General features: G+C 71.7%; 59 protein-coding genes and 3 pseudogenes (1 of these 62 only partly in view). 35 read left to right on the top strand and 27 right to left on the bottom strand.

Annotation, left to right across the window (positions count from 1 at the left end; genetic code table 11):
• The 3 genes from BM051_RS27695 to BM051_RS27685 form a co-directional block, all read left to right on the top strand.
• Positions 1-359 carry the 3' portion of a segregation and condensation protein A gene (locus BM051_RS27695; protein ID WP_092536887.1) on the top strand. It extends 514 nt beyond the left edge of the window, so 359 of the gene's 873 nt are visible here — the last part of the coding sequence; its start codon lies beyond the left edge, outside the window; the stop codon is at positions 357-359.
• Positions 360-592: 233 nt separating this feature from the next.
• Complete coding sequence (scpB, locus tag BM051_RS27690; protein ID WP_424923319.1) at positions 593-1,399, top strand: SMC-Scp complex subunit ScpB; 807 nt, start codon at positions 593-595, stop codon at positions 1,397-1,399.
• Positions 1,389-2,138, top strand: a complete 750-nt coding sequence (locus tag BM051_RS27685; RefSeq protein WP_092536884.1) for a pseudouridine synthase — start codon at positions 1,389-1,391, stop codon at positions 2,136-2,138. Before scpB ends, BM051_RS27685 begins: the two co-directional genes overlap by 11 nt.
• A gap of 4 nt (positions 2,139-2,142) precedes the next feature.
• On the opposite strand, the gene BM051_RS27680 is transcribed toward BM051_RS27685, so the two are convergent.
• Together BM051_RS27680 and BM051_RS27675 are read right to left on the bottom strand one after the other, a co-directional pair.
• Positions 2,143-3,336, bottom strand: a complete 1,194-nt coding sequence (locus BM051_RS27680) for a cation:proton antiporter (RefSeq protein WP_092536881.1) — start codon at positions 3,334-3,336, stop codon at positions 2,143-2,145.
• 3 nt (positions 3,337-3,339) lie between these two features.
• On the bottom strand, positions 3,340-3,822 hold the full coding sequence (locus BM051_RS27675) for a cation:proton antiporter regulatory subunit (protein ID WP_092536964.1): 483 nt from the start codon (positions 3,820-3,822) through the stop codon (positions 3,340-3,342).
• 56 nt (positions 3,823-3,878) lie between these two features.
• Here BM051_RS27675 and mbhE point away from each other — a divergent pair, with 56 nt between their 5' ends.
• The 10 genes from mbhE to der all read left to right on the top strand — a co-directional run bounded on the left by mbhE (position 3,879) and on the right by der (position 13,020).
• Entirely contained in the window at positions 3,879-6,365 is a 2,487-nt protein-coding gene (gene mbhE, locus BM051_RS27670; protein WP_424923317.1) for a hydrogen gas-evolving membrane-bound hydrogenase subunit E, read from the top strand.
• Positions 6,362-6,916 (top strand): MnhB domain-containing protein, encoded by a 555-nt coding sequence (locus BM051_RS27665; RefSeq protein ID WP_092536878.1) that lies wholly within the window; start codon positions 6,362-6,364, stop codon positions 6,914-6,916. The genes mbhE and BM051_RS27665 overlap by 4 nt, the downstream gene beginning before the upstream one ends.
• Complete coding sequence (locus BM051_RS27660; RefSeq protein ID WP_092536875.1) at positions 6,913-7,380, top strand: Na(+)/H(+) antiporter subunit C; 468 nt, start codon at positions 6,913-6,915, stop codon at positions 7,378-7,380. The genes BM051_RS27665 and BM051_RS27660 overlap by 4 nt, the downstream gene beginning before the upstream one ends.
• Positions 7,377-8,909, top strand: a complete 1,533-nt coding sequence (locus BM051_RS27655; protein ID WP_092536872.1) for a Na+/H+ antiporter subunit D — start codon at positions 7,377-7,379, stop codon at positions 8,907-8,909. Before BM051_RS27660 ends, BM051_RS27655 begins: the two co-directional genes overlap by 4 nt.
• A gap of 1 nt (position 8,910) precedes the next feature.
• The gene (locus BM051_RS27650) at positions 8,911-9,468 is read left to right on the top strand and encodes a Na+/H+ antiporter subunit E (RefSeq protein WP_243859897.1); all 558 of its coding nucleotides are present in this window, start codon (positions 8,911-8,913) and stop codon (positions 9,466-9,468) included.
• Positions 9,465-9,731 carry a monovalent cation/H+ antiporter complex subunit F gene (locus tag BM051_RS27645; RefSeq protein WP_092536866.1) on the top strand — a complete coding sequence of 89 codons (267 nt, stop codon included), beginning with the start codon at positions 9,465-9,467 and terminating at the stop codon, positions 9,729-9,731. The genes BM051_RS27650 and BM051_RS27645 overlap by 4 nt, the downstream gene beginning before the upstream one ends.
• The gene (gene mnhG, locus BM051_RS27640) at positions 9,728-10,141 is read left to right on the top strand and encodes a monovalent cation/H(+) antiporter subunit G (protein ID WP_341770887.1); all 414 of its coding nucleotides are present in this window, start codon (positions 9,728-9,730) and stop codon (positions 10,139-10,141) included. The genes BM051_RS27645 and mnhG overlap by 4 nt, the downstream gene beginning before the upstream one ends.
• Positions 10,142-10,232: 91 nt before the next feature.
• Positions 10,233-10,934, top strand: coding sequence for a (d)CMP kinase (gene cmk, locus BM051_RS27635; RefSeq protein WP_092536863.1), 702 nt, complete (start codon positions 10,233-10,235; stop codon positions 10,932-10,934).
• Complete coding sequence (locus BM051_RS27630) at positions 10,931-11,590, top strand: lysophospholipid acyltransferase family protein (protein WP_243859898.1); 660 nt, start codon at positions 10,931-10,933, stop codon at positions 11,588-11,590. The genes cmk and BM051_RS27630 overlap by 4 nt, the downstream gene beginning before the upstream one ends.
• Complete coding sequence (der, locus tag BM051_RS27625) at positions 11,587-13,020, top strand: ribosome biogenesis GTPase Der (protein WP_092536860.1); 1,434 nt, start codon at positions 11,587-11,589, stop codon at positions 13,018-13,020. Before BM051_RS27630 ends, der begins: the two co-directional genes overlap by 4 nt.
• A 139-nt stretch (positions 13,021-13,159) precedes the next feature.
• On the opposite strand, the gene BM051_RS27620 is transcribed toward der, so the two are convergent.
• On the bottom strand, positions 13,160-14,479 hold the full coding sequence (locus tag BM051_RS27620; RefSeq protein ID WP_092536857.1) for an ROK family protein: 1,320 nt from the start codon (positions 14,477-14,479) through the stop codon (positions 13,160-13,162).
• Between the two features lie 46 nt (positions 14,480-14,525).
• Positions 14,526-14,873, bottom strand: coding sequence for a hypothetical protein (locus BM051_RS27615; RefSeq protein ID WP_092536854.1), 348 nt, complete (start codon positions 14,871-14,873; stop codon positions 14,526-14,528).
• A 307-nt stretch (positions 14,874-15,180) separates the two neighbouring features.
• On the opposite strand from BM051_RS27615, the gene BM051_RS27610 reads away from it, so the two are divergent.
• The 4 genes and pseudogenes from BM051_RS27610 to BM051_RS30190 all read left to right on the top strand — a co-directional run.
• Positions 15,181-16,017 carry a S1 family peptidase gene (locus BM051_RS27610; protein ID WP_092536851.1) on the top strand — a complete coding sequence of 279 codons (837 nt, stop codon included), beginning with the start codon at positions 15,181-15,183 and terminating at the stop codon, positions 16,015-16,017.
• Between the two features lie 240 nt (positions 16,018-16,257).
• Entirely contained in the window at positions 16,258-17,808 is a 1,551-nt protein-coding gene (locus BM051_RS27605) for an aromatic amino acid ammonia-lyase (protein WP_092536848.1), read from the top strand.
• Positions 17,805-18,335: a phenolic acid decarboxylase gene (locus BM051_RS27600; protein WP_279587075.1), complete on the top strand. Its 531-nt coding sequence runs from the start codon at positions 17,805-17,807 to the stop codon at positions 18,333-18,335. The genes BM051_RS27605 and BM051_RS27600 overlap by 4 nt, the downstream gene beginning before the upstream one ends.
• Positions 18,336-18,390: 55 nt before the next feature.
• Positions 18,391-18,555, top strand: a pseudogene (locus BM051_RS30190) (extracellular solute-binding protein); the annotation flags it as partial.
• 49 nt (positions 18,556-18,604) lie between these two features.
• On the opposite strand, the gene BM051_RS27590 reads toward BM051_RS30190, so the two are convergent.
• Positions 18,605-20,086, bottom strand: coding sequence for a SulP family inorganic anion transporter (locus tag BM051_RS27590; protein WP_092536842.1), 1,482 nt, complete (start codon positions 20,084-20,086; stop codon positions 18,605-18,607).
• Positions 20,087-20,280: 194 nt separating this feature from the next.
• A complete protein-coding gene (locus tag BM051_RS27585; protein WP_134046415.1) occupies positions 20,281-20,727 on the bottom strand; it encodes a hypothetical protein in 447 nt (148 codons plus the stop codon).
• A gap of 131 nt (positions 20,728-20,858) precedes the next feature.
• Here BM051_RS27585 and BM051_RS27580 point away from each other — a divergent pair, with 131 nt between their 5' ends.
• Positions 20,859-21,521 carry a hypothetical protein gene (locus BM051_RS27580; RefSeq protein WP_092536836.1) on the top strand — a complete coding sequence of 221 codons (663 nt, stop codon included), beginning with the start codon at positions 20,859-20,861 and terminating at the stop codon, positions 21,519-21,521.
• A gap of 11 nt (positions 21,522-21,532) precedes the next feature.
• On the opposite strand, the gene BM051_RS27575 is transcribed toward BM051_RS27580, so the two are convergent.
• The 4 genes from BM051_RS27575 to BM051_RS27560 form a co-directional block, all read right to left on the bottom strand.
• Entirely contained in the window at positions 21,533-22,066 is a 534-nt protein-coding gene (locus BM051_RS27575) for an SPW repeat protein (protein WP_092536833.1), read from the bottom strand.
• 204 nt (positions 22,067-22,270) lie between these two features.
• Positions 22,271-23,176, bottom strand: a complete 906-nt coding sequence (locus BM051_RS27570; RefSeq protein ID WP_092536830.1) for a GlxA family transcriptional regulator — start codon at positions 23,174-23,176, stop codon at positions 22,271-22,273.
• A 12-nt stretch (positions 23,177-23,188) separates the two neighbouring features.
• Positions 23,189-23,770 (bottom strand): cysteine hydrolase family protein, encoded by a 582-nt coding sequence (locus BM051_RS27565; protein ID WP_092536827.1) that lies wholly within the window; start codon positions 23,768-23,770, stop codon positions 23,189-23,191.
• A gap of 124 nt (positions 23,771-23,894) precedes the next feature.
• The gene (locus BM051_RS27560) at positions 23,895-24,218 is read right to left on the bottom strand and encodes a DMT family transporter (protein ID WP_092536824.1); all 324 of its coding nucleotides are present in this window, start codon (positions 24,216-24,218) and stop codon (positions 23,895-23,897) included.
• 136 nt (positions 24,219-24,354) lie between these two features.
• Here BM051_RS27560 and lnt point away from each other — a divergent pair, with 136 nt between their 5' ends.
• Complete coding sequence (gene lnt, locus BM051_RS27555; RefSeq protein WP_243859899.1) at positions 24,355-25,881, top strand: apolipoprotein N-acyltransferase; 1,527 nt, start codon at positions 24,355-24,357, stop codon at positions 25,879-25,881.
• On the opposite strand, the gene BM051_RS27550 is transcribed toward lnt, so the two are convergent.
• A complete protein-coding gene (locus tag BM051_RS27550) occupies positions 25,850-26,497 on the bottom strand; it encodes a TIGR03086 family metal-binding protein (protein ID WP_243859900.1) in 648 nt (215 codons plus the stop codon). The two genes, lnt and BM051_RS27550, sit on opposite strands and share 32 nt — an antisense overlap.
• 156 nt (positions 26,498-26,653) lie before the next feature.
• On the opposite strand from BM051_RS27550, the gene BM051_RS27545 reads away from it, so the two are divergent.
• Both BM051_RS27545 and BM051_RS27540 read left to right on the top strand, forming a co-directional pair.
• On the top strand, positions 26,654-27,661 hold the full coding sequence (locus BM051_RS27545) for an RNA polymerase subunit sigma-70 (RefSeq protein ID WP_092536821.1): 1,008 nt from the start codon (positions 26,654-26,656) through the stop codon (positions 27,659-27,661).
• A gap of 65 nt (positions 27,662-27,726) precedes the next feature.
• On the top strand, positions 27,727-28,377 hold the full coding sequence (locus BM051_RS27540) for a LysE family translocator (protein ID WP_092536818.1): 651 nt from the start codon (positions 27,727-27,729) through the stop codon (positions 28,375-28,377).
• A gap of 187 nt (positions 28,378-28,564) precedes the next feature.
• Here the strand turns inward: BM051_RS27540 and BM051_RS27535 are convergent, their stop codons facing one another.
• Together BM051_RS27535 and BM051_RS27530 are read right to left on the bottom strand one after the other, a co-directional pair.
• Positions 28,565-28,792 carry a hypothetical protein gene (locus BM051_RS27535; protein ID WP_483398197.1) on the bottom strand — a complete coding sequence of 76 codons (228 nt, stop codon included), beginning with the start codon at positions 28,790-28,792 and terminating at the stop codon, positions 28,565-28,567.
• A 506-nt stretch (positions 28,793-29,298) separates the two neighbouring features.
• Entirely contained in the window at positions 29,299-30,495 is a 1,197-nt protein-coding gene (locus BM051_RS27530) for a cation:proton antiporter domain-containing protein (protein ID WP_092536812.1), read from the bottom strand.
• A gap of 286 nt (positions 30,496-30,781) precedes the next feature.
• Between BM051_RS27530 and BM051_RS30185 the strand changes: the two are divergent.
• Together BM051_RS30185 and BM051_RS27525 are read left to right on the top strand one after the other, a co-directional pair.
• A pseudogene (locus tag BM051_RS30185) lies at positions 30,782-31,120 on the top strand (transposase); the annotation flags it as partial.
• A 1,060-nt stretch (positions 31,121-32,180) separates the two neighbouring features.
• The gene (locus BM051_RS27525; RefSeq protein ID WP_243859901.1) at positions 32,181-33,035 is read left to right on the top strand and encodes a sodium:calcium antiporter; all 855 of its coding nucleotides are present in this window, start codon (positions 32,181-32,183) and stop codon (positions 33,033-33,035) included.
• Between the two features lie 22 nt (positions 33,036-33,057).
• On the opposite strand, the gene BM051_RS27520 is transcribed toward BM051_RS27525, so the two are convergent.
• The 3 genes from BM051_RS27520 to BM051_RS27510 form a co-directional block, all read right to left on the bottom strand.
• Positions 33,058-33,336 carry a hypothetical protein gene (locus tag BM051_RS27520; protein WP_092536809.1) on the bottom strand — a complete coding sequence of 93 codons (279 nt, stop codon included), beginning with the start codon at positions 33,334-33,336 and terminating at the stop codon, positions 33,058-33,060.
• A 1-nt stretch (position 33,337) separates the two neighbouring features.
• Positions 33,338-33,700: a hypothetical protein gene (locus BM051_RS27515; protein ID WP_092536806.1), complete on the bottom strand. Its 363-nt coding sequence runs from the start codon at positions 33,698-33,700 to the stop codon at positions 33,338-33,340.
• A 288-nt stretch (positions 33,701-33,988) separates the two neighbouring features.
• Positions 33,989-34,759, bottom strand: coding sequence for an SAM-dependent methyltransferase (locus tag BM051_RS27510; protein ID WP_092536803.1), 771 nt, complete (start codon positions 34,757-34,759; stop codon positions 33,989-33,991).
• A gap of 421 nt (positions 34,760-35,180) precedes the next feature.
• Here BM051_RS27510 and BM051_RS27505 point away from each other — a divergent pair, with 421 nt between their 5' ends.
• The 3 genes from BM051_RS27505 (at position 35,181) to BM051_RS27495 (ending at position 38,396) form a co-directional block, all read left to right on the top strand.
• A complete protein-coding gene (locus tag BM051_RS27505) occupies positions 35,181-36,530 on the top strand; it encodes an MFS transporter (RefSeq protein WP_092536799.1) in 1,350 nt (449 codons plus the stop codon).
• Positions 36,531-36,840: 310 nt separating this feature from the next.
• Entirely contained in the window at positions 36,841-37,878 is a 1,038-nt protein-coding gene (locus tag BM051_RS30180) for an integrase core domain-containing protein (protein WP_243859902.1), read from the top strand.
• Between the two features lie 230 nt (positions 37,879-38,108).
• Positions 38,109-38,396, top strand: coding sequence for a nucleotide pyrophosphohydrolase (locus BM051_RS27495; RefSeq protein WP_424923318.1), 288 nt, complete (start codon positions 38,109-38,111; stop codon positions 38,394-38,396).
• 1,227 nt (positions 38,397-39,623) lie between these two features.
• Here the strand turns inward: BM051_RS27495 and BM051_RS27490 are convergent.
• The 4 genes from BM051_RS27490 to BM051_RS27475 form a co-directional block, all read right to left on the bottom strand.
• Entirely contained in the window at positions 39,624-40,121 is a 498-nt protein-coding gene (locus BM051_RS27490) for a hypothetical protein (protein ID WP_092536796.1), read from the bottom strand.
• Positions 40,122-40,200: 79 nt separating this feature from the next.
• Positions 40,201-41,259, bottom strand: a complete 1,059-nt coding sequence (locus BM051_RS27485; RefSeq protein ID WP_092536943.1) for a type III polyketide synthase — start codon at positions 41,257-41,259, stop codon at positions 40,201-40,203.
• Positions 41,256-42,461 carry an acyl-CoA dehydrogenase family protein gene (locus BM051_RS27480; RefSeq protein WP_092536793.1) on the bottom strand — a complete coding sequence of 402 codons (1,206 nt, stop codon included), beginning with the start codon at positions 42,459-42,461 and terminating at the stop codon, positions 41,256-41,258. The genes BM051_RS27485 and BM051_RS27480 overlap by 4 nt, the downstream gene beginning before the upstream one ends.
• A gap of 131 nt (positions 42,462-42,592) precedes the next feature.
• Positions 42,593-43,429 (bottom strand): UbiA family prenyltransferase, encoded by an 837-nt coding sequence (locus BM051_RS27475; RefSeq protein WP_092536790.1) that lies wholly within the window; start codon positions 43,427-43,429, stop codon positions 42,593-42,595.
• A gap of 62 nt (positions 43,430-43,491) precedes the next feature.
• On the opposite strand from BM051_RS27475, the gene BM051_RS27470 reads away from it, so the two are divergent.
• Positions 43,492-44,184, top strand: a complete 693-nt coding sequence (locus BM051_RS27470) for a methyltransferase domain-containing protein (protein ID WP_243859903.1) — start codon at positions 43,492-43,494, stop codon at positions 44,182-44,184.
• A gap of 318 nt (positions 44,185-44,502) precedes the next feature.
• On the opposite strand, the gene BM051_RS30415 is transcribed toward BM051_RS27470, so the two are convergent.
• Together BM051_RS30415 and BM051_RS30410 are read right to left on the bottom strand one after the other, a co-directional pair.
• On the bottom strand, positions 44,503-45,435 hold the full coding sequence (locus BM051_RS30415; RefSeq protein ID WP_279587076.1) for a dihydrolipoyl dehydrogenase family protein: 933 nt from the start codon (positions 45,433-45,435) through the stop codon (positions 44,503-44,505).
• A 101-nt stretch (positions 45,436-45,536) separates the two neighbouring features.
• Positions 45,537-45,635, bottom strand: a pseudogene (locus BM051_RS30410) (hypothetical protein); the annotation flags it as partial.
• A 252-nt stretch (positions 45,636-45,887) separates the two neighbouring features.
• On the opposite strand from BM051_RS30410, the gene BM051_RS27460 reads away from it, so the two are divergent.
• The gene (locus tag BM051_RS27460) at positions 45,888-46,223 is read left to right on the top strand and encodes a glutaredoxin family protein (RefSeq protein ID WP_092536784.1); all 336 of its coding nucleotides are present in this window, start codon (positions 45,888-45,890) and stop codon (positions 46,221-46,223) included.
• A 179-nt stretch (positions 46,224-46,402) separates the two neighbouring features.
• The gene (locus BM051_RS27455; protein ID WP_092536781.1) at positions 46,403-47,002 is read left to right on the top strand and encodes a hypothetical protein; all 600 of its coding nucleotides are present in this window, start codon (positions 46,403-46,405) and stop codon (positions 47,000-47,002) included.
• A gap of 798 nt (positions 47,003-47,800) precedes the next feature.
• On the opposite strand, the gene BM051_RS29310 is transcribed toward BM051_RS27455, so the two are convergent.
• Positions 47,801-48,094 carry a TSUP family transporter gene (locus tag BM051_RS29310; RefSeq protein WP_166677877.1) on the bottom strand — a complete coding sequence of 98 codons (294 nt, stop codon included), beginning with the start codon at positions 48,092-48,094 and terminating at the stop codon, positions 47,801-47,803.
• Between the two features lie 219 nt (positions 48,095-48,313).
• Complete coding sequence (locus tag BM051_RS27440) at positions 48,314-48,655, bottom strand: four-helix bundle copper-binding protein (RefSeq protein ID WP_208326043.1); 342 nt, start codon at positions 48,653-48,655, stop codon at positions 48,314-48,316.
• A 221-nt stretch (positions 48,656-48,876) separates the two neighbouring features.
• Between BM051_RS27440 and BM051_RS27435 the strand changes: the two genes are divergently transcribed.
• A complete protein-coding gene (locus BM051_RS27435; protein ID WP_166677878.1) occupies positions 48,877-49,338 on the top strand; it encodes a heavy metal-responsive transcriptional regulator in 462 nt (153 codons plus the stop codon).
• A 112-nt stretch (positions 49,339-49,450) separates the two neighbouring features.
• Here BM051_RS27435 and BM051_RS27430 read toward each other — a convergent pair whose 3' ends face one another.
• Complete coding sequence (locus tag BM051_RS27430) at positions 49,451-49,678, bottom strand: CBS domain-containing protein (RefSeq protein ID WP_243859906.1); 228 nt, start codon at positions 49,676-49,678, stop codon at positions 49,451-49,453.
• Here BM051_RS27430 and BM051_RS27425 point away from each other — a divergent pair.
• Complete coding sequence (locus BM051_RS27425; protein ID WP_092536769.1) at positions 49,677-50,564, top strand: hypothetical protein; 888 nt, start codon at positions 49,677-49,679, stop codon at positions 50,562-50,564. The two genes, BM051_RS27430 and BM051_RS27425, sit on opposite strands and share 2 nt — an antisense overlap.
• 195 nt (positions 50,565-50,759) lie before the next feature.
• On the top strand, positions 50,760-51,125 hold the full coding sequence (locus BM051_RS27420; RefSeq protein ID WP_483398196.1) for a four-helix bundle copper-binding protein: 366 nt from the start codon (positions 50,760-50,762) through the stop codon (positions 51,123-51,125).
• Between the two features lie 49 nt (positions 51,126-51,174).
• Here the strand turns inward: BM051_RS27420 and BM051_RS27415 are convergent, their stop codons facing one another.
• Entirely contained in the window at positions 51,175-51,585 is a 411-nt protein-coding gene (locus BM051_RS27415; protein WP_092536938.1) for a MerR family transcriptional regulator, read from the bottom strand.
• Between the two features lie 109 nt (positions 51,586-51,694).
• Between BM051_RS27415 and BM051_RS27410 the strand changes: the two genes are divergently transcribed.
• Positions 51,695-51,916, top strand: coding sequence for a heavy-metal-associated domain-containing protein (locus tag BM051_RS27410; protein ID WP_092536763.1), 222 nt, complete (start codon positions 51,695-51,697; stop codon positions 51,914-51,916).
• On the top strand, positions 51,913-54,342 hold the full coding sequence (locus tag BM051_RS27405; RefSeq protein WP_092536760.1) for a heavy metal translocating P-type ATPase: 2,430 nt from the start codon (positions 51,913-51,915) through the stop codon (positions 54,340-54,342). The genes BM051_RS27410 and BM051_RS27405 overlap by 4 nt, the downstream gene beginning before the upstream one ends.
• Positions 54,343-54,386: 44 nt before the next feature.
• Here BM051_RS27405 and BM051_RS27400 read toward each other — a convergent pair whose 3' ends face one another.
• On the bottom strand, positions 54,387-54,749 hold the full coding sequence (locus BM051_RS27400) for a chromate resistance protein ChrB domain-containing protein (protein ID WP_279587077.1): 363 nt from the start codon (positions 54,747-54,749) through the stop codon (positions 54,387-54,389).
• A gap of 157 nt (positions 54,750-54,906) precedes the next feature.
• Here BM051_RS27400 and BM051_RS29305 point away from each other — a divergent pair.
• The coding region (locus BM051_RS29305) for a hypothetical protein (protein ID WP_166677879.1) at positions 54,907-55,317 on the top strand (411 nt) is incomplete at its 3' end.

Here is a 55,317-nt window from a genome sequence, read left to right as displayed (position 1 = left end):
GGTTCGCCGAGATCGCGCTGGCGGTGTTCCGACCGAAGCCGCCGCCCACGGTGTCGTTGGATCACCTGCACGCCGGCACGGTGTCCGTGCGCGAGCACGCGGCGGTGCTGCGGGTGCGGCTGGCCGAGCGGGGCAGTGCCAGCTTCCGGGAGTTGATCACCGACTGCGCGCACACCATCGAGGTGGTGGCCCGGTTCCTGGCGCTGCTGGATCTCTACCGCGAGTCGACGGTGGCGTTCGACCAGGCGGAGGCCTTGGCGGAGCTGCACGTCCGGTGGACGGGCGGATCCGTCGACGAGGCCACCGCGGCCGCCGAACGGGACCGGGCCGCGGTGGCGGACGACGAGGAGTACGGGTGACGAACAGCGATACCCACCGCGCCGAGCCCGACGCGGTGGACGTGGACGAGCCGGGCGGTTCCGGTCAGGACCAGGCCGAACCGCCCGCCGCGTCGGCCCCGGACCAGGGTGAGCCGGCCGACCCGGCACCGGACGCGGACACCTCACCGCCGGCGACCGGCGACCCGGCCGCTCCGTCGGAGCCGGACGAGGGCGCTCCGCCGCCGGGCACCGACGATTCCGCTGCCCCGCCGGTGCGGGACGCGGGCACCGCGCGGCCGGAGGTCGGCGAGGCGCCCGCCCCGCCGGTGCCGGACCGGGGCGAGCGGCGCGAGCCGGCCGCGCCGGACGTGGCGCCGACGTCCGGGCTCGGCGGACTGGCGGCGCTCGACGTCGACGCACCCGACGAGGACGGGGCCACCGGGGACGAGGCGATCGGGGACGAGGCGATCGGCGAGGACGACCAGGAGAACCAGGACGACCTGGTGGCGGTGGACACCGAGGGCAGTCGGCCCGACCTCACCAGGGACGCGGCACTCCGCTCGGCGCTGGAGGCGCTGCTGCTGGTGGTGGACTCCCCGGCCAGTGAGGAGTCCCTGGCCGGCGCCCTCGACCAGCCGGTGGACCGGGTCACCGAGATGCTGCGAACCATGGCCGAGGACCTGAACGACCAGGGCAGCGGCATCGACCTGCGCCGGGTCGGCGAGGGCTGGCGGTTCTTCACCCGGGACACCTACGCCCCCTTCGTGGAGAAGCTGTTGCTGGACGGGCAGCGCTCGAAGCTGACCAGGGCCGCCCTGGAGACGCTGGCGGTGATCGCCTACCGGCAGCCGGTGACCCGGTCCCGGGTGGCCGCCGTGCGGGGGGTGAACGTGGACGGGGTGATCCGCACGCTGCTGGCCCGCGGCCTCATCGAGGAGGCCGGCAGCGACCCCGAGACCGGTGGCACCCTGTACGTCACCACGGAGCTGTTCCTGGAGCGGCTGGGGCTGTCGTCGCTGAACGATCTGCCCCCGATCGCGCCACTGCTGCCGGAGGTGGACTCGATCGATGACATCTGACGGCGAGGGTGTCCGGCTGCAGAAGGTGCTCGCCAAGGCCGGGGTGGCGTCCCGGCGCGCCGCCGAGGAGCTGATCGCCCAGGGCCGGGTGAGCGTCGACGGCAGTGTCGTGCGCGAGCTCGGCCGGCGGGTCGACCCCGACCGCGTGGTGATCCACGTCGACGGCACCCGGGTCGTGGTCCGCGAGGACCTGGTGTACCTGGCACTGAACAAGCCGCGCGGCGTGCACAGCACCATGACCGACGACCAGGGCCGGCCGTGCGTCGGCGACTACGTGCGGCAGCACCTGTCGGACGGCTGCGCTCGTGTTTTCCACGTCGGCCGACTGGACGCCGACACCGAGGGCCTGCTGCTGCTCACCAACGACGGGGAGCTCGCCCACCGGCTGATGCACCCGTCGTTCCACGTCCTCAAGACCTACCTCGCCGAGGTGGAGGGCACGGTCCCGCGCGGGCTCGGCCGTCGACTACGGGCGGGGGTGCGACTCGCCGACGGCCCGGTGGTCGCCGACGAGTTCCGGGTCAAGGACAGTCGCCCCGGCCGCTCACTGGTGGAGATCGTGCTGCACGAGGGTCGCAAGCACATCGTGCGGCGGCTACTGGCCGAGGTGGGGCACCCGGTGCGCAAGCTGGTACGCACCGCCGTCGACGGCGTCCAGCTGGGCAGTGCCCGGCCGGGGAGTGTGCGGCCGCTCACCCGCGAGGAGGTCGGCGCGCTCCACCGCGCCGTCGACCTGTAGCCGGTCAGGGCGACACGCCGCTGGGCAGCGCCCGGGACCGGATCGGCCGCAACGCCCTCGCGATCGGCTCCACGACGCGGGCCGCCGTCGGGCCGAGGATCGCCATCAGCAGCACGTACGCGGTGGCCAGTGCGGCGAGCTCACCCTCGACGGCGCCGGCCGCGACCGCCAACCCGGCGATGATGATGGAGAACTCGCCGCGGGCGACGAGCGCCGCGCCGGCCCTGGCCCTGCCGAGCAGGGCGATGCCCTGCCGGCGCGCCGCCCACCAGCCGGTGCCGACCTTGGTCAGCGTCGTGACCACGGCGAGCACGATCGCCCACACCAGCACCGGCGGGATCGACCGCGGGTCGGTGTTCAGCCCGAACACGACGAAGAAGATCGCAGCGAACAGGTCGCGCAGCGGCTCCAGCAGCCGGGTGGCGTTCTCCGCGGTCGACCCGGAGATCGCGATGCCCAGCAGGAACGCGCCGACCGCCGCGGACACCTGCATCGCCGAGGCGACCCCGGCCACCAGCAGCGCCGCGCCGAACACCTTGAGCAGGAACACCTCCCGGTCGGCGCTGTCCACGACGGCGGACACGTAGCGCCCGTACCGCAGCGCGACCACCAGCACCACGGTGATGACGGCCAGCGAGATGCCGACCGCCTGCAACCCGCCGAGGAAGCTGATGCCGCCCAGCACCGCGGTGAGGATCGGCAGGTACAGCGCCATCACCAGGTCCTCGAACACCAGGATCGACAGCACCACCGGCGTCTCCCGGTTGCCCAGCCGGCCGAGGTCGCCGAGCACCTTGGCGATGATCCCGGACGACGAGATGTAGGTGACCCCGCCCATCACCAGCGCGCCGACCGGCCCCCAGCCGAGCAGCAGCGCGACCGCGGCGCCGGGCGCGGCGTTGAGCACGATGTCGACCAGCCCGGCCGTCCACGACCGCTTCATCCCGGTGACGAGCTCCGCGGCCGAGTACTCCAGGCCGAGCAGCAACAGCAGCAGCACGACGCCGATCTCGCTGGCGATCGAGGTGAACTGCCCGATGTCGCCGAGCGGGAGCAGCCCACCCTGACCGAAGGCCAGCCCGCCGAGCAGGTACAGCGGGATGGGCGACATGCCGAACCGGCTGGCCAGCCGACCCAGCGCACCGAGGGCGAAGAAGACCGCGCCGAGCTCGATCAGGACGAGTGCCGAGTGCTCCACACCTCAGCCGTTCTTGAGGATCTTGGCGGCGGCGTCGAGCCCCTCCGCCGTGCCGACCGCCACGAGCAGGTCGCCACCGGTGAAGGTGAAGTCAGGGGTGGGGGAGGGGGTGACCTGGCCGGCCCGCATCACCGCGACCACCGACGCCCCGGTGCGGGTGCGCATGGCGGTGTCGCCGAGGGTGCGGCCGTCGTAGGGCGTGCCGGACAGGATGGGCAGCTGCCGGGTGTTGATCCCCGGCAGGTCCCGCTGCTCCTCGACCAGCTGGGCGACCAGCTGCGGAGCGCCGAGCAGGTTCGCCAGCGCGCCCGCCTCGTCGGCGGTCAGCGGCAGCGACGCGGCACAGGCGTCGGGGTCGTCGGACTTCGACACGATCAGCTCGAGCTGCCCGTCCCGGTGGGTGACCACCCCGATCCGGCGGCCGTTGCGCAGCACGAAGTCCTTGCGGACCCCGATCCCCGGCAACGGGGTCACTTCGACGTTCACGCCGTCCACGATAACCGTCGCCGCCGATTACTGATCACGTCACACCCCGCCGGACGTTGCAAAACGGGCGGAGCCGGGTACTCGCCGACTCCTGGTCCGCCGAGCCCGGCGAGGCGGGCCGGCGAGACCTGACCAAGTCCGACGGGCCGGCGGGCCCGGCGAGCGGGAACGGCGGTGACCTCCGGATGCTGATCGCCATCGCGGCGCACTTCGCGATGGCGCTGGTGGTGCCGCTCCTCGCCCGGCGCTGGGGTCGCGCGGCGTTCCTCGTCGGGGCGGTGGTCCCGGCGGCGACCCTGGTGCTCGCGCTCGTCATGGCCGTGCCGCACCTGCCGCACGGCGCGCTGACCGAGTCGCTCGGGTGGGCGCCCGCGATCGGGCTGGAGCTGGTAGTCCGGCTCGACGCGCTCGCGCTGCTGATGGTGGTGCTGGTGTCCGGGGTCGGCGCCGTGGTGCTGGCCTACTTCGCCAGCTACGCCCACCCGGGCGAGCCCGGGATCGGCCGGAACGCGGCGGTGCTGCTGGTCTTCGCCGGCGCGATGCTCGGCCTGGTGCTGGCCGACAACGTGTTCGCGCTGTACGTGTGCTGGGAGCTCACCACGGTGTGCTCGTTCCTGCTGATCGGCGAGGACGGCGAGCGCCGAGCGGCGCGGCGGGCGGCCACCCAGGCGTTGCTCGTCACGGCCGCCGGGGGCCTGGCGATGCTGCTCGGGTTGATCCTGCTCGGCACCGCGGCCGGCACGTTCCGGATCTCGGCGCTGCTGGCCGACCCGCCCCGCGGTGGCGTGGTGCCGGTGGCGCTGCTGCTGGTGTTGCTTGGCGCGTTCACCAAGTCCGCGCAGATCCCGTTCCACCCGTGGTTGCCGGTGGTGATGGTGGCGCCGACGCCGGTGAGCGCCTACCTGCATGCCGCGGCGATGGTGAAGGCGGGCGTGTACCTGGTGGCCCGGCTCGCGCCGGGGTTCGCCGACCTCGCCGTGTGGTGGGTGCCGGTGGTGGTGGTCGGGCTGGGCAGCATGCTGCTCGGCGGGTACCGCGCGCTGCGCGAGCACGACCTCAAGCGGCTGCTCGCGTTCGGCACGGTGAGCCAGCTCGGCTTCCTGACCGTGCTCGCCGGCGCCGGCGGGCACGTCACGGCGGTGGCGGCGGCCGCCATGGTGCTCGCGCACGGCCTGTTCAAGTCGGCGCTGTTCCTCACCGTCGGGGTGATCGACGAGCGGGCCGGCACCCGGGACCTGCGGGAGCTGTCCGGGCTCGGCCGGCGCTGGCCGGTGCTGGCCGGCGGCGCCGCGCTCGCCGGCGCCTCGATGGCCGGCCTTCCCCCGCTGCTCGGGTTCGTGGGCAAGGAGGCCGCCTTCGAGGCGTTCAGCTCGGGCGCGGTCGTCGACGTGCTGGTGCTCGCCGGGCTCGCCGTGGGCTCGGTGCTGACCGTCGGCTACACCCTGCGGTTCCTCGTCGGCGCGTTCGGCACCCGCGCCGGGAGCGAGCCGGTGCGGGCGTCGCGACCCGGGGTGGGGTTCACCGGGCCGGTGCTGCTGCCCGCCGTGGCCGGCCTGGGGCTCGGCCTGGCACCCGGGCTGGTCGAGCCGCTGGCCGCCGGCTACGCCGCGGCCTATCCCACGGATCACCCCTACCACCTGGCGCTGTGGCACGGCTGGACGCCGACCCTGCTGTTGTCGGCCGCCGTGCTGGTCCTCGGCGCGCTGCTGTACCGGGCAGGGCGGGCGGTCGTGGCGGTGCCCCCGCTCTCGCCGGTGCGCGCCCAGCAGGGCTACCGCGGCGCGGTGCGCGGCCTGGAGTGGCTGGCCCGCGCGGTCACCGCCCGCACCCAGGTCGGCTCGCTGCCCGTCTACCTCGGGGTGATCCTGTCGGCGGTGGTGCTGGTGCCGGGTGCCGGCCTGCTGGTCGGCGCGGTGTGGCCGGACGGGGTGCGGGTCTGGGACACCCCGCTGCAACTGCCGCTGGCGCTGCTGGTCGCCCTGGCCGCGCTGACCGTGGTGCGCGCCCGGCAGCGGCTCACCGCCGTGCTGCTGACCGGGCTGGTCGGGTTCGGCATCGGCGGGCTGTTCCTGATCTACGGCGCCCCCGACCTCGCCCTCGCCCAGTTCCTGGTGGAGTCGTTGACGCTGGTGGTGTTCGTGCTGGTGCTGCGGCGCTTCCCGCGGACCTTCGGGCGGGGCCGTGCGGCGGGTGACCGGGTCCCGGTCAAGCCGCTGATCGCCGGCGCGGGTGGCGTGCTGATGGCGCTGATGGCGGTGCTGTTCTCCGGCAGCCGGCGGGAGCCGCCGGTGGCCAGTGAGGAGTACGTCGCCAGGGCCGGGGAGGAGGCAGGGGCCAGCAACGTCGTCAACGCCATCCTGGTCGACTTCCGCGCGCTGGACACCATCGGCGAGATCACCGTGCTGGCGGTGGCCGCGACCGGCGCGGCCAGCCTCGCGCTGCTGCTCCACCGCGCCCACCGGCCGGGACCGACCGACGACGAGCAGCACCCGGCCGGCGAGGAGGACCGGGCCGAGGTGCCGACGAGGGAGCGGAGGCGATGAGTGGCATCGACCGCGGCCGCGGGCCGTGGACCGAGTGGGACCAGCCGCGCGAGCGGTGGCTGTTGACCGAGGGCGACGACGCGGCCGGGCGGCCGCGCTCGCTGCTGCTCGAGGTGACCGCCCGGCTGGTGTTCCCCACCGTGCTGCTGGTGTCGGTGTACCTGGTCTTCGCCGGGCACCACCACGCCGGCGGCGGGTTCAGCGGCGGGCTCGTCGCCGGGCTCGGTTTCGTGCTGCGTTACCTGGCCGGCGGTGGCGCCGAGCTGCGCGCGGCCATGATCATCCGCCCGCCGGTGCTGATCGGGTTGGGGCTGGTGGTCACCGTGGCCGTGGCGCTGGTACCGGCGCTGCTCGGCGTTCCCGTACTGACCAGCGCCGAGTGGCACCCCCGGGTCCCGCTGCTGGGCGAGCTGAAGGTGAGCACCAACCAGCTCTTCGACATCGGGGTCTACCTGCTGATCCTCGGCGTGGTGCTGGACCTGCTGCGCACGCTCGGGGCCGGGATCGAGGCCAGGGTGCTGGAGCACGCCAGGGAGCGGGGAGCGCGATGACCATCTCGCTGACCATGGCCGTGCTGCTCGGGGTGCTCTACGCGGTCGGCTTCCACCTGCTCATGCAACGCTCGCTGATGCGGGTGGTGCTCGGCGTCGTCATCCTCGGGCACGCGGCCAACCTGCTGTTGCAGACCGCCGGCGGGCCTCCGGGCGAGCCGGTGTTCCTCGGCGTCGCCGAGCCGACCGACATGGCCGACCCGCTGCCGCAGGCGCTCGCGCTCACCGCGATCGTGATCACCTTCGGGCTCACCACGTTCCTGCTCGCGCTGTCCTACCGCGCGTGGGTGCTGCTCGGCCACGACGAGGTGCGGGACGACGTCGAGGACAGCCGGATCCGCGCGCGGGAGGAGGCCGCCCGAGCGGACGAGCTCACCGATGGCGGCGCGGACGAGGACGAGGACGACGACGAGGACAGCACTGGCACCGCCGACCCGGCTGATCGACGGGAGGGGCGCCGATGAGCCAACTCGTCGCGTTACCCGTGCTGCTGCCGCTGCTGGCGGCGGCGCTGACCCTGGTCGCCCGGCAGCTCCCCGCGGTGCAGCGGGTGCTCGGGGTGGCGGTGCTCGTCACCACCACGACCGTCGCGGCCGTCCTGCTGGTCGCGGCCGACCGAGGCGGTCCGGTGGTGCTGCGGGTCGGCGGCTACCCGCCGCCGTGGGGGATCGTGCTGGTCGCCGACCGGCTGTCGGCGTTGCTGCTGCTGGTGTCCACCGGCGTCATGCTCGCGGTGCTGCTGTACGCGATCGGCCAGCGGATCACCGACTTCGGCCGGGCCACCACGTCCACCGCGTTCCACCCGATGTACCTGGTGCTGTGCGCGGGGGTGTCGCTGGCCTACCTGACCGGCGACCTGTTCAACCTGTTCGTCGCGTTCGAGGTGATGCTCTCCGCGTCGTACGTGCTGATCACCCGACGGAGCACCGGCCCGCGGATCCGCGCGGGGATGACCTACGTGATCGTCAGCCTCACGTCGTCGCTGCTGTTCATCAGCATGGTCGCCTTGGTCTACGCCGCGACCGGGACGGTGAACCTCGCCGACCTCTCGGCGAAGGTGGCCGAGCTCTCTTCGGGCGCGCGAACCGGTCTCGGCCTGCTCGTGGTCGTGGTGTTCGGGATCAAGTCGGCACTGGTGCCGCTGCACTTCTGGCTGCCGGACAGCTACCCCACGGCACCGGCGCCGATCACCGCGGTGTTCGCCGGCCTGCTCACCAAGGTCGGCATGTACGCGCTCATTCGCACCCAGACGCTGGTCTTCCCCGGCGACACCGGCTCGGTGTTCCTGCTGGTGGTCGCGCTGGCCACGATGCTGATCGGGGTGCTCGGCGCGATCGCGCAGAACGACCTGAACCGGTTGCTGTCCTTCCTGCTGGTCAGCCACATCGGGTTCATGCTGTTCGGGCTGGCCCTGTACACCGTGGCCGGGCTGACCGGGGTGATCCTCTACATCGTCCACCACATCGTCGTGCAGGCGGCGCTGTTCCTGGTCAGCGGGCTGGTGACGCGGCACAGCGGCACCGTGTCGGTGTGCGACATGTCGGGGCTGGCCAGGGCCTACCCGCTGGTCGCGGCGCTGTTCGCGGTGCCCGCGCTGAGCCTGGCGGGCATCCCCCCGTTCTCCGGGTTCGTCGCCAAGATCACGCTGCTGCAGGCCGGGACGCAGGTCGCCACGGCGACGGCCTACCTGGTCACCGCCGGCGCCGTGCTGACCAGCCTGCTCACCCTCTACGTCATGGCGAAGGTGTGGGTCGGCGTGTTCTGGGGCCGGTCATTCACCCCGCGCCCCGACCCGGACCCGCACGACGACCTGCAGGTCGGCACCGGCGCGACCGCCCTGCCGATGGTGCTGGCCACCGGCGCGCTGGTCGCCGCGGGGGTGGCGGTCGCGGTGCTCGCCGGCCCGCTGGCCGACCTCGGCGAACGCGCCGCCACCGATTTGCTGGACCGCGGCGCGTATCGAACGGCCGTGCTCGGCGCGGGAGGTGAGTGAGGTGCGTCGTCGGTGGGTGTCGGTCGGGCTGGTGCTCTGGCTCGTGCTGGTGTGGGCGTTGCTGTGGGGCAGCGCCGACCTCGCGGTGCTGCTGGCCGGGCTGGTGGTCGCGCTGGCCGTGGTGCTGCTGTTCCCGCTGCCCACCCGGTCGCTGACCCTCGTCCGGCCGCTGCGGCTGCTGGCGCTGGCCGGCTACGTGCTGCGCGACCTGGCCACCTCCTCGGTCCGGATCTCCTGGGAGGCGCTGCGCTACGGCCCCGCGGCCAGGGCCGCGGTGGTCGCCGTGCCGGTGCTGGCCGACCGCGATCATCTCGTGGTCGCGGCGGCCAACCTGATCTCGCTCACCCCGGACTCGTTCGTGCTACAGATCGATCGCGAGCGCGGTGTGTTCTACGTGTACCTGCTCGGGGTCGACTCGGCCGAGCGGCTCGACCGGGACCGCGCCGGCGCGCTTGTGCTGCAGGTCCGGGTCGCCGGTGCGCTCGGCAGCAGGACGGAGGCCCAGGAGGCGGCGGCCAGGGCCAGAGCGCTGGCCGGCGCGGAACGGGAGAAGACATGACCGTGGTGTTCGTACTGACCTTCACCCTGCTCGCGGTGGCCGGGCTGGCGGCGCTGGTCCGGATGCTCCGCGGGCCGCGGAGCCTGGACCGGCTGCTCGCCCTCGACGTCGTGCTGGTGCTGATCGTCGCCGGCGCCGCCACCGACATGGCGAGGACCGGCCGCGGGCTGAACCTGGCGCTGCTGGTGGCGGTGGCGTTGCTCAACTTCGTCGCCTCGGTCAGCGCGGTGCGGCTGGTCGAGCGGCGGGAGCAGCACCGGTGAGCGCGGGCACCGTGGGCACCATCACGGACGTCGCCTCCGCCGTGCTGCTGCTGTCCGGCGCGCTGCTGTGCCTGGTCGGCACGGTGGGCCTGCTGCGCTTTCCGGACCTGCTCAGCCGGCTGCAGGCGGCGACCAAGCCGCAGACCCTCGGGTTGTTGCTGGTGCTCGCCGGCGCGGCGCTGCGCGTCGAGCCGCGCTACGCGGCCGGGATCGCGCTGGTCGCGCTGTTCCAGGTGATCACCGCGCCGGTGCTGGCGCAGCTGTTCGGCAGGGCCGCCTACCAGATCGGCGCGGTGGCGTGGGGGACGTTGCGCACCGACGCGCTGGCCGAACGGTTGCGGACCGAGGAGGCCGACCGGGCCGGACGCACCGGCGGGGACGGCGAGCGCCCCGCCGACCCTGCCGACTGAGGGCGGCCGGGACCCACCGGGCAGAATGGGGCGCTGCGGACAGGCAGGACCAGGCGAAGGAGAACGGCCGGTGGCGGGAGCCCTACGAGGCGTGGTCGCGTTGGACGGACCGTCCGGGACGGGGAAGACCACGGTGGCGCGGAAGCTCGCCGCCAAGCTCGGGGCGAGCTACCTCGACACCGGCGCGATGTACCGGATCGTGACGTTGGCGGTGCTGCGCGCCGGGGTCGACCCGGCCGACTCCGCGGCGGTGGCGACGGTCGCGCGGAAGGTCGAGCTGACCGTCGGCACCACCCCGCACCGTCCGCTGGCCCGGCTCGGCGACGACGACGTGGGCGTGGACATCCGCACCGACCGGGTCACCGCCGCCGTCTCCGCGGTCTCGGCGGTGCCCGAGGTGCGCCGGCTGCTGGTGGCGCGGCAGCGGGAGATCATCGCCGGGGAGCTCGCCGGCGGCGGTGGCATCGTCGTCGAGGGGCGGGACATCGGCACCGTCGTGGCCCCCGACGCGGGGCTGAAGGTGTTCCTCACCGCCGACCCCGCTGTGCGCGCGGCGCGGCGCGGTGCCCAGGACTCGGCCGCCGGCCGCGCGGCCGCCCCGGAGACCGTCAGGGCGTCGGTCGACCGGCGCGACCGGCTGGACTCCACCCGCGCCGCCTCGCCGCTGCGCCCCGCGGAGGACGCGGTGGAGGTGGACACCTCGGAGCTGACCATCGACCAGGTGCTCGTCGCGCTGTGCGAGCTGGCCAGCCGGCGCGGGCTGCTGAACTGCACGGCGGGAAGCGCGTCGTGACGCTGCCGGAGGGCGCCGACCCCCGGCTGCACGACCTGGGCCGGGTGATCGCCCGGTACGTGCTGCGACCGGCCTTCAGTGTCCGCGTGCGGGGGCTCGACCGGGTGCCGCGCACCGGGCCGGTGGTGCTGGTGGCCAACCACAGTACGCTGGTGGAGCCCCAGCTGATCTTCGGAATGCTGCCGCGCCGGTCGGTGTTCCTGGTCAAGGAGGAACTGTTCACCGGCGCGATGGGGTGGTTGCTGCGCCGGATCGGCCAGCTGTCGGTGCGCCGGGGCGAGCCCGACCGGGTGCCGCTGCTCACCGCGGTGCGGGTGCTGCGCGCCGGGGGGTTGGTCGGCGTGTTCCCGGAGGGCAGTCGCGGTGCGGGCGACGTCGCCACCGCCGAGCGCGGCGCCGCCTGGCTGGTGCGGGCGTCGGGCGCGGTGGTGCTCCCGGTCGCCGTCCGGGGAACCCTGCGGCCACCCGGCCGCGGTCGCCGGTTCCGGCCGGTGGTGGACCTGGTGGTCGGCGAGCCGTTCGGCCTCCCGGTGGGGCCGGGTCGCGCCGGGTTGGTGACGGCTACCGAGCGGCTGCGCACGGAGTTGGCGGCGCTGGTGCGCACAGTGGACGAGCAGCGCGCGACCAGCGCGCGTACTGGAGAGAAGAACGCATGACCGAGGTTGACGGCGTCGACGGCACGTGGTCCGACGAGTCGGAGTTCGCCGCGTTCGACGCGCGGGCGGCCGAGGAGGTCGCCGCCGAGGAGGAGCAGCAGGCCCAACCGGTGCTGGCGGTGGTCGGCCGGCCGAACGTCGGCAAGTCCACACTGGTCAACCGGATCCTGGGCCGGCGCGAGGCCGTGGTGCAGGACGTGCCCGGGGTGACCAGGGACAGGGTCGCCTACGACGCGCAGTGGAGCGGGCGGCGGTTCACCATGGTGGACACCGGCGGCTGGGAGCCAGGGGCCACCGGGTTGCAGGGCGCGGTGGCCGCGCAGGCGGAGTTCGCCATGACCACCGCGGACGCCGTGCTGCTGGTGGTGGACGCCACGGTCGGGGCCACCGCGACCGACGAGGCCGTGGTTAGGGTGCTGCGGCGGTCGAAGCGGCCGGTGCTGCTGGCCGCGAACAAGGTCGACGACCAGCGGCTGCTCGCCGACACCGCGGCGCTGTGGTCGCTCGGTCTCGGCGAGCCGCACCCGGTGAGCGGGCTGCACGGGCGCGGTTCCGGCGACCTGCTCGACGCGGTGATCGCGGCGCTGCCCGAGGCGCCGCGCGAGGGGGAGCGGGCGGTCGGCCCGCGCCGGGTCGCGCTGGTCGGCAAGCCCAACGTCGGCAAGTCCAGCCTGCTCAACAAGCTGGCCGGCGAGGAGCGAGCCGTGGTGGACTCGGTCGCCGGCACCACCGTGGACCCGGTGGACTCGCTGGTGGAGCTGGACGGCGAGCTCTGGCGGTTCGTCGACACCGCCGGCCTGCGCCGCAAGGTGCAGACGGCCAGCGGGGCCGAGTACTACGCGTCGCTGCGCACCAAGACGGCGATCGACGCCGCCGAGGTCGCGATCGTGCTGCTGGACGCCAGCGAGCCACTGTCCGAACAGGACCTCCGGGTGGTGAGCATGGTGGTGGACGCCGGCCGCGCGCTGGTGCTGGCGTTCAACAAGTGGGACCTGGTGGACGACGAGCGGCGCCACCAGCTCGCCAAGGAGATCGACCGTGGGCTGGTCAGGGTGCCGTGGGCGGAGCGGGTGAACGTCTCGGCGCTCACCGGCAGGGCGGTGCGCAAGCTCGCTCCCACGCTGCGGACCGCGCTGGCGTCGTGGGACCAGCGGGTGCCGACCGGTCAGCTGAACGGCTGGCTGTCCGAGCTGATCGCGGCCACCCCGCCGCCGGTGCGCGGCGGCAAGCAGCCCAAGGTGCTGTTCGCCACCCAGGCCGGCATCCGCCCGCCGACGCTGGTGCTGTTCGCCACCGGCTTCCTGGAGGCCGGCTACCGGCGGTTCATCGAGCGCAGGTTCCGCGAGCGGTTCGGGTTCACCGGGTCGCCGGTGCGGATCAACGTGCGGGTGCGGGAGAAGAAGCCGAGGGCGGCGAAGAAGTCGCGCTGAGCCCCTTTCGGGGCGCGGTGCGGACCGCCGCGGCGAGCCGGACCGCCTCGCCGAGCACGTCGTCGAGCGGGAGCCAGGTACGCCGTACACCGGGCAGCCGCTCGCGGGGTGAGTCCCTTCCGGCGCGGGCCGGCGGGGCTCACCGGACGGGCGTGCGCAGCGGCACGTCCACCAGCTCCGGTGCGCCGGCGGGGGAGCCACGGTCGATCCAGTGTGCCAGCCGCTCGGGCGCGAACAGCTCGTCGATCACCATGAACGCGGAGCCGACCAGGCCGGCCTGGTCGCTCAGCGTGGAGCGGACGATCCGCAGCTCCCGGGTGGCCAGCGGCAACGAGCGCCGGTACACCGTCTCGCGCACCGCGGCGAGCAGCAGGTCCCCGGCGCCGGCCACCCCGCCGCCGATGATCACCAGTGCCGGGTTGTAGAAGCTGACCAGGGTGGCCAGCAGGCTGCCCACCAGCCGGCCGGCGCGGGTGAGCAGCTCGACCGAGGTGCGGTCGCCGCTCTGTGCGGCCCGGGAGACGTCGGCGGCGCGGACCGTGCCGGTGGTGGCGAGCACCTCGGCGAGGAACTCGCTGCGGCCCTCCCTGGCGGCGGCGAGGCCGTCCCTGGCGAGCGCGGCGCCGCCGGCGAGCGCCTCGAGGCAGCCGATGTTGCCGCAGCGGCACACGACCTCGGGGTCGTCGGTCATCGCGGCGTGCCCGATGTCGCCGGCGCAGCCCTGGCTGCCGCGGTGCAGCTGGCCGCCGGACACCAGCCCGGCGCCGATCCCGGTGCCGATCTTGACGTAGAGGATGTCCCACTGGCCCTTGGCGGAGCCGGCGCGCAGTTCGCCGAGCGCCATCGTGTTGACCTCGTTGTCCACCCAGACGGGCGCGGAGAACCGCGCGGCGAGCCGGTCCCGCACGGGGTAGCCGTCCCACCCCGGCATGATCGGCGGGGCGCTCGGCCGGCCGGTGGCGAACTCGACCGGCCCCGGCAGCCCGATGCCGACTCCCCAGGTGGACACCTCGCCGCTGGCCGTGCCGGCCCTGACCTCGTCGAGCAGCCGGTCGTACAGCTCCTCGACATGATCGAGCACCTGGTCAGGCCCGCTGGCGATGTCGGTGGGCTCCTCGACCTGCGTGAGCACCTGCCCGGCGAGGTCGGTGACGCCGACCGCGACGCTGGTGGCGCCCAGCTCCGCGGCGAGCACCACCCCGGCGTGGGCGCGGAACCGCAGCTCGCGGGGAGCCCGGCCGCCGCTGGACGGGCCGAGCGGCCCCTCCTCCAGCAGGCCGTGCTCGGTGAGCTGGTTGACCCGCTGGGTCACCACGGTCCGGCCCAGTCCCGAGCGCCGGCCGATCTCCGGCCTCGTCCGCGCGGTGCCGGACCGGACGAGGTCCAGCACCGTCGCGAGGCTGTCGACATGGTCGGCGAGTCCAGTCTGCGGCGGCTGCACCGCAACATCATCCCCCATCGGGCGTCCGCCGCCGGTGCCACGGTCGCCCGGCGTGCCGGCCCGCTCAGTGGAGGCGGCGCAGGCCGGTCGCCTGCAGGGCGGCGAAGCCCAGCACCGCCGCGGCCTGCAGCAGGACGAGCACGGTCCCGAGCGTGGTCGGCGCGCCGACGACGACGAACAGCACGCTGTGCGCCACCCAGAGCACGTTGACGACGACCGCCGCGGTGACCGCCGCCGGGCTCAGCCGCGGCCGGGCGGCGACGAGCCAGACCGCGACCGCGTAGCCGGCGGCGAACACCCCCGCGGGCAGCGCGACCGCGGCCGGGATGCCGACCAGCGCGTCGAGCCGGCCGACGAGGACGAGCAGTAGGACGCCGAGCGCCCCGGTGGCCACGGCGTCGAGCCTCAGCACCAGGCGCAGCGTCTGCGCGCTCCCGGCGCGTCCACCGTGGTGGACGTGGTGGTCATCGGATCCTCCCTGAGTTCTGGCGTTCCGGTGTGGACTCCACCGTGCCCGCCCACCACGCACCCAGTCGATGACCCGCCAGGTAACGCGAGATCTACGTTCGCGACGGCGAGATTCGCCTTCGAGGCGCCGAGTTTCACGTTCGCGACCGCCGGTGCGGAGCGCTTCCCGCCGTTGGTAGGTGGGCGGGTCACGGACCACTCGTTATCGTGGTCCGCGGTGGGGTCGGACGAACACGGAAAGCGACGTGTCCATGCGCACACCACCTCTGCTCGGCGTGCTCACCGCCGCCCTGCTCGCGATCCTCCTCGCCGCCCCGTCCACTGCGGCCGCGGCACCACCCCCGACCACGGACGGGGACGCCCGCCCGCTGATCGTCGGCGGGCGGAACGCCACCCAGTCCTACCCGTTCATGGGCTCGCTGCAGAGCCGCTCCTGGAGCGGGCACATGTGCGGCGCCTCGCTGATCGCCCCGACCTGGGCGGTGACCGCCGCGCACTGCCTGCACGAGGGCACCGACAAGCGCCGTGTGCTGGACCCCGCGCGGTGGCAGGTCCGCGTGAACTCGCTCGACTCGGGGCAGGGCGGTGAGGTGCTGCCGGCCGCCCAGTTCATCCTGCACCCGGAGTACGTGCGCACGGTCCGGTTGATCCACGACATCGCGCTCATCCGGCTGGCCCGCCCCGCGGCCACGCCACCGATCCCGATCGCCGACGCCGCCGGGCCGGTGGGCACCCGCACCCGCATCATGGGCTGGGGCACCACCTGCCCCGACCCGAACCGGCAGGGCCCCAACTGCTTCCCCGAAACCTTGCAGGAGCTCGACACCACCATCCTCGACCCCTCGCGCTGCGAGGTGCTCAACCGCGGCTCGGAGATCTGCACCGACAGCCCCGGTGGCAACTCGGGGGTCTGCTACGGCGACTCCGGTGGGCCGCAGGTGCGGACCGTGGCCGGCCGTTGGGAGCTGATCGGCGTGGCCAGCCACCTCGGCAGCAGTCGCACCTCCACCTGCGGCCGCTACCCGTCCGGCTACGTCGACGTTCCCGCGCACCGCGACTGGATCCAGCAGCACACCGGCCGGCGCTGAGTCCGTCCGGTGCTCGCCGCGCCGGTGACCCCGCCCCGGACACCCCGGGGCGGGATCACCGGGCTGGTCGCCGCTGCCGCGAACGGCCTCGTGGTTCGCGCCCGGTGGCGGATCGGCGACTAGGCAACTCGGCGCAAACTCCGGTCCGCCCTACGTCCGTTGCTTGATGGCAGCCCGGGGGCGTCCTACCGTGAGATCCACGCGGCACCCGGGTGTGCCGCTCGCCGTCGGGGGGGGTGGATGCCGGCCGAGAACGGGTTCGCGGGCTTCGTCCTGCCACGCCGGCTGACGGTGTTCGACCTGGAGACCGCCGCCGCGCCGGTGCGGGTGTCGTTCACCGCGCGGGCGCGGCAGCGTGCGGCGCACGCGCGGGACTTCGTCACCCGCTGCCGGGCGGAGGGCCGCGCGGTCTACGGGGCCAGCACGGGGTTCGGCCCGCTGGTCGGCTTCGCCGGTCGCGGCGAGGACACCGACCAGTGCGAGAACCTGCTCTCCCACCTCACCGTCGGGCAGGGCCCGGACCTGCCGCCGGCGGTGGTCCGCGCCGCGCTGCTGGTGCGCGCGCAGTCGCTGGCGCACGGCCGGTCCGGCGCGTCGATGCGGGTGCTGGACATGCTCGCCGGCGTGCTGCGCACCACCCTCGCGCCGGCGGTGCCCCGGCTCGGCTCGCTCGGCGCCAGCGGCGACCTCGTCCCGCTCGCGCACGCCGTGCAGGTTCTGAAAGGACGGGGCCACGCCTACCTCGATACCCGCAGGATGCCGGCGGAGCAGGCGCTGCGCGCGGCCGGGCTGGAACCGGTGGAGCTCACCGGCAGGGACGCCTTGGCCCTGCTCAACGGCACCCCGCTGACGGCAGCGGCCACCGGCCTCGCGGTCGCGCAGCTCACCCGCTCGCACGCCACCGCCGTGCTGCTCACCGCGCTGCTGGCCGACGTGCTCGGCTGCGACGCGGGGTTCGCCTCGCCGCACCTGTTGGACGCCTACGGCCACCCCGACGCCGCCCGGGTCGGCGAGAGCCTGCGCGCGCACCTGCGGGGGCTGGTCCCCTCGGGCCAGCGGGCGCTGCAGGAGCCCTACAGCATCCGGTGCACCCCGCAGCTGCTCGGCGCGGTCGCGGCCAGCATCCGGCACGGCCGCGAGCTCGTCGGTCACGACCTCAACGGCGTCAGCGACAACCCGGTGTTCTTCCCCGAGCACGACCTCGTCGCGCACGGCGGCAACTTCTTCGGCCAGTCCCTCGCGTTCGTGGCCGACCTGATCGCCGTGGTGGCCGCGCAGACCGGCAACCTCGCCGAGCGGCAGCTCGACCTCCTCGTCGACCCGCACCGCAACGGCGGGCTGCCGCCGGTGCTGGCCACGGTGCCCGGTCGCCAGCACGGCGTGCAGGGCGTGCAGCTCGCCGCCACCGCCGTCGTCACCGAGATGCGCCGCGCCGCCGTTCCCGCCTCCGTGCAGACGCTGCCCACCAACCTGCACAACCAGGACGTCGTGCCGCTGGGCACGCACGCCGCGCTCACCGCGCTGGCCAACGCGGAGTCGCTGCGGATGCTGCACGGCTCGCTGGCCGTGGCCCTCCGCCAGGCCGTGCACGTCGGCGCCCGCGTGCCGACGGCCGCGCGCACCGCGGCGGCACTCGACCGGCTGGTCGCGGTGATCCCGCCGGTCGACCCCGACCGGCCGCTCGACGAGGACGTCCGGATCGCCGCCGACGAGCTGGACGCGATGGCCGGGGACATCCTCGGCGTTGACGAGGCCGTGTCCCACGATCCGTCCGAGAGGAGCGCCCCGTGAGCATCGACCTCGCCGACCTGTCCGGCTTCGTCGGCACGCACATGATCTACACCTATGCCAACGGCTGGCAGTACGAGTTGTACGTGAAGAACTCCGGCACGGTCGACTACCGCATCCACGGCGGGATGGTGGCCGGCCGGTGGGTCAAGGGCCAGCACGTCGACCTGGTCCGGCTGGACGAGGACCTGTACCGGATCTCCTGGACCGAGCCGACCGGGACGTCGGTCAGCGTCAACGCCATGCCGGCCCGGCGACGGCTGCACACGGTGATCTTCTTCCCCCGGTGGGTGCACCTGCATCCCGAGCGCACGGTGTGCTTCCAGAACGAGCACCTCGACGAGATGCTCGCCTACCGCGAGCGGGGGCCCACCTATCCGATCGACGTGGTCTCCGAGTGGGGGACGATCACCTTCCTGGAGAACCGCGGGCCCGACGACGAGTCGGTGATCTCCGTGGCTCCCGCGGACCTGCCACCCGGCTACACCGAGCGCACCGACCCGGTGTCCGCCCGCCTGGCCGCGGGGTAGCGCCGCGGATCCCCGCACCTCCGCCCGACCGCGCCTCGCCGGTCACTGAGGCGTCCCCGGCGGTGGCGGCGACTGGGGCGGGTCGTACCTGACCGTGCCCACGCAGAGCGAGCACCCCGAGCAGGCCGCCGCGCTGGCCGCCTGGCTCACCGCGCCCGAGCAGCAGCTGCGCGCGTTCGAGGCGGCCGGCACGTTCCCCAGCCAGGTCGCGGCACTGGAGTCGGTACGCCAGGGTGATCCGCGACAACGGCCTTCCGGGGTGAGGACGGTCAGTGCGATCCGGCGAAGCTGCCGGCCAGGGTGCTGTGCCGCCGTTCGGTGTCGGCGTTCATGCCGGTGATGGTGACGGTACCGCCGCGGGCGGCGTATTTGGTGGTGACGGCGTCGAGGGCGGCGACGGTGGAGGCGTCCCAGATGTGCGCGTCGGTGAGGTCGACGACGATGTTCGGTGGGTCGTTCGGGTAGTCGAACTGGAAGACCAGGTCGTTGCTGGAGGCGAAGAAGAGCTGGCCCGTCACACGGTAGATCTTCGTGCTGCCGTCGGGGTCGAGCACGCTGTCGACGGAGACCAGGTGAGCGACGCGGCGGGCGAAGGCCACGGTGGCCACGAGCACCCCGACGACGACGCCGATGGCGAGGTTGTGGGTGGCGACGGTGACGGCCACGGTGGTGATCATCACGGTCGTCTCGCTCCGGGGCATTCGGCGGAGGGTGCGCGGGCGGACGCTGTGCCAGTCGAAGGTGGCGACCGCGACCATGATCATCACCCCGACCAGCGCGGCCATGGGAATGCGGGCCACCACCTGGCCGAGCGCGACCACGAGCACGAGGAGGAACACGCCGGCGAGGAAGGTCGAGGCGCGGGTGCGGGCGCCGGACCGCACGTTGATCATGGTCTGGCCGATCATCGCGCAGCCGCCCATGCCGCCGAAGAAGCCGGTGACGATGTTGGCCACGCCCTGGCCCCAGGACTCGCGGGTCTTGTCGGAGTGGGTGTCGGTGAGGTCGTCGACGAGCTTGGCGGTCATCAGTGACTCCATCAGCCCGACCAGGGCGATGGCGAGGGAGAACGGGGCGATGACGGTCAGGGTCTGCCACGTCAGGGGCACCGCGGGGATGCCGAGCACGGGCAGGCTGTTCGGCAGCTCGCCCTGGTCGCCGACGGTGGGCACGGCGATGCCGGCGGCGACGGTCACGGCGGTGAGCGCGACGATCGCGACCAGCGGTGCGGGTACGGCCCTGGTCAGCCGGGGGAGCCCGACCATGATCGCCAGCCCGGCGGCGAGCAGGGCGTAGACGGTCCAGGGCACGCCGACCAGGTAGGGGAGCTGGGCCAGGAAGATCAGCACGGCCAGCGCGTTGACGAAGCCGACCATCACGCTGCGGGGAAGGAACCGCATGAGCCGGGCCACGCCGGCCAGTGCCAGCAGGACCTGGATGACGCCGCCGAGGACGACCGCGGCGAGCAGGTACCCCAGCCCGTGCTCGCGGGCCAGCGGGGCGACGACCAGCGCGATCGCGCCGGTGGCGGCGGAGATCATCGCCGGCCGACCGCCGGTGAGGGCGATGGTGACGGCCATGGTGAAGGACGCGAACAGCCCCACCCGGGGGTCCACCCCGGCGATGATCGAGAACGACACCGCCTCCGGGATCAGGGCCAGCGCGACGACCAGGCCGGAGAGGGCCTCGACCCGCAGCACGCGGAGGGACGACCACGCCGGACGGGCACGCAGGACGGCAGGAAGGGACATCATCCTCTTTCGGGGAAGCGCGGTGAACGGGCACGCTCACGGGAGCGACCACGGGAAGCGGGCCGGGAGCCGCGCCGGCGGGGCTCACCCGGAACGTCCCCGACCCTACCCTTACGTGAGGGAAGTGATCGGGGAATGTGATCAACGACCCGGTTCGCGGGTCCCCGTCCCCGGCGAGGTTGCTCGGAAGGCGCTCAGGACTGGGTGATCTGGATCCGGTCGGCGACCAGGAACTCCTCGTCCGCGAAGCCGGCGACCCTGCCCTCGTCGACGAGGCCGTACGGTTCGACGTAGTCGGCGTGCCGGAACTGGCGGACCGTGCCGGTGGCACGCACCGTGGTGCCCTCCCGGACGTCCTGGTTGCCCTCGGCGTAGAGCACCAGAAGTGACTCGTCACCGTACGCCTGGCCGCCGAGGACGTAGGCACGCGGGTTGATCACGTCGGTGACCGCGGCGCTCACCGTGACGGTCTCACCGACGTACTCGTTGGTGCCGAAGTAGTCGTCCTCGGTGACGTCCTCGACGTCGGCGCCGGTCTCCGGCCCCGCGGAGTCCTCGTCGCAGCCGGCGAGCACGAGCGGCAGCGCGGCCAGCACCGCTGCCGTCCCGCGCCGCCACCCCCGGGTTCGCGTGGTGGGCATGGGTGTCCCTTCCGATCCAGGCGGTCCCTTCGGTGGAGGCTTTCCCGCCGGCGTGAGCCGAAACCACGCACGCGTGCCCACGGTTGTGGGCTCCGGACAGCGGGTATCCGTGGGCCACGGAAGGAGGTCTCATGGACACCCCGCAACGGCTGGAGGCACTGGCCAGGACGAAGGCGAGCGCCCTGCGGCACGAGGTGACCGGTGACGGCGGCACCGAGCTGGGCGCCCGCTACGTGGTGAACCCGGACGAGGTGCAGTCACTGGTGGACGCCTGGCCGCAGGCGCCCCGGACCACCGCGGAACGGTTGCTGACCCGCTACGGCCCGCCGAACGAGGTCACCCCGACGAAGCTCATGTGGTACCGCAACGGCCCGTGGCGCCGCACGGTGCTGACCGCGGACGAGATCGTCCACCACTTCCCGACCACGCACACCGATTTCCTGAGCCAGTACGTCGACTACCGCGTCCCGCCGGACGCGTGCGTGGACCTGCTCCGGTTCGACGGCAGCGTCCTGATCGACCGCACGGCCGGCGAGTTGGGCGCGCGCTGCGACTCGGAGGCGATGAACATTCTCACCCTCAACCTCGCCCACGACATCGTCACCGGCGAGCGTGACGTGGCCGGAGCCAGGGAGCACTACGCCGAGACCGCGGCCGCCTACCACCTCGGGCGCCCGGCGCCCGACGCCGAGCGGCTGCGGTTCGCCGTCGAAGGCCCGACGGCGGACCCCGACGAGAACGTGATGGCCGCCGCGCTGGCCCACCGGGCCGCGGAGAAGATGAAGGGCGAGTAGCCCGCGGGACACTACGAGCGCCGCTCCTCAGCGGAGCCGGGCAGCGCCCCGTACGGGTCGGGGGAGCCACGCCGATGGACGAACGTGAGAGTGGCGCTGCTGGCCGCGAGGAGCGCCACGACCACCCCGACCGCCAACCGGTTGGTGTCCGCGGTGTCGAGCCCCGGTGGGCCCAGCACGAAAGGCAGGACCACCAGCCACGCGCCCAGCAGGACGTTCACCAGGCTGAACCAGGGCAGTGCCCGCGGCGCCGTGGTCCGCACCAGCCCGGTCACCGCGATCGCCGCGCCGAGCACGATGTCGGTCCAGTGGCTCACGTCGCTGGTCCCGACGTAGTCGAGGGCGAACGGCGACGCGGCGAGCCACACCCCGGCCAGGAACACCAGCGCGCTGGGCAGGCTGGCCACGGCCGGGTCCTCACGGGGTGCGGTGAGGGACGCGGGATCGTAGGCGAACCCTGGCCGCTCGTCGGGCCACGGCTCCCGATCGGTGTCGGCGGGGCCGGTGAGGCCGGGGTGCCGGGGGTCCGGGCGTGGTTGGTTCATCGGTCTCGACCCTGGTTCGACGGCTGGGCATGGGGTGCCGGGTCATCGGCCCGGCACTGGCGCGGTCAGCACTGGCCGCGCCACCCAGGCTCCGGCTGCCCCGGGTGCCGCGCGCCGAACCGCGTGCCGGGTCACCGTTACCCAGTCGTGACACTGGGGTCGAGGGAACGGCAACCGAGGTTGCCGTAGCCACCCCGGGGCGGGTCAGGTCCGCGCTCGCAGCCGCCGCAGCATGCGCGCGTCGGCGAAGCCCACAACGTGCGCCGCCGACTCGACGGTCGCGCCGCGGCCGATGAGGTGCTCGGCGCGCTCCACCCGGAGCGCCTGCTGATAGCGCAGCGGGGTGATCCCGGTGGCGGCGGTGAACAGCCGGGTGACGGTGCGCTCGCCGCAGCCGACCGAGCCGGCCAACTCGGCCAGCGGCAGCCGCTCGGTGAACCGGGCGTCGATGAGGTCCTGCACTCGGTGCACCACGTCGTCGAGGTGCGACCGGTGCCGCAGCATCGCGCTGGCCTGTGGCTCGTCACCGTTGCGCCGGGCGTAGCCGACCATCGCCCTGGCGACCCGCGCGGCGAGAGCCGGTCCGTGTCGGGTGGCGAGCAGGTGCAACGCCAGGTCGATGCCGCTGGCGATGCCGGCCGACGTGGCCACCCCGTCGTCGACGACGTAGAGCACGTCGCGCACCACTCGCGCCCGGGGATGCCGGGCGGCCAGCTCGTCCTGCAGCTGGTGGTGGGTGGTGCAGCGCCGGCCGTCCAGCAACCCGGCCCGGCCCAGCGCGTCCGCGCCGGCGCACACGCTGGCGACCGTGCCACCCGCCTCGTGGTGCTCCCGCAGCCGGCGCAGGGTCGCCGCGCCGAACCCGCTGGAGCCGACCAGCCGCCGGGCCCGCCAGCCGGGCACGATCACGAGGTCCTCGGGGGTCAGCCGCGGCCACTCGGTCCCGGCGTGGATCGTCAGCCCCTGCGCGGTGGGCACGTCCGGCCGCTCCGCCACGTACCGCAACGTGTAGTGGTGGCCGGCGTCGGCGGCGCCGGAGAACACCTGGGCTGGCCCGGCGAGGTCCAGCAGGTGCAGCCGGGGTGCGAGCAGGAAGGCGACGGTGGGCACGATCCGGTCAGCCTACCCGGTCAGCTCGTCGAGCCGGGCGATCGTGGCGAACCGGCCGGCGAGGGCGTACTCGGTGCGCTGGACGACGTCGGTGGCGGGCAGCGTCCGCGGGTCGGCGAGCAGCTCCGCCACCGGCCGGTCGGCGGGCGCGTCGCGGTGCGGGATGGGGAACGTGGCGGTCGCGTCGGTCACGAAGGTCACGGTGAAGCCGAGGTCGGCGGCCAGCCTGGCGGTGGTCTCGCAGCACTGCTCGGTCTGGATTCCGCACACGACGAGCTCCCGGATGCCGCGCCGGGTGAGCAGCTGCTGCAGGTTGGTGGTGGTGAAGCAGTTCCGGGACGTCTTGGTGAGGACCGGCTCGCCGGCCGCGGGGTCGAGACCCGGCATCAACCGGACGTGGCCGAGGACGGGATCGAACGCCGTGCCGGTGTCCGGCTCGGCGTGCAGCACCCACACGACCAGGTCACCGGCGGCACGGGCGGACTGCACCAGCTGGCCGGCCCGTTCGGCGATGTCCGGTGTGGACACGGTGGCCCAGCGGGGCTGCCGGCGGAAGGACTCCTGGAGGTCGATTCCGAGAAGCGCACGGTTCATGCCCGCCATCCTGCGCGGCCCTTGCGCTGGTCGGCAGGCACTGTCGGGCCGGGCGGCGGAACGATCCGGTCATGGGTGGAGAACGCCAAGGCGCTGGAGAAGGCCGGCGACGACCCCGGCGGGGTCAGTGCGCCGCGCCCAGCTCCAGCGCGAGCACCCCGCCGGCCACCAGCACCAGCCCGCCGACCTGGAGCAACGTCAGGCTCTCCCCGAGGAACAGCGCACCGGCCACCGCGACCAGCGCGACCCCCGCCGCGGCCCAGACACCGTAGGCCACCCCGACCGGCATGCCGCGCTTGAGCACCTGGGAGAGCAGGACGAACGCGGTCGCGTACCCGACCACCACGACGGCCGAGTATCCGAGCTTGCTGAAGCCCTCGGACAGCCGGAGGCTGATCGTGCCCACCACCTCGGACACGATGGCCGCGGCCAGCAACACGTAGATCATCCGATATTCCTCCACAGTAGACCGTGAACCCAGTCTAGGCCGGCCACGAAGGGCGCGGCGATGGTTGGTGTCGGCCACGGGCGGGTATCCGGGGTGCTCACTCGGCGCCGATGAGTCCCCGAGGTAGTTTGCCGGAGTGTCTGTCGGCGGCCGGGTGCGTCGCTGGGCGGTGCGCGGGCTCGCGCTGCCGTCCGGTTGCCTGCTGGCGCTCGCGTACCCCGCCGCCGGCGCGTGGTGGCTGGGGTGGGTCGGGCTGGTCCCGCTGGTGCTGCTGTCCGGACGTGCGGGCTCGTACGGCGAGGCCGCGTGGCGGAGTTCGCTCGCCGCGGTGGGGTTCTTCCTCACCCTGTTCCACTGGGTACTGCCGCACGTGGGCGTCCTGGCTCTGGTGATGGGTGCCGTCGCCGGTGTCGTGTGGGTGCCGTTCGGGCTGGCGTCGTACCGCCTGCTGCGCGAACCCTCCGCGGCACGGGTGGCCACGGCCGCGGTGGTGCTGCCGTCGGTCTGGGTCAGCGTCGAGGCGCTGCGTTCGTGGGAGCACCTGGGGGGCGCCTGGGGCCTGCTGGGGCTGACCCAGTGGCAGGTGCGGCCGGTGCTGGCCGTGGCCTCGCTCGGTGGCGTGTGGTTGCTCGGCTTCGTGTTGGTGGCGGTCAACGTCGGGCTCGCCGCCATGGTCCTTCCGGGTACCGGCCGGGCGGCGCGGTTGCTCGGGGGAGGGCTCGCCGTCGTGTTCGCCGCCTTCGCGGTCGGTTACGGGTTGCTCCGGCCGGACCCGGTGACGACCGGCAGCGTTCGCGTGGTCGGGGTGCAGCCCGGCGTCGTGCACGGTGCCGACGACCGCGTCGCCGCGCATCTGGACCTGACCCGCGGGGCCGCGGGTCGCGGGCAGGACGTGGTGGTCTGGGGGCAGAGCAGCATGCCGTTCGACCCGGCGCGCCGCCCCGATACGGTGGCCCTGCTGCGCCAGGTCGCGGCGACCGTGGGAAGCGATGTGCTGGTCAACGTCGACGCGCGAGCCACGGACGGTCGGATCCGGAAGACGACGCAGCAGTACGGGCCCGGCGGGCTGGTGAGCACGTACGAGAAGCGGCGGCTCGTTCCGTTCGGCGAGTACGTGCCGTTGCGGCCGCTGCTGGGTGAGCTGCTCCAGGACACCGGGATCGCCGAGGAGGACAGGGCCCCGGGCGAGGCGCCGGCGATACTGCGGACCGGCGGGGCACGGGTGGGCCCGCTGATCTCGTACGAGTCGATCTTTCCCGACCTGCGCCGGGAGCTCGTTCGGCTGGGCGCCGACGTCACGGTGGTCCAGGGCTCGCTCACGTCGTTCCACGGAACGTGGGCACAGCCACAACAGGCGAGTGCCGAGGCGGTCCGGGCGGTGGAGTCCGGCCGTTCCGCCGTCCTGGTGGAGCTGAGCGGCACGTCCGCGGTGTTCGACGCGCGGGGCGAGCGGCTGGCCTGGGTCCCGCCGGACGAGCACGGGATCTTCGTGGTGGATGTGCCGTTGTACGAGGAGACCACCCCCTACGTCCGATGGGGTGACTGGGTCCCGATCACCGCCGGCGCGATCACCGCGACGGGCATCGTGCTCCTGGTCGTGCTCGCACTGCTCGACCCGCGGTCGAGCTCGGTCAGCCGCCGGTGGCGGGGGAGCCGCCGGTGAACGGGCGTGGTCGTCGATCCACTGCGGTGACGGGCCTGCCGAGGAGGGCGGCCAACCGATCGAGGGGCGAGGCGTCGCCGGGGACCGGTTGCGGTGGTGCGAACGGGGCCCGGTCCGGTGGGATGTCAGCGAGCGTGCCGCGGGTGAACTCGAGTTGCCGCTCGACGACGTGGTCGGAAACCCGGAGTCGCTGGCCGGTCGCCCGAACCAGGTCCCAACCGTGCACGAGTTCCTCGACGGCGCGCAGGTGTGCCGCGATGACGCCGGGGACGGCCCCGGCGGGGACCTGGAAGACCTCGTCCAGTACGCCCGGCTGCCGGAACGCGGCGAGGAGGTCCTCGGCGGCGCCCTGGTAGGCGGTCACGGGGTCATCGCCGAGTGCGTCCCTCGTCGCGGGGTCCAGGACGCCGGGCGCGACGGCCGCCTCGCCGCGCAGGATGGCGGCGAACAGGCGGTTCCCGATGACCATGTGGTTCACCAGGTCGCGGACATCCCACTCCGGGCAGGGGGTGGACGTGCTCCACTGGTCGTGCCGGACGGTGGCGACCAGGTCGCCCACGACGGCGAGGACCGCGGTGAGATCGTCGATGGGCGTCGGGTGGATGGCGTCGCTCACTGCTGCCTTCTTCCGTGGGTTGGTGTCTCGTGCTCCCGGGGTGCTGAAGGCGCGTGTCGCGTCCTTCGCTTGGTGAGACACCGCCGGCTCCCGGAACGGAACGGTCCGGGGCCGAACGGATCCCTGCGCGGGTGGGTGCCATGGGAGGATGCGGCGGTGAGTCAGGACACACTGGACCGCGCGCGGGCGGGGGACGAGCAGGCGTTTCGCGAACTCACCGAACCGTACCGGCGCGAGCTGCGGCTGCATTGCTACCGGATCCTCGGGTCGCTGACCGATGCCGAGGACGTGCTGCAGGAGACCCTGATCGCGGCATGGCGCGGTCTGACCGGTTTCGCCGGCCGAGCATCGGTGCGGACGTGGCTGTACCGCATCGCCACCAACCGCTGCCTCAACGCGCTGCGCGAAGCCGGGCGACGTCGTCCACCCGAGCCGGTGCCCCCGTTCGACCCGCCCGAGCCCACTCGCCGCGGTGACACGACCTGGCTGCAACCGTACCCGGACACGATGCTGGATCGGGTCGCGGACCACGCGCCGGGGCCCGAAACCCGTTACCACTCCAGAGAGGCGGTCGAGCTGGCGTTCGTCGCGGCACTGCAGCACCTTCCGCCACGCCAGGCCGCCACCCTCGTGCTGCGTGACGTGCTCGGCTTCTCCACGGCGGAGGTCGCCGACATGCTGGGGACCAGCGCCACCGCGATCAAAGGCGCCCTGCAGCGCGCCCGCACCCGACTGGACCAGCGCCGCCACACCATCGATCCCGAACGTGTCCCGCTCCCGGGCTCGCCGGAGGAGCGACACCTGACCCGGCGGTTCGCCGACGCGTTCACCAGCGGCGACGTCGACGGCGTCGTCACGTTGCTGACCGACGACGCGTGGCTGGTCATGCCACCGGCGCCCCACGAGTACCACGGCCCGCCCGCGATCGCGGCCTTCCTCACCATGTTCACGACTTGGCGTGGACGCCGCCGCTTCCGGCTGACTCCCACCCGCGCCAACACGCAGCCGGCGCTCGGCTGCCATCTCACCGAGCCCGGCGGCTCGACGGCGCATCCTGCCGGGTTGCTGGTGCTGACCCTGGAGGTGGACCGGATCCGCACCGTCACGTGGTTCCTCGGCGACGATCTGCCGCGCCGCTTCGGGTTGTCCGGAACAGCTGGCTGACCGCGGCGCCACCGCCGGCCATCAATCCGGTTGAGCCGGAACCCGTGTGGCGGCCAGGATGCGTCATGGATCTTGTCGGCATGATGCCCGCGTTCGTCGTCGCGGTGGTCCTGATCTCGGCCTCGCCCGGCCCGGCGATGGCGTTGATCCTGCGCCGGGCCGCGGTACGCGGGTTCGCCGGTGCCGTCCCGACGGTGCTCGGGCTCGAGGCCGGCCTGTACCTGTGGGCGCTGTTCGCCGCCGCCGGGTTGGCGGCGAAGGTGGCCGCTTCGGAGGTCGCGTTCCTCGTGTTGCGCGTCGTCGGCGCTGGGTTCCTGTTGTACCTGGGGATCAAGGCGTGGCGTTCGGCGTGGCGCGCCCGCGGGAGCGGGGTGCTGCCGGACTCCGGTGCCGGGTCGCCGGTCGACTCGGCGAGCGGCTGGGTGAAGGCGTTCGGTGAGGGCGCGCTGGTGATGTTGGCGAACCCGAAGGCCGCCGCTTTCGTGATCGCGTTCTATCCGCAGTTCGTGCCGGCGGGGTGGCCGTTGTTCACCACGACCGCGGTGCTCGCCGTATTGCAGGTGGCCATCGAGGTGGTGCTGTACCTGACGTTGGCGGCCGTGGTCGGCCGGGCCAGCGGGTGGTTCCGCCGGTCGACGGTCCGGCGCCGGCTCGACGCGATCAGCGGCACCGTCCTCGTCGCCCTCGGGCTGCGGATGGCCACGGAGAGCCGTTGAGCGTTCGTCATTCCGTGGCGTCGGTGGTCCCGGGAAGGGGCCGCGTCCGGTCCAGGTCAACGCGAGATGTCAGCGGTGAGGAGCCGTTCGGTGCCGCCGGTAGTGCTCCCCACCTTCGTGAGCCTGAGCCAGCTGGCGCCGCCCTCTCCGATGACGCGGTGCGCCTCGGCCCCGGTGACCCGCGACGCTATTCCTGACCCGTCCACCCGAGCCCGGGCGCCACTCGAGGCGAAACACCGACCCGAGAGAGGCCGGCCCGGGCCAGGGAGTTGTCCCCGGCGGTGGTGGTAACGGCGACTTCGAGCACGTCGGTGCCGTTGATCGACCCGGCGAGCACCTCGGCGCCGGGTCCTGCCTCGATCGGCACGGACTCCTCGATCGGCACGGACTCGCCGTTGATCACCGAGACGTCCAGAGCGGCACGGCCGTCGCGCCGCCGAGGCCATCGTCCGGCACGTGGGCATCGACCAGGTCTTGGCAGAGGTGCTGCCCGAGGACAGGCTGTGCGAGGTCGTCCGGCTGCGGGAGCTGAGGGGACTCGAACCCTGACCCCTCACTGCCAGTGAGGACCGGACATGCCTCCTACCAGCGAAAACGGAGAACCCGCAGAAAAGGCGGTTCTGTTTGGTGCGGATTGTGACCGTTCGATACGGCTCGACCCGAACCCGTGCTTTAGATGCGCTCCAGACAAATTGGTGTGCGGAGACCTGGAAGGAGCGAGCTACGACGCGCGCACCCGCGACTGTCGCCGCGCTCGCTGCGTCCCGGGTTCCTGCTTCCCACAGGTTCGGCAAGGAACAGGCACGGGACAAGGGTTCTACGCGGCCACTCCTGGCGCCGATCTCTTCGTCTTCGGTGTGTAAGGGATGTCGGCGGAATCGTCCCTCCATCCCGGTCGCGACGTCGATGCCCATCCCGGCCTCAGGACCGGGCGTAGGCGTTGCGCCCGGGTGAGGCGGTGACGCCGAACGCGACGACGCTGACGGCGACCGCGAGGCTGCCCGCGGCGAACAGACGTGGGTCGGCGACCCCCTTGTCCAGACTGTGGGCGAGGTAGAACAGGGCACTCACCCCCATGGGGCCGAACCAGCCCACGAAGGTGGCGTCGCGCCAGGTCAGTCCCAGAGGGCGAGCCAGGACGAGAAGGAACGGCGGGCGGCGCAGCAGCAGAACGGCGGCGGCGAAGGCGAGGGCGGCCGGTCCGAACGCGACCCAGTCCTGCCAGGGCAGCACCGCTCCGAACACGAGGAACAGCGGTAGCACCGCATATCGGTTCACCGCCTCATCGAGGCTGTCCTGCGGGGTGCGTTCGTGTTTGCCCACCATCCGGTTGTAGGCCAGCCCGGCCACGAAGACGGCCAGCACACCGTCGGTACCGGCCAAGCGAGCGATGCCGAGGACGGCGACGGCGAGCAGCAACGTGAACACCAGCTTGGACCCGCCATCGAGATCTCGATGGCGGGTGGCCTTCTTGATCGCCCGGCCGCCCAGCACACCGGCGACGACACCGACGACCGCGCCGGCGAGTACCTCCCAGGCCAGCCTGACCACCACGTCGCCGGGTCCCGTGGCCGGCAGCACGGCGGCCACCGCGAGACCGACCAGTGGCAGCGCCAGTCCATCGTTGGCGCCACTCTCCACGGTCAGGAGTCGGCGAATGCGCGCCGGAAGGTCCCGCTCGGCGGGTTCACCGGTGACCACGGAGGCGGCCAGGACCGGGTCAGTGGGGGACAGGCAGGCTCCCACCAGTGCGGCCACAGCGATGGGTAGGCCCAGGAGCAGGGCGGCAACGCCGGTGGCGGCCGCAGCCAGCGGCATGACGACGGCCAGGAGCAACACGAGTGGGCGCACCAGGGAGGGCAGGGACGACGCGGGGAAGCGCAAGGCGGCAGCCATCACCGATCCTGCCAGTACCAGCCGTGCCCCTTCCAGCAGCAGAACGTCGCGCAGCGCATCATCGATCTCGAGCAGGCCGAGCAGTCGTGGTCCCAGCACCACGCCAAGAACGAGGGCCACCAACGGCTCGCTGAGCGGCCACCGGCGAATGTTGCGGCTGATCAGGGCGAGCAGCACACCCACCGTCCCGATGGCCGCATACACCAGATGCAGACGGTCCATCCGCCACCTCTCGCTCCTCGGACGGGTACCTGGCGGCTCCGCACCGCCGCCACACGGTGGACGCGGCCGCGCGCCAGCACCGGACACGTTAACGCCGCCGCGAGCGGCCTGCCGAGCGAACCCCGCGGCACCAGGAACGCCCCAGCCAGCCTCGAACCCTCCAGCGAGAACGAAGCGTGCCGAGGTGTCTGGTCAACGGTGGTACTGATCTTGGTCTGACACGCCGAGCGTGCGCTTGGCGGGAAGGATCGATCCTGATCGAAACGCTGGAGTCCGTGACCGAGGAATGGATCCGCGGCGGCTGGCCGAGCAGCTGCTGGCGCAGGCCAAGCAGCAGGGGATCGACCTGGTCGGCCCGAATGGGCTACTCAACCAGCTGGCGAAGAAACGTGCTCGAGACCGCGCTGGAAGCGGAGATGAGGTCGACCCGCAGATCGTGCGCAAGCGGCAAGGCCGCCTGACCGGGGTGGACGAGATCGTGCTGTCGCTGTCAGCGAAGGCGCTGACCACCGGCGAGATCCCGCGCACGTCGACGACGCCTACGTCGCCAAGGTCTCCAAGGACACCCTCCCCCGGATCACCGCCAAGGGCCGTCGCGGAGATGATCGAGTGGGCCGGCCGGCCGTGCGTTCCGGGACAGCTTCGTCGACATCGGGCAGAGGTCCTCGGTTGCGCCGCTGGTGCTGTCACGGCCGTCCAGTCCTTTGGCGCGTACGCCGTACTGGCAACGGCGTACGCGCCAGTGAGCACAGGTGTCGCAACGGCGGGATTGGCGGTCGCGGGGTGCGCGGCGGGGGTGTTGGTTTAAAATTCTCACCGAACCCAACGTACTAGAACATGGACAATCTCGATATGAGACAAACCTTATGAGTCATCCAGAACAAAACAATGCGCCACAGCCGCCACCTTCTCCGCCTCCCGGAATGTTGCTTTCTGGCATTTTTCTAGCGGCGCTGGGTTGTGCCGGGCTGGTCGCTGCGATAGGTTCTCTTGCCGGTTTCGTAGGAGAAGATAGGGTCGAGTACGGGATTTTCGGTGGAGTTCTCGCGATCGCAGGTGGCTTCGTTGGAACTCTGTTCATCGTGGCCTGGAATAGAGCGAGAAAAGGATTTCCACGAAAGAGATAGTGAGGTAACGATTGAACCAGGCGGAACGAGCGCATCAGGCAGCCGGGTCGCTGGTAATACTTCGTAGTCGGCACATTTCGATAGTTTGATTTTGGCAGAGAAGCGATCTCATCAAGCTGATCTGGGGCGTGAGTAGTAGATTGATGGTGTGACGCAACAAGGTTTGCGTCACACCATCCATGTACTGCTCGGCCCTCGCCCGCGATGGAGGGGCGTTGTGCTGTGCTGCCTGGCTGCGGCGGCTGCGGGACACTGCTCGACCATGGATCGGACGTGGGCCCGGCGGGTGGGTCCGTTCGGGGTGGTCCCGAGTGCCGGCGGTGGTGACCCAGCCGTGGTCGGTGCCCTGGGCGATGGCGGTCTTCCTGATGGCGGGTGCGCTGACCGTCGTCCTCAGTGTCAGGTTGGTGGGCTCGGGGACACCCTCGCGGATCGGGCCGGCTGGGGTGAGGCGTTCTTCGGTGCGGTGTTCTTCGGGGTGGTGACCTCCCTGTCGGGCATCGTGATGACCGGGGTCAGCGCGGAGGACGGGCAGCCGGAGCTGGCCTACAGCACGCGGTGGGCGGGATCGCGGTGCAGACGTTGGCGATCGTGGCCGCGGACGTCGCGCACCGGCGGGTGAATCTGGAGCACGCCGCGGCGTCGGGGCAGAACCTGCTGTTCGGGTGCCTGCTGATCGTGTTGCTCAGCACGGTGTTGCTGGGGTCGTTCAGCCCGGAGGCCACGGTGCTGGGTGTGGATTCGGTGTCGGTGGTGCTGGTCGGGCTCTACCTCGGCGGGTTGCGGTTGATCCGGGCCCAGCGGAAGCCGATGTGGCGGGCGGTCGCGACGCGGGAGACGCGTCCCGACGTGCCCACGGACCTCGACGCGTTCGAGTCGCGGCCGGCCGCGTCGTTGTGGCTGGAGTTCGCGGTGATCGCCGCGCTGGTGGTGGTCGGGGGCTGGGCGGTCGCTCGGGCGGCGGAGAGTCTGGTCGTGGCCATCGGGTTGAACGCGGGGTCCGTCGGTGGCGTGCTGATGGGGCTGGTCAACGCGCTGCCGGAGACCGTGGCCGCGATCGCCACGGTGCGCCGGGGAGCCCTCACACTCGCCGTCGCCGCCGTGATCGGCGGCAACTGTCTCGACGCGCTCAACCTCATCGTCGGTGGTGTCGCGTTCCGCGGGGGGAGCCTGTTTCACACCGCGGGAACCGACCAGTTGTTCCTCACCACCGCGGCGCTGCTGATGACCACCGTCCTGCTGGGCGGCCTGTTGGTGCGGCAACTCGCGGAGCGGATGCTGCGCCTGGGCTACGTCAAGATCGACGGCCAGGGCTTGTTTGGCCGCGACCGCTACGCCGCCGCGGACCGGGTGGATCGCGTCGACGGCGACACCGTGGTCCTCACCGACGGCCACTCCGCCGCCTCGTCATGAGGTGTGCTCGGCACCGGTGACGTCACATCTGCGCGATGGCGATCAGCGTGTCCCGATCCTCCATTCGGGACAGACGCTCGGACAACGGGTCGGAGTACAGCCAGTCGCGTAGCGGAGCGGCGGGGTCCTCGGGGTACCACCACAGCATCGGCTCGACACCCCGGGCGATGTCCTCGGCCCAGTGGCACGCCAGCCGGGTGATCCCCGCGTCCGCGTCGGCGCCGGTCAGCGTGTCCAGGTAGCTCAGCCAGGGTGTCAGGTCCTGGTTGGCATGAGCGGCGGCGCACACCAACGCCGCCACGTCATCCGGGCTTGTCGCCGGTCACCGCACGCCTCACCATCGTGCGGAGCGCCTCCCGCACCGCGGCCTGCTCCTCGCCCGGCCACTCGGAGAAGCGGGCGAAGTCCAGGCCACCCAACAGGAACTCCTCGGGCGAGGCCTCCAGCAGGCCGAGGATCCGCGGCGCGAACCCTCGCCACAACAGCCCGTACTGTTCCTCGGGCCAGTGGCTCGGGGCCTCGCACAGGAACGTCATCAGGAGATCGTCCGGCACCAGCGCGGGATCACCGCCGAGCAGTTCGAGCTCCGACTGCGGGTAGTAGTAGGCGCAGCCGTTGACCACACCGACGCGCGGCACGCCGGCGAAGACCTGAGCGAGATCCACGCCTGGAGACTACGGCCGACGTCCACTGGATTACCGCTCACATCGCCCCCGTTACCTTTTTCGTAGCTCCTGATCAAGGAGTCGTGGTCGCCAGGTCCGGCATGACTGATGCCCCCAGTCGCACGCATGATCCGGGGGGTGGTGTCACCGGACCTGGTGGCATCGCCGGACCGCTGATAGGGACACGGCCGCCCGCCGGGCAGGTCTCGTCGTAACGTGGTTGCCGGCCGTCGATGCCTGACCGGTGACCACCCGCGACGGACGAACGGCATGACAGATGACCAGCGGTTACCAGGTGTTTCTCGGCCTGGATGTCGGCAAGGGTGAGCACCCCGCGCCGAACTTGGCGTCGATCGTGTCCGAACACCGCTGCGCCCACTTCAGCATGGCCGGGTTGCTCCACTGGTACTGCGCGGTCATGTCGTCGCACCGCTCCAGGGTGAAACCGGCCGCGGTGACGAGGTCGGCCATCTCGTCGAGGGTCGCCATGTGCACGCTCAACCCGATGGCCTCGACCTCTCGACGCCATTCCTCGCCGCAGCTTTCGGGGGTGAGCTTGACGTAGTCGCTGACCATGATGCGACCACCGGGGCGCAGGTATCGGTGGCTACGTCGGAGTATCGTGTCCTTCTCGGGCATGTTCAGCATCGACTCGAGGAAGAGGACGGCGTCGAATGACGATTCTTCGAGCTCCATCGTGGTGGCGTCGCCGACCACGTAGCGCGCCCTGTCGTCGAGCCCCGCCTCGGCACTGAACTCGTTCGCCATGTGGATCCGGCCTTCAACGAGGTCGACCCCGGTCGCGGTGCATCCGAAGGCCTTGACCAGGAAGAGCGACGGCTGCCCCGCACCGCACCCCACCTCGAGAAGGGTGCTGGACGGACCCAGCCCGAGGGACTCGCCGATGCCGGCGGTGAGCCGGTTGGCGGCCTCCACGTAGTGGACGTCCTCGTCGCGTGATCGGAAGAGGGCACCGTGCAAGACCGGTTCCCCCAACACGGTCGCGAAGAGGTCGACGGTGAAATCGTAGAACTGTGTGTTCTGTTCCTCGGGCTGCATGGAGTTCTCCTGGTTCGCTGCCGGACGACGCGATCAATTGGTTGTCGTTGCCTGCCAAAGCCGGGGGAGCTTGGGTTCGAATCCCGGAAAGGGGCTCTCGTGGTATCTGGACTGGAACTTGGTACACCAACCGCCATTGTCGCCCCTCTAACGTCCGATTGCCACCTCTTGCCGTTTGATTGCCAGCGTGTTGTCAGCGCAGTTTCAGTACCAGCCCGGATAATCGAGGCTGGCGCCTTCGACGAACATGGGGCCACCTCGGACCGGCTGGCGGCGCGCCACGCTAAAGTAGGCATGTGGTGAACGATTTGATCTTCCTCTCAAGGATCAGTCGCTGCTTCGCGCCGATGGCGAGTGTTCGGTGAGCGACCAGAGAAGTGGGAGTGACCGAGCATCGGTCGTGAGGTCGCCGACTCGCTCGATGATGCCTATCCTGGTCGCAGCGACCGTATTGACGATCTCGACCAACAGCATGATTACGGTTCTTCTCCCCGACATCGGGCGCTCTCTTGGGTCAGGTCCGGTCGCGCTGGGCTGGACAGTGACCGGCGCTCTCCTGGGCCTCGCGATCGGATCGCCCGTGTACGGCTTCCTCGGCCTGCGTTTCGGGATCCGAGCCGTCCTCGCCGCCGGGCTCGTTGTCTTCACGGCCGGAGTCGCGATAGCGGCGGTGTCACCGAACATCACCTTCTTGATCGCAGCCCGAGGGCTCCAGGGCATCGGCGCGGGCGCCGTACCAACGTTGGCGGGATACGCCGTCGTCACGGTCGTCGAGCCGGCCCGGCGCGGAGCGGCGTTCGGGTTGCTGGGCAGTGCAACGGGCGCAGCTCAGGTCGCTGGCCCGGTCGTCGGCGGGACCCTCGGTGAGTTCGTTGGATGGCGTGGAGTGTTCACGCTGGCCGGACTGATCGCAGTCCCGCTCGCTGTCGCCAGCTTGAAGCTATTACCTCGGCGTTCGTCGACGGAGACCTCGCGCAGTATCGACGTCGCGGGCGTGGTGCTGCTGGCTGGAGCAGTGTCGGCGCTGCTCGCCGCGATCAACCTGTGGGGGCAGCCGACGGCTTCGCAGCGGCTCATCTGGACCCTTCTGGTGCTCGGTGCGGTCGCGGCACTCGGGCTAGTGTGGCGCTCGCGGACGGCTCGGGAGCCATTCATTCCACCGGCATTGCTCCGCCGTCGCGGCTACGTCCCCGCCTGCACCGTCGCCGCGGGGGCGCTAGGGGTCTCAGTCGCTGTCGAGGTCCTCATCCCCCTCCAAGTTAGTGACCTGCGTGGGCTGGAGTCGGGAGTGATCGGGTTAGTGTTGTTACCCGGGGCTGTGGTCGCCGTGGCAGTGGCAGCACCCGCTGGGCGAGTAGCCGACCGGGTGGGGAACCGTGCCGTGGCCGCGGCTGGCGTCTTGTCCATGGTTGTTGGAGTAATGGTTCTGTCCTCGACTGCGGGCAGTGGGCCCATTGTGATCGCCACTGGTATGGCGACGACGGAGCTGGGCTTCGTAGTCACTGCGGTAGCCGCGCAGAACGCGGCCGGACGATCTCTCGACGCCCAGCTGGCGAGCGTGGGCTTCGGCCTTTTCCACACTGCTCGATATCTGAGCGGCGGAATCGGCGCCGCCCTCGGCCCCGGCATCTTGGAAGCCCGCGGCAGTATCCTGCAGTCGTGGAACCCGGCTCACCACGGGGCCGGGGCCAACTATGCCGATACCCTTCTGCTGCTCGCGCCCGTTCTGCTTGTAGGGCTGACGATGACAGCGAGGATTCGACGAGACTGAGTGGTCTCCCGTAGAGGAACCACCGGGCGAGATACCGACCCGCGTTCTCACGGAGTCCTACACCCTGCACGTCTGATGAGCTTCGATCTCGTCGTTCGAGCCGGCGAGCTTTTGCCGAAACGTACAAACCGCACCAGACCTGGTTCCACCGAGTTGTGGTTGATGATCCCTCGAGCAAGTGACATCGTGATCGACCGTTTGGCTGAGCAGGCCCGCCGTGACCAGCGTAAAACGTGTCGGGTTCCAGAACGTGGCCGTCCCTGTGACCGGTAACGATCGTGGCGGCGCCGTTGAGGCATGATCGTGCGCTGTGTTGTTGCGTTTGCTCTATCTGATCTTCATTCGGCTGGGTGGCTGGCTGATGTTGCTCGGCCGTTCGTCGGCGTCGAAGGATGTCGAATTGCTGGTCCTGCGCCACGAAGTCGCCGTGCTGCGTCGAGCAAACCCGAAGCCCCACCTGCACTGGGCCGACCGAGCCGTGTTGGCCGCCCTGATCCGGCTGCTGCCCCGGACTGTGCGCGAGCACCGGCTGGTCACCCCAGGCAGCGTCCTGCGCTGGCATCGCCGACTGGTCGCGAGGAAGTGGACCTACCCGAACCGGCCCGGGCACCCGCCCATCGACCACGCCATCGTCGTGTTGATCGAGCGAATGGCCACAGAAAACCCGACGTGGGGTTACCGGAGGATCCAAGGCGAACTGCTCAAGCTTGGCCACCGGATCGGCGCTTCGACGATCCGTCGGGTCCTCGCGAGGCTGCGGATCCCTCCGGCACCAATCCGACAGACCGAGACGACCTGGCGGCAGTTCCTGCGCACCCAAGCCCCAACGATGCTGGCAGTGGACTTCTTACATGTGGACTGCGCGGTAACCCTCAAACGGATCTACGTGTTCTTCGCGCTGGAAGTTGGTCGCCGCTACGTGCGCGTTCTCGGCACAACCACGAATCCGGACGGGCAGTGGACCACACAGCAGGCCCGTAACCTCGTGATGGATCTCGGCGACCGAGCCGCCGGGTTCAGGTTCCTCATCCGCGACCGAGCCAGCCAGTTCGCCACGGCTTTCGACGCCGTTCTGGCTGACGCGGGGATTCACGTCGTGCAGATTCCCCCGGGCTGTCCCCCAGCGAACTGTTTCGCCGAAAGATTCGTGCTCACGGTCAGAACTGAGCTCACCGACCGCATGTTGATCTTCGGTGAGCGGCACCTGCGCACCGCGGTGTTCACCTATGCCCAGCACTACAACGGTCGAAGACCTCACCGGGCAAGCTCCGCCCACCAAAGCCCGACCATCCCACCCCGGATCTCAATCACGCGCGAATCAAGCGCCGGTCGGTCCTGGGCGGCCTGATCAACGAGTACGAACGCGCAGCCTAAAACCGCAGGTCAACAATGGAGGCCGACTTCTGGAACCCCACAGGCGTTGTTCAACGAGCCGGTGGGGGAGTTGTCCGTGGAGGTGTTGGACGAGTTGCAGATTGCCAGTGCCTGGCGTGACGGAGACCGTTGGGTGGGTTCCGCTGCTGCGGAGGTCGCTGGCTTGGCCATGCCGACCCGATAGGCAAGGAGAGGGAGTTACTTGTGGACCTCGTGAGCATGCAGACGGCGCTGGCCGAGTTCGTGGTTCGTCGAGACTGGCAGCAGTTCCACACGCCGAAGAACCTTGCTATGGCCCTGGCGGGGGAGGCCGGCGAACTGCTCGAACTGTTCCAGTGGCTGACACCTGAGCAAGCCGCGCAGATCATGCACACGCCGGAGCAGGCCGAGCGTGTCCGGCACGAGTTGGCCGACGTGTTGTCCTACCTCCTCCGCCTCGCTGACGTGCTCGAGGTCGACCTAGCAGCCGCACTGGGGAAAAGATTCAGCTGAACGAACAGCGCTACCCAGCCGAGCAAGCTCGCGGCCGCGCCGACAAGTACGACACCTTGGCCGGCGAGCGCCGGACCCTGGACAGCTGATACAGCTCTGCCGGCACCATCGTCCCGGACCAGCTCTCGACCCCACAGGCGCTCGACTCGACCGACAGAGCCTCGTCGCGACCCACGAACCACCGGAGCGCATCGGTGCTGGTCAACCATGCGAACCTTTGTTTGCCGGACGGCGACGGTGATCGGATCGTTACCTGCTTATGGTCTAGACCATGTTGGGAGCGCAGGCTCGCCGCCGCAGCTATAGAGTCCCTGCTCCGGGCAGCCCGGCGGTGAACACAGATGGGATGAACACAGTAAGACAAGATCAACTGCTCCCATTCGTGCTCCCAGTGACGACGAAACCCCCGGCGGTGGTGATCACCGGAGGGGGTGTGACCTGGGGAAACAGGTGGTGCGCGATACTGGGATCGAACCAGTGACCTCTACCGTGTCAACGTAGTCGGGGCCATCGCCCTGAGCTGCATAGATGGAGATCTAGCAGGTCAGGGCGGTGCGGATGAGCGTCGGTCACTACCGGCTGCTGCCGTTCAGCGCGGGTTGATCCTCCCAATTTCCTCCTAGGTTGGGCTCCCACCTCGGCCTCCTCGAGGTACGGCGGCAGTGTTTCCGAGTATGCCTTCGTGGCTCTAGTGTGGCGCTCTGCATTCATGCCGGATTCTGGTTGCGTCCAGGAGTTCGATGGCCTGGTCGTCTCTCGCTGAATGGGCAGCGGTGGTCGCGGGGAGTGGGCGGTGAGGGAGGTGCGCAGGTTCGAGTCCTCGGCAGGGCACACAGCAGATGGGAACAGCTCCGACCAGGGGGTTCTTGAGGGGACGTCTGGTCGTTGAGTACCGAGTATCGCTCGATCGGAGTAGCGGAGCAGTCCCGACTCCGCTTGCCGGTAAAGACGAGCCGACAACAGGAGGTCGCTCGTGAGCCAGCGATCTCGTCAGTGTCGAGTCAACCTCGCATGCGATCTGCGCTGCTGCCGGACCGGCTGGCAGCGGTGGAGATCGGCGAGTCCTGGCGGCACCTGGAGACCGCCAGAGCGCCGAGTACCTGTATTTCTTCTGCCGCGGCCGGCAGAAGGGTCGTGCCAAGCACCCCACGTCAACGTCACGCTCGTCGAAGACGCCATAGAGCGCCACTACGCCCCGATTCCTCCCTTCGCACTGTTGCAACCTCGTCACATTCCCAGCAGCCAGGCGTACACCGCGCCGAGCACCAGTCCATAGAGGACGTGGGTGGCGAGCACGCCGGCCGGGGTAGCGCTGCCGTAGTTCTTGGCGAACAGGCCGGGTTCCTTGAGTGCCACCGCACCACCGGTGTCACCCTTGCCCATCCGGGGATGCACCGCCGGCACGCCGGCCATCATCAGCCCGCCGAGGATCCCGTGCACGATGCCAAACAGGGCGCCGACCCACCATGCGCTGGCCGCGCTCACGTTCAGCCAAGTGAACAGCAGGGCGTAGACCGAGCCGAGGATCGCGCCACTGATCACGACCAGGTGCATGACCGCCCCGATCGCCATCGCCGCGCCACGCTTGGCGGTGAACATGGTCCCCTGCAGGTACATCATGTTCATCTCGGTCGTGCCGGCCGCCCGCATGATGGCCATCATCGCGCTCATCACCAGGCCACCGGTGAAGCCGGCGACCAACGCCGCCCAGAACTCGAACTCCATGACGCCTCCGTTCGGTTGCCGCGTCCCTTTCTCCGCCGAGGCGTGGGTGGCGCTCTACCGTCCCGACAATGGCCATTGCTCATCGGACCTCCGGCTCCGTCGTGGGTTCGAGCAGTGCCGCGTAAAGGGTCAGCCCGGGCCCGAACGCCACCGCCACGAGCGGGCCCGGCGGTGGGCCGTGACGGAGCAGTTCGCGCAGCACCAGCAGCACCGTGGCCGAGGAGCAGTTGCCGTGCTCGGCCAGCACCGCGCGGGAGGCCGCCAGCGCGGGTGGGGCCAGCCCGAGGCCGTCCTCGACGGTGTCGAGAATGCGCGGGCCGCCGGGATGCACGGCCCAGGCCCGCACGTCGGCAATGTCCAGTCCGTGGCGGGCCAGCACCTCCTTCACCAGTGGACCGATGTGCTCGGCGAGCACGTCCGGCACCTCGGGCGAGAGCCCCATGCGGAACCCGAGGTCGGTGACCTCCCAGGTCATGTGGCCGCTGCTGCCGGTATCGGTGCGGGCGGCGACGTCCACGACGCGCAGCCCGGGCGCACGAGCCTCGTCCGGGCGCAACACCAGCGCCACCGCGGCGTCACCGAACAGGGCGTGCGTGACCACCTGCTGCGCGTCGGCCGTGGCCGGTTGCAGATGCAGCGACGTCAGCTCCAGGCAGAGCAGCACCGCGGGCCGGCCGCGGGCGACCACGAAGTCGGCGACCGCGCCGAGGGCGGGCAGAGCGGCGTGGCAGCCCATGTGCCCGACGAGCAGCCGCTGGGCGTCCGGGCGCAGGCGCAGCGACGTGGCGAGCTGGATGTCCAGTCCGGGCGTGCTGTACCCGGTGCACGAGGCGACCGCGAGCATCCCGATCTCGTCCGCGCCGACGCCGGCGTCGGCCAGTGCGTCGGTGACCGCACGGTGCCCCAGCGACGGCGCCCGCTCGGCGTAGCGCCGCATCCGCTCCCCAGTCGACCAGCCGGAGACGTCCTCGGCGAACGGATCGGTCACCGAGTGCCGGCGTTGGACCCCGGCGCCGGCGAAGATCCGCTCCGCGGCCCGGCTCCCGGCGAAGTGCCCGCGAAAGTACTCCTCCCACAGCGTCCGCTGGTCGTAGGCGGCCGGCAGCGCCGCACCCAGGCCCGCGATCGACGCGGTCACCACCGCGCCACCCCGGTGTCGTGGTCGGGATCCCCGCCGAGCGCGGCCACCCCGAGCCAGTCGGCGCAGACGTCGGAGGTGGCCGGCTGCAGCGCCCCGCAGCGGGCGTCCCGGTAGAGCCGCTCCAGCGGGTGCCCGCGCCGACTCGCCGACGCGCCCGCCGCTTCCAGCAGCGAGGACGCCACCTCGGCCGCGGTGTCCCCGGCGACCAGCTTGGCGCGCCACACCCAGCGGTTGGTGTCCCCTTCTCCCGGCTGTTCGGCGACCCGGCCGGCGGCATCGGCCACGACGAGCTCCGCGGCGGACACCGCGGCATCCGCCCGGCCCAACCGGGCCCGGACGGCCGGCAGCTCGCGCAGGCCACGCTCCCGGACGTGGTCGGCGGCCGCGTCCACCGCGGCCCGTGCCACGCCGACGTACACCGCGGCGTAGGAGGCCACCAGCCACTGCGGCATCACCTGCGCCAGCAGCAACGTCAGCCCCTCCATCCCGCCGAGCAACGCCTCCGGGCCGACCTCGACGTCGAAGTGCACGTCCTGGCTCCCGGTGGCCCGCATGCCCAGGGAGTCCCAGGTCTGCTCCACCCGGACGCCGTCTCCGGCGGGGACTAGAAAGTAGGACACGCGCGGTTCCGTGGCCGCCGGATCCCGTGCTGTCACCAGGTAGGCGTCGACGTGACCGGCACCGGACACGAAAGCCTTGCTTCCGCTGATCCGATACCCCCTGCCGCTCCTGCGGTAGGTGGTGGCGGTGCGGGACAGGCGCGACCCGCTGCCGCGCTCGCTCATGGCCACCCCGTACAGCGCACCGCCGGCGGCCGCGGACAGCGCCTCGTCCCGCGTGGCGAAGAAGCTCTCCGGCGCGCCCCACGCCCGGACCAGCTCGTCAGGCGTGTGCGCCAGCGCGCCGGTCACCGAGGCGTGCATGTTGAAGATCAACGCCGTCGCGCCCGCCCCCCGGGCGAGCTCGGCGGCCACCGCCGCGTAGTCGGCGAACGACGCGCCGAACCCGCCGAGCCGGGTGGGCACCATCAGCCCGAGCAGTCCGGCCGCACGCAGATCCGCGAAGTCCGCCGCGGGAAACGCCCCCGACTCGTCGTGCGCGGCGGCCCGCCCGGCCAGCCGCGGCACCAGGTCACGGGCCAGGACAAGGGCACGCGCAGCGTCGCGCGGTCGATCGGTGAGGCGCTCCGCTACTGACAACAGATCTCCTCCGGTATGACGGGGGCCTGGGATCGCATCGAGGGCACGGCTGGGCGTCCGCCCTCGGCGACGAGTACCCGGTCACGAGGGCGCCACACCTCGACGTGACCACTGACGGGACATCGCCCCGGCTAACCGGTCGGCACTCCCGTTCCGACCAGCAGCGCGACGTCGACAACGGCCACCAGCAGCACGGCGCGAAAGGCCGCTCGGGAGCGTGGCCGCCGGCTCCGGAGCAACCCGACGGCGAGAATCCCCGCCGCGAGAGGCACCGCCGCCAGTCCCACCGGGGACGCGGCACCGGACGGGCCGAACACCAGCAGCGCCGACGCGGCCAGCACCAGCGCGGCAGCCAGCAGCTGACTCGCCCGCGGCCCCATCCGGTGCGGCAGCCCGCGCACCCCGGTCGCGGCATCGTCGGCGAGATCGGGCAGCGCGTTGACGAAGTGCGCCGCGCCCCCCAGGCACACGGCGGCGGCCACCAACCACCCCGGCGGCAGGGGCGCGCCCGGCAGTCCCAACGACACGAACACCGGCAGCAACCCGAACGACACCGCGTACGGCAGCACCGACACCACGGTGGCCTTGACCCCGAGGTCGTACGCCCACGCCGAGACCAGCGCGGCGGCGTGCGCGGCGGTGGCCGGCACACCGGAGGGCAACGACAGGACGAGGGCGGCCACGGCCGCCACCACCACACCGCCACGCACGAGGGAAGGGTCGAGCTCACCGGCCGCCACCGGCTTGCCGGCCCGCCCGACGCGCGCGTCCCGAGGCGCGTCGACCAGGTCGTTGAGCCACCCCACGGACAGCTGACCCGCGAGCACGGCCACGGCCACCGTCAGCACCGCCGCGACCGGCCGGCCCGTGCCGGCGGCCAGGCCCGTAGTGATCGCCGTCACCGCCACCGCGGGCAGCGGGTGGCACGCACGGGCCAACGCCGACGCCACCACCAGAACACGGCCCACGGGCGGCAGTGTGCCAGCCTGGACGCATGTGGACTCGCGGGGCACGGTCGCGTGATCGGGTGGTGCGCAACGATCCGGCGCTCTACGACCGGCTCGCCGACCAGTGGTGGCAACCGCGAGGCGTGTTCGCGATGCTGCACTGGCTCGCCGCCGCCCGCGGGCGGCTCGTTCCCCCGGCGCCACGACCGGACGCGGTCCTGGTGGACCTCGGGTGCGGCGCCGGGCTGCTCGCGCCGCACCTCATTGGCAAGGGCTACCGGCACGTCGGCGTGGATCTCTCCCGGAGCGCGCTGCGGCAGGCCGCCGAGCACGAGGTCCACCCCGTGCTCGCCGACGTGCTCGCCGTGCCGCTCGCCGACGGCTGCGCGGATGTCGTCGTCGCCGGCGAAATCCTCGAACACGTCCCCGACCTACCGCGCGCGGTGGCCCAGGCCTGCCGCCTGCTCCGGCCCGGCGGCGTGCTGGTGATCGACACGCTCGCGGCCACCGCGCTGTGCCGGTGGCTCGCCATCGGCCTCGCCGAGCGCCTGCCCGGTCTCGCGCCCCGGGGCGTGCACGACCCGGCGCTCCTGGTCGACCGCACCGTGCTGGTGCGGGAATGCGCCCGGCACGGCGCGCACCTCACCCTGCGCGGAATCCGACCGTCGCTGACCGACCTCCTGGCCTGGGTCACCGGCCGCCGAGCTTCGGTTCGGATGCTGCCCGTGCCCACGACAGCGGTGCTGTTCCAGGGGTACGGCCGCAAACAGAGCTGACCACTCGCCACGGGTTTACCCGCCTGCCCACCCGCTGCCACCAGGATCGATTCGTGTCACGCAGCCCTCGCAAGGGACGAATCAGCAGGGCCTCGTCGGCCAGGCAGCACGCTGACGAGGCCCGCCTCGTTCCACCGGACCCGGGACGGCGGCGGCATCGACCGCACCACCTCGATGCGGAAGCCTTCGATCGTCACTCGATCCACGTCCCACCGCGGCGCCAGGTGACCGCCGGCAACTCGCGTCGTCGAGTCCTGTTTCAGGACAGCTGGCCGAGGGCGTCCTCAACGCCTCGGTGGAAGGTCGGGTAGGCGTAGATCATCGTCCGGAGCCGGGGGTGGGGATCTCGGCGTGCACGGCCAGCGCCAGCATCCCGAGCACCTCACCGCCGTGCGGCCCCATCGAGGTCGTCCCGACCAGCACGCCGCGGCTCGCGTCCTCGACGAGCTTGATCACGCCCTCGTTGCCCGTCTTGTGCAGCCAGCCACGGGCCGTGCCGGGCACCTCCGTCGTGGCGACCCGCACCTCGACGCCGCGCTCGCGGGCCTGCGCCTCGGTCAGCCCGACCGCGCCGACCTCCGGGTCGGTGAAGGTCACCCGCGGTACCGCGTGGTACTCCGCCGGCGGGCCCTCCCGGCCGAGGATGTCCGCGACCACGATGGCGGCCTGATACATCGACACGTGGGTGAAGGCGCCCTTGCCGGTGATGTCACCGATCGCGTACACGCCGTCGGCGATGCGCAGCCGCTCGTCGGGCTCGACGAACGGACGGTCGGTGTCCACCCCGATCGTGGCCAGCCCCAGCCCGGCCAGGTTCGTCGCCCGCCCAGTGGCCACCAGCAGCCGCTCGGCGCGGAGCTCCCGGCCGGGCAAGGTCACGGTGAAGGCGGTGCCGTCGTGGCCGACCTGCTCGGCGGCGACGCCGGTGTGCGGGGCGATCCCCTCGGCGGTGAGCGCCTCGGCGAGCACCCGGGCAGCTTCGGGTTCCTCCAGCGGCAGGATGTGCTCGGCGAGCTCCACCACGCTCACCGTGGAGCCGAACCGCGCGAACGCCTGGGCGAGCTCGAGCCCGATCGCGCCGGCACCCAGCACGATCAGTGACTCCGGCACCGCCTCGGCCGCGACCGCCTCGCGGTTGGTCCAGAACGGCGTGCCGGACAGGCCCCGGATCGGCGGGACGGCCGGCTCGGTGCCGGTGTTGAGCACGATCGCCCCGTCCGCGGTGAGCTCCTGCTCGCCGGCCCGCACCATGCCGGACCCACCTGGCTCTTCCCGGCCAGCACCGGCACCCGCCGCGCCTCGGCCAACGCGTTGCCCGCGCGGATCATCATCTTGCTCGGCACACACCCGTAGTAGGGGCACTCGCCACCGACCAGGCGCGCGTCGATGCCGACCACCGACATCCCCGCCTCGGCGAGTGAACCGGCCACGGCCTCCCCGCCCGGCCCCATTCCCAGCACAACGACATCAACACGGTCCGACACGAGGACTCCTCTCGGCGAGAAAGCGGCGATTCCAGGGCTAACGCACCTCTACCGTGGCGCATCGCGCGACTGTCGGCCATGGGACAGTGCTGAGATGCCGTACGGGGCTCGGGCAGCGGTGTCATCGTGTTGACACTGCGGCGGCGCGCACCCGCCCCACGCGGTGCAATGGACAACGGCTCGGCACTGTCGCTGATGGTCCACTCCGGAGGAACTGAGATGAGCAACCGGCGCGCCAGCGCGGAACAGCCGACCGTGATCGAGTTCTACTGGCGGCCGGGCTGCCCGTTTTGCGCGGCGCTGCGGCGCCCGCTGCGCCGGAGCGGACTGCCCGTGCGCGAGATCAACATCTGGACGTCTCCCTCGGCCGCGGCCGGGGTGCGGGCGGCCGCGGGTGGTAACGAAACGGTGCCGACCGTGTTCGTCGGTGAGCACGCCATGGTCAACCCCCGTTCTCGGGAACTCGAGGCCGCGGTCCGCGAGTTCGCCCCCGCGCTGCTCGACCACGTCCGGCCGACCGAGCCGAGGCGGCGACTCTGGCCGTTCCGCCGGTGAGCGGGCCGGCGGGACCGCCGTTCGACCGCCGGACCGGGAGTCTTGGGCTCGGCCAGGGCAAGCGGGAGCCCGCCGGGTTGTGTCGGCTCGCTGACAGTCACCCACCCGGTCCCGTTTGCCGTCGCGTGGCCGGGGCATGCCGGTGGGAACCCGACGGGTTCAACTGGAAGGAGGCGGTGATGACGGTTCTCTCGGGCACCACCCGGGCACGCTCCGAGCACACGGTCCCGTGGGCGGCGCTCGGCCTGATGCTCGCCATGGCACCGCCGGTGGCGCTGATCGTGTTCGGCATCGCGGCGGAAGGCTGGGCGGCGATCAGCTGGGTCGGCGCGATCGTCTGGGGTGTCGTCGCCTCGCTGGCGTTCACGGTGTTCAGCATCATGGGCAGGGCCATGGGCATGACCAGGATGGATCTGCTCGACCTGCTGGGCAGCACCGTCGCGCGGCCGGGCAGTGGCGCCGCGCGAGCGCTCGGCCTGGCCATCCATCTCACCAACGGCGCGGTGCTGGCCGTGGCGTGGGCCTACGGCACGGCGCTGTTCGGGCTGCCCGCGAACTGGGTGACCGCGCTCGGCTGGGCGGTCGTCCTCACCGCGCTGGCGCTGCTCATGATGAGCATGATCGGTGGGGTGCACCCGGCGATGCGACGGGGCGAGCAGGACGACCCCGGCCCGGCCGCGATCAACTTCGGCCGGATGACGCCGATGGGCAGCCTGGTCGGGCACCTGGTCTACGGCCTCGTGCTCGGCCTGACCTACTCCGCGTGGCCCCTGACCTGAGCCACGGAGCATCGCAACGCACAACCTCAGGGAGAAATCCAGGTCGTGACCCGGCCCCACATCGGCGGAGGGGTCACGACCGTGTGGCTCCTCGACACGGTGTCGTCCACTCCGAGTCTCGTCGGCGCGCCGGCGCCCGGGCTGGACGATCAATTCACAGCGCGGTGGGACGAGGTGCGCCGGCGGGAGCAACGGGCATCTGTGTCGCGCGGATGAGGTAGGAGTCGGCGCCGTCGCGCACGCTTCCCCTCGGGGAGTCGGCGGTCCACTCCAGGAAGGCGATCTCGCCGGCGACGTGCTGGGTGCGGTAGCGGAACGTCGCGTCCGGGAGTCCTCGTCGAGCCGCTGGGCCAGGTGGCGAAGGCCGTCGTGGCCGTGGTAGACGCCGAGCTGGCATAGGACGACGAGGTCGCGGCTGTAGTTGCGTTGCAGGTCCTCGTTGATGGAGCCGGACTGGGCCAGGCGCAGGTGATCGGCCAGGACGTCCTCGGGGCTGCGGTCGCGAGCGGTCATCCGTTCCCTTTCGCTTGTGACCGGGTGCACGACGCCGAGCGCGCCGATGCCGAAGCCGAGCAGCCCGGTGAACAGCCCGCCGAGTGGTCCGACGACGCCTGGTCCTTGCCGCCGAGATAGTCGTAGCGGTAGGTCCGCCCATGCCGGTCCCGGTGCTCGCGATAGCCCTTTTCGCCGCTCCGGAAGGCCGGCTGCGGTGGGCTGAAGCTCGGACTGGCGTAGTAGTTGGCGCTGGACTAGCAGCACAGCGGGATGTCGGTGGCCGCCGTACGCGCATCCTCGCGCTCACCGCTGCCGGTCCGGACTGCTTGTTCGCGGGGTCTCCGGCCGGGGTGGGTGGCGGATGTACCAGGCCAGGGCCGGCATGACCGCGGCGACGAGGACCAGCAGTGCGGCCTGGGGTAGCCGGTAGGCCAGCAGCGCTCCGGCCAGCGCGGCCGGAGCGCCCAACGCGGCCGTGCGCAGCCCGAGCCGCAAGTCGATCAGACGCGCTCGGAGGAAGCCGACGAAGGAACTGCTGAAGCCGAAGATCTCGCTGATGATGCCAATCTGGATGGCCTGCACCGGGCTGAGGAGCACTCGGCCCGCCAGGGGACAGCACGGCGTAGAAGGGCGCGAACAGCAGCGAGCCCCTCCACGCCGACCAGGCAGGCCAGCACGCAGATGCCCAGCGCGATCGGCAGCAGCAGCCAGTACGCCGCCTGCACACCCCCGGCTCACTCCTGACCGGTTCCCAAGCCCGGGCCGGGCCTGCCCGGGTCGCGACCCGGGCAGCCGGGTCACCGCGTGGAGCGTGGGTCAGGCGCTGGCCATCTGCCGGCAGGACTGGGCGGCGCGGCGGCAGGCCTCGGCGCACTGGCTCATGGTCTGGTCGTCGTAGCGTTCGCACTCGGCCGCGCATGCCTCACACAGTTCCGCGCAGGCGCGGCAGAGTGCTTCGTAGTTGGCGGCGCGGGTCAGCGAAGGCAGGCAGGCCAGGCACGCCTCGGCGCAGGACAGGCACAGCCGGATGCAGGTCAGCGTCTGCGGGTCGGCCTGCCGGGTGCAGTGGTCGGCGCAGGCCTGGCAGGCCACGGCGCAGTCGCTGCACGCGTCGATGCACTCGCGGGTCTGTTGCGGAGCCAGTGTCGGACTGGTCATGGTGTTCTTCCTCGCTGTCGGTCCTGTTCGGTTCCCGCCCGCGTAGTCTGGCTTTTCCACTCGACTGGAACTTCAACCCTGCGCGCCTGATGTGGGCGGATGTTCACTCAACAGAGGACCCCGGTCGACGTGGCGAGCAGGAGCGGGATGTCGACGTCGGAGGTTTGCGGGGGGTGTGTCGGGTAAGCCTGTTGGTCGGACCGGTGAGGAGGTGCGGGTTGATGCCTGGCGACCTGCCGATCGGTGCACTGGCGGCCCGGGTCGGGGTGAACACGAAGACGATTCGGTATTACGAGCAGATCGGGCTTCTTCCTTCACCACGGCGCACGTCGGCCGGGCACCGCCGGTACGAGGTCAGCGACGCCGAGCGGGTCACGTTCATCAGGACGGCGCAGCGCTTGGGCCTCACGCTTGATGAGATCCGGCAGATCCTCCTGTTGCAGGAGGACGGCCAGCAACCCTGCGATTACGTGCGCCAGGTGCTCCGCCGGGAGGTGGCGCGCATCGACCGGCGCATCGCCGAGCTGACCGGGCTTCGCGAGCAGCTCACCACCCTCGACCGGCGTCCCCACAGCACGGCGGGAACCGGCGGGTGTATCTGCCGCGTCATCGAAGACGCTCCCGGGTTGCGCGCCGGTGCCGGTCCGCCTCGGCTCGACGTGTTCGCGGAACGAAGCCGGTGACGCTCAGCTGTGACCAGCGGGCACGCCGATTCGCAGAAGGCGACCACGGCCGGGGCCGGGGTTCGAGCGACCCCGCGCCGAACTCCGGGGCGGGTGCGGCGAGGTAGATCGGTCACGCCGGCTTCTGCCGGAGGGTGGTCTCGGCGTCGTGCCGGTCGAGGAGTCCGAGGAGGCGGCCTTCGGGGTCGGTGACGAGGATACCGTCGACATCGGCGCGGGTCATGCGCTCGACGAGGGGTTGCAGGGGTTCGTTGGCGCGGACGGTGGTCGGGCCGGGGTGCATGAGCTGCTCGGCTGGTGTGTCGGCGGTGGTTTGGTCCTGCTGGTCGAGGTAGATCATGCCGAGCACGACCTGGTGGGTGTCGACGGCGACGCAGAAGGTGCCACTGGCCCACCAACGCGCCGAGCAGGACACCAACTTCACGCACTACCAGCGCGAACACCTCCGGCGGAAGCTGAACACCGCCCGCCAGCTGCTGGCCTACCTGCGTCAGCGTGGCACCCGCCTGGCCGCCCTCACCCAACCTGCGGTGGACCGCTGGCTGGTCCGCAACCGGCCACGCCAGCACTACGCGCGCTCGTTCCTGCTGTGGGCCGCAACCAACGGCCTGGCCCCGGCCCACGTCGCGATCGGCACCTCACGCCACACCGGCGACCGGGAGATCATGAGCGACACCGACCGCGTCCTGCTCGCCGTCAAGCTGGAGACCGACGACACGCTACCGCTGGCGGATCGGGTCGCCGGCTGCCTGGTCCTGCAATACGGGCAAAGCTGCTGGCGCCTGGTCAACCTCACCACCGACGATGTCCTCGCGCATCCCGACGAGCCCGGCATCCTCGGCCTGCAACTCGGCCGCGACCCCTTGTGGCTCCGGCCCCGACTATCCGCGCTCCTGCACCAGCTCGTCACCAACCGCCGCCCGCTCGCCGGGGCGCTGCGGGACCATCCGACTCCGTTCCTGTTCCCAGGGCTGCGCCCCGACCGGCCGATAACCTCGGCCACCCTGCAGACCCGCCTGCGCAAGCTCGGCGTCCCCAGCGCCCGCACCGCCCGTAACGGCGCCTGGCTCTCGCTCGTCGGCTCAGTCCACTGGAAGATGCTCGCCGACCTGCTCGGCGTCGCCGACACCACCGCCAGCGCCTGGCACCGGGAGAACGGCGGCGACCGCGCCAGCTACGTCGCCAGCCGCCTGCGTCAAGGGCACAGCATGGCAGGCCCCGAGTAATCGGCCACCCGGTGCGCGCAGGCGGGTCCGGACGACACCGGAGCAACCGCCTCGACGTGCCCCATGTGGTCGGTTTAGACGCCGGATTCCTGGATAGCGGCTTGACCTTGCCCCGCGGGCAAGCCCCTACCTTCGGTGGCGCCGTGGGTCGGACGTGCCCGAAGTGGGCGCTGCTCGGTCCGGCACGACAGGCAGATGTTGCCGAACCGAAGGAGGTTGGTGATGGCGGTCGCGACCGTGGACGAGACGAACAAGGCGTGCCTGGATGCGTGTGCGGAGTGTCAGCAGGCGTGCGAAGCATGCGCCTACACCTGTTGCGTGAACGACGGAGAGATGGCGCAGTGCGCCCGGCTGTGCTTGGACTGCGCGGCGATCTGCGCGCTGTGTGTGACGCTGCTGGCGCGGGGCTCGCAGTGGGCGGCGCAGGTGTGCCGGCTGTGTGCGGAGATCTGCGAAGCGTGCGCGGCGGAGTGTGAGCGGTTCGACGTCGAGGCGTGCCAGGTGTGCGCGCAGGCGTGCCGCCGGTGCGCCGAGCAGTGCCGGACGATGGCCGCAGCGTGAGCACACGGGCTGTCGTCGCGTCGGACAACGCCTGACCTCCGGTTCGGGGTCAGGCGGTACCGGCGGTTTCGATGATGCGGCAGACCACGGCGTCTTCGCCGCGGCGTTGACTGTCGCGGGCAGCGCGGCGGGCCTCGACCAGGGTCCGGCGTATCGCGCGCAGATCGGAGAGCTTGCGGTCGATCTCGGCGATGTGGGCGTCGAGCAGGTTGGTGACCCGCCCGCAGGGGGTAGCGCCGCAGCGCTGTAGGTCCAGGATGTCTTTGATCTCGCCCAGGGTGAGGTCCAGCGCCTTTGCCTGGCGGATGAACCGCAGCACGTCCACGTCGTCCTGGGTGAACGTGCGGTAGCCGGCGTCGGTGCGTTGGGCCGGTGGCAGCAGACCCTTGGACTCCCACAACCGCACTGCCTTGGCGCTGACTCCGGCCGCCTCCGCGGCGGCCCCGACCGTCATCTCCATCACATGGCTCCCTCCTGAACATTCCAGCCTTGACCTTACCCCTCGGGCAAGGTTCTAGCGTGATGTCAGCGAGAGAAAGAGCAGCTCAGAAGCTGTGGAGGAGTCCGTGATGGAGTCTTGGGTGTTGCAGGTTGAGGGGATGTCGTGCAGCGGATGCGAGCAGCGAATCGGCACCGTGCTGCGCCGGGTCGAGGGCGTCTCCGGGGTCGTGGCCGACCACACGTGCGGGCGCGTCGAGGTCCGTGTCGACCCCGCCGTCACCGACCGCACCGTGCTGGTGGAACGGATCGAGGCCGCCGGCTACCACGTCGCCGAGGAGGTCTCGCGATGAGCATCGCAACCGAGGAGCGCCCCCAGTTGTGGGCGTCGGAGCCCAGCACGACGCCGGGCCACGAGCGGATCCGGGCGCGGATCGCCGGGCTGCACTGCTCGCTGTGCACCGGCACCATCGAAAAGGCCCTGGGCCGGATGGACGGCGTCGACACCGTCGCGGTCAGCCTGACCCACGAACAGGCCCTGGTCGACTACGACCCGCAGCGCGTTACGCCGGAGAAGATCCTCGGCACGCTGCGGGATGTCGGCTACGACCTGTACGACCCGCGCAAGCTGCGCCCGTTCGAGGAGGAGGAACGCGACCTCGTCCGTGAAGGCGCCCGGCTGCTGGCGGCGATCGCGGCCAGCCTGACCGCGATCGGGCTGATCGCCACCGTCACCGGGATCTGGTCGGTGCTGGTGCCCGCGTCGGTGGTGGCGCTGATGGTGCCGCTGTCCTTCGCGCTGCTGCGCCCCGCCGGGAACCTCAAGGCCCTGGTCGGGGCGGTGGCCATCGTGACGCCCGGCGTGGCGGCGCTGGTGCTGCGGGCGACCGGGGTGCTGACCGAGCCGCTGATCGGGTGGCTGGCCGGGGCCCTGGCGATCGGGGTGGTGGTCGGGGTGGCCCCGCACATCCTGCGGATGGCCTACCAGTCCGCCCGCCGCGGCATCCTCAACCAGCACGTGCTGCTGGAGGTGGGCGCGTTCGCCGGCATCGCCGGGGGCGTCATCGGCCTCACCGGACTGCTGCCCGGCTATCCGACCGCGGCGTTCTTCGCCGTGTCGGTGCTGGTGGCGAACTACCACATCTTCTCCGAATGGCTGTCACTGCTGGTCAAAACCCGGTCCAGCCAGTCGGTCAAGAAGCTGCTCGACCTGCAGCCCGACCTGGCCAGGCTCGACACTGACGGTGGCGAGGTCGACGTGCCGGTCGAGGACGTGGCGATCGGGCAACGGGTGCGGGTACGCCCCGGCGAGCGCATCCCGCTGGACGGCCGGATTCGGTCCGGTCAGTCCGCGATCGATCTGTCCCTGGTCACCGGCGAACCGGTGCCCGCGGAACGCGGGCCGGGTGACGAGGTCGTGGGTGGGTCGATCAACGGCACCGGCAGCCTGCTGATCGAGGTCACCGCCAGCCACACCGGAGGGTTCCTGGCCCAGGTGGTGCGGAATGTGGAGGATGCCCGCGCGCTCAAACCCGGCATCCTGCACCTGGTCGACCGGGTACTGCGCGTCTACACCCCCACCGTGCTGACCATCTCCGCGCTGGCCCTGCTCGGCTGGCTGGCCGGCAGCTGGGTCCTGGCCGGGGAGCCGGACGTGCGGCGGGCGGTGTTCGCCGCGCTGTCGGTGCTGGTGATGGGCTACCCCTGCGCGGTCGGGATTGCCGCGCCGCTGGCCATCGTGCGCGGCACGGGCGCCGCGGCCGACCGCGGGATCGTGATGCGCACCGGTGAGGCGTTCCAGACCTTCCGGCTGGTGCGGCGCATCGTGCTGGACAAGACCGGCACCCTCACCCAGGGGCGCCCTACCGTCCGCGCGGTCGAGGCCCTCGACGGCGACATCGACGGGCTGGTGGCGCTGGCCGCGGGGGCGGAGAGCCCGTCGGAGCACCCGCTTGCTCGTGCGGTGGTGACCGCCGCCCGCGAGCGCGGGCTGACGGTGCCCGAGGCCGAGGAGTTCGCCTCGGTCACTGGCTCCGGTGTCCGCGCCACCGTGCAGGGCCGTGACGTGCTGGTCGGCCAGCCTGCGTTCCTCATCGACAACGACCTTGATCTCACCGCCGTGACCGGGCGGGTCGACCAGTTGCAGGCCGCCGGGCACACCGTGATCGTGGTCGCCGCGGCAGGCACGGTTCAGGGGTTGATCGCGTTGGGTGACGAGGTGCGCGCAGATGCCGCCGAGGCCGTGGCGCGCATGCGGGCCGTCGGAATGGACCCGGCCCTGGTGACCGGGGACAACGAACGCGGCGCGCGTCGGGTCGCCGACCAACTCGGCATCACCAATGTGCGGGCGGGGGTTCGGCCGGAAGGCAAGGCCGAGATCGTGCGCGAGTTGCAGGCTGACGGCATCCGCGTGGCGATGGTCGGCGACGGCATCAACGACGCCCCCGCCCTGATGCAGGCCGGCGTCGGCATCGCCGCCGGCGGTGGCACCGACATCGCCGTGGAATCCGCCGACATCGTGCTGCTGCGCGACGAGGTCACCGCGGTGCTCGACGCCCGCGAGATCAGTGTCCGCTCCTACCGCCGCACCCGCACCAACGTGGGACTGGCGTTCATCTTCAACGGCATCGGTGTCCCGCTGGCCACCACCGGCCTGGTCTATCCGGTGTGGGCGATGATCGCGATGGCCGCCTCGGTCACCACCATCTTCCTCAACTCCATCGGCACCCGACCCTCCCTGCTGGTCCAGGCCATCGGCAGCGTCGGCCGGTTCCGGTGATCGCCACCGCTGACGGTCGTCTCCGATCGGCGTGGCGCCCTGGCTCAGGCTGGTTCGCGGCCCAGGAATCCCGCGCGGTGGTAGTACTCGTAGAGCCCGTCGAAGATCGGTTTGGTGACGGCGAGGGTGTGGTCGTCGTCGCCGATCATGGACAGGCCGCGCAGGATAGCGTCGAGGCCGGGGGCTTCGGGGGCGTCGTAGCGTTCGTCGTCGAGGTCGGCTTCGTGGATGATCTCGGCGATGCGCCACAGCACCGGGTCGGTGAGGTCGTGGCGGCGCAGGATGGTTTCGAAGCTGCAATCGCTGCCATGGCGGCCGAGTTCGACGCCCCGCATGTCGAACGGGGTGGCGTCCGGCGGCACCGCGGCGGGGTCGGCGACGAACACGAATTCCGCGGCCGGGTCCAGCCAGCGGCGGATGAACTAAGCGCAGGCGGCGCGGTCGATGTGGATGTTTTCGCGCGTGGCTCACTTCATGCGGTCTCCTCGGTGTGGTGGTCGGGGTGTAGGGCGTTGACGGCGGCCTCGGCGGCTTGGCGTTCGGGCGGGGGAAGTAGTCCCGGCGGTGGATGCGACGCAGCTCGGCGCGCAGTTTTCGCAGCGCCCGGCGCCGCTCCGACTCGCCGAGTGGCCGCGCCTGTTCCGCTTCGGCGAGCACGGCGCGGTACTCGGCGGCGCGTGCGGCGGCCATGGTCTGGGCAAGGCGTTCCTGGGTCACGTTGGCCGGCTGGGCCAACCACACGTCGGCCGTGCCGCCGGCGGCGTGGATGTCGTCGGCGATCCAGTCGAGGTGTTCGCGGGTACGGGCGTCGGCGGGCAGCGCGACCAGCCCGTCGCCGATCTGGGCCACACCGAGGCGTTTCACTCGCGCCACACGGTGGTGCGCGGGGTGGACGGTTCGCGGGGCATCGGTAGGACACCAATACCCACTGTCCCGCACGCGGTCCCACGCCCTGCGGCACCCGTCGTTGATCGG

This window comes from Amycolatopsis arida (genome assembly GCF_900115565.1).
In the GTDB taxonomy this organism is placed as follows: domain Bacteria; phylum Actinomycetota; class Actinomycetes; order Mycobacteriales; family Pseudonocardiaceae; genus Yuhushiella; species Yuhushiella arida.
This window is presented reverse-complemented; position numbering and strand designations above follow the sequence as displayed.

Bases quoted from the DNA above. Each gene is read 5' to 3' on its own strand.
- der (WP_092536860.1), top strand. From the start codon at position 11,587: ATGACCGAGGTTGACGGCGTCGACGGCACGTGGTCCGACGAGTCGGAG.
- BM051_RS27605 (WP_092536848.1), top strand. From the start codon at position 16,258: ATGCCGGCCGAGAACGGGTTCGCGGGCTTCGTCCTGCCACGCCGGCTG.
- BM051_RS27410 (WP_092536763.1), top strand. From the start codon at position 51,695: ATGGAGTCTTGGGTGTTGCAGGTTGAGGGGATGTCGTGCAGCGGATGC.
- BM051_RS27685 (WP_092536884.1), top strand. From the start codon at position 1,389: ATGACATCTGACGGCGAGGGTGTCCGGCTGCAGAAGGTGCTCGCCAAG.
- BM051_RS30415 (WP_279587076.1), bottom strand. From the start codon at position 45,435: ATGGTGCGGGCCGGCGAGCAGGAGCTCACCGCGGACGGGGCGATCGTG.
- BM051_RS27645 (WP_092536866.1), top strand. From the start codon at position 9,465: ATGACCGTGGTGTTCGTACTGACCTTCACCCTGCTCGCGGTGGCCGGG.
- BM051_RS27655 (WP_092536872.1), top strand. From the start codon at position 7,377: ATGAGCCAACTCGTCGCGTTACCCGTGCTGCTGCCGCTGCTGGCGGCG.
- BM051_RS27425 (WP_092536769.1), top strand. From the start codon at position 49,677: ATGCCGAGCACGACCTGGTGGGTGTCGACGGCGACGCAGAAGGTGCCA.
- BM051_RS27610 (WP_092536851.1), top strand. From the start codon at position 15,181: ATGCGCACACCACCTCTGCTCGGCGTGCTCACCGCCGCCCTGCTCGCG.
- BM051_RS27575 (WP_092536833.1), bottom strand. From the start codon at position 22,066: ATGAACCAACCACGCCCGGACCCCCGGCACCCCGGCCTCACCGGCCCC.
- BM051_RS27660 (WP_092536875.1), top strand. From the start codon at position 6,913: ATGACCATCTCGCTGACCATGGCCGTGCTGCTCGGGGTGCTCTACGCG.
- BM051_RS27415 (WP_092536938.1), bottom strand. From the start codon at position 51,585: ATGGAGATGACGGTCGGGGCCGCCGCGGAGGCGGCCGGAGTCAGCGCC.
- BM051_RS27405 (WP_092536760.1), top strand. From the start codon at position 51,913: ATGAGCATCGCAACCGAGGAGCGCCCCCAGTTGTGGGCGTCGGAGCCC.
- BM051_RS27565 (WP_092536827.1), bottom strand. From the start codon at position 23,770: ATGAACCGTGCGCTTCTCGGAATCGACCTCCAGGAGTCCTTCCGCCGG.
- BM051_RS27510 (WP_092536803.1), bottom strand. From the start codon at position 34,759: ATGCAGCCCGAGGAACAGAACACACAGTTCTACGATTTCACCGTCGAC.
- BM051_RS27430 (WP_243859906.1), bottom strand. From the start codon at position 49,678: ATGATCTACCTCGACCAGCAGGACCAAACCACCGCCGACACACCAGCC.
- BM051_RS27665 (WP_092536878.1), top strand. From the start codon at position 6,362: ATGAGTGGCATCGACCGCGGCCGCGGGCCGTGGACCGAGTGGGACCAG.
- BM051_RS27560 (WP_092536824.1), bottom strand. From the start codon at position 24,218: ATGATCTACGTGTTGCTGGCCGCGGCCATCGTGTCCGAGGTGGTGGGC.
- BM051_RS27620 (WP_092536857.1), bottom strand. From the start codon at position 14,479: ATGGGGGATGATGTTGCGGTGCAGCCGCCGCAGACTGGACTCGCCGAC.
- BM051_RS27455 (WP_092536781.1), top strand. From the start codon at position 46,403: ATGACGGTTCTCTCGGGCACCACCCGGGCACGCTCCGAGCACACGGTC.
- BM051_RS27440 (WP_208326043.1), bottom strand. From the start codon at position 48,655: ATGACCAGTCCGACACTGGCTCCGCAACAGACCCGCGAGTGCATCGAC.
- BM051_RS27420 (WP_483398196.1), top strand. From the start codon at position 50,760: ATGTTGCCGAACCGAAGGAGGTTGGTGATGGCGGTCGCGACCGTGGAC.
- BM051_RS27460 (WP_092536784.1), top strand. From the start codon at position 45,888: ATGAGCAACCGGCGCGCCAGCGCGGAACAGCCGACCGTGATCGAGTTC.
- BM051_RS27590 (WP_092536842.1), bottom strand. From the start codon at position 20,086: ATGTCCCTTCCTGCCGTCCTGCGTGCCCGTCCGGCGTGGTCGTCCCTC.
- BM051_RS27505 (WP_092536799.1), top strand. From the start codon at position 35,181: ATGATGCCTATCCTGGTCGCAGCGACCGTATTGACGATCTCGACCAAC.
- BM051_RS27490 (WP_092536796.1), bottom strand. From the start codon at position 40,121: ATGGAGTTCGAGTTCTGGGCGGCGTTGGTCGCCGGCTTCACCGGTGGC.
- BM051_RS27580 (WP_092536836.1), top strand. From the start codon at position 20,859: ATGGACACCCCGCAACGGCTGGAGGCACTGGCCAGGACGAAGGCGAGC.
- BM051_RS27540 (WP_092536818.1), top strand. From the start codon at position 27,727: ATGGATCTTGTCGGCATGATGCCCGCGTTCGTCGTCGCGGTGGTCCTG.
- BM051_RS27530 (WP_092536812.1), bottom strand. From the start codon at position 30,495: ATGGACCGTCTGCATCTGGTGTATGCGGCCATCGGGACGGTGGGTGTG.
- BM051_RS27585 (WP_134046415.1), bottom strand. From the start codon at position 20,727: ATGCCCACCACGCGAACCCGGGGGTGGCGGCGCGGGACGGCAGCGGTG.
- BM051_RS27435 (WP_166677878.1), top strand. From the start codon at position 48,877: ATGCCTGGCGACCTGCCGATCGGTGCACTGGCGGCCCGGGTCGGGGTG.